Origin of the sequence: Halomonas halophila, from assembly GCF_030406665.1 — a bacterium.
Classification (GTDB): domain Bacteria; phylum Pseudomonadota; class Gammaproteobacteria; order Pseudomonadales; family Halomonadaceae; genus Halomonas; species Halomonas halophila.
Genome location: NZ_CP129121.1, coordinates 2,852,305 through 2,909,111 on the forward strand (window position 1 = coordinate 2,852,305; position 56,807 = coordinate 2,909,111).

The window sequence follows — 56,807 nt, forward strand, 5'->3', positions numbered from 1 at the left end:
CCGCCCGGAAGCCCTGACGCGGCTGCAGTCACGCATCGAGCCGCTGCTCGACGAGAGCGTCCGCATGGGCTGGCACTCGCTGAACCTGGTGCTGATCGTGCCGCCGGCGACGCCCGAGCAGGAGGCCGCCGCGGCGCTCGCCACGCTGATGGCCATGACGCCGCCACGCCTCTCGCTGCGCCCGGACCCCGCCTGGCAGGAAGGCGAGTCGACGCTGCCGGCGACACTGCTGGCTCGGATCGAGGACCGCCTGGCCGGAAACGGCTATCGGTCGCTGGGAGGCGGGTTCTACGCCCGCCACGGCGCCGCGCTGGAGGACGCCCGGGCGCAGACGCGACGCGAGCAGGCCCGCGACCGGCTGGGGCTTGGCCCCGGTGCCATCTCGCGGCTGCCCGACGCCGTGGCCTGCAACGCCGGCTCGGCCGAGGACTATGCCGCGGCGCTGGATGAGGGGCGACTGGCCACCGCATCGGGGCACTGGTCGCGCTGCCGCCGTTCGGGCGCGGGACACGGCTAAGGGATGCTATGCCCGGGCGGGTGCTATCCGCCATAATGGGGAAGGCAAGCCCCGATCAAGGAGGACAGCATGCCCGATATCGCAGCCGGCAGGCGCCGCTCACTGCTGCACGAGACCCGCTGCCGGACCTGCAGCCTGAGTTCCCTGTGCCTGCCCCTGGCCCTCGAACTCGAGGACATCGATCAGTTCGATGCCATCATCCGCCGCCGTCCGCCGCTCAAGAAGGGCGAGTCGCTTTTCCGTCAGGGCAGCCCCTTCACCAGCGTCTATGCGGTTCGCTCCGGCAGCCTCAAGCAGATCACCAGCGAAGGCGGCGGCATGGATCAGCTGACCAACTTCTATCTGCCCAGCGAACTGGTGGGGCTGGACGGCATCGACGAGTCGACCTATCCCGGCTCGGTCATCGCGCTCGAGACCACCACCGTGTGCGAGATCCCCTTCGATCGCCTGGATGCCCTGTCGGAAAGCCTGCCGGAGCTGCGCGCCCAGCTCTACCGCAGCATGAGCAAGGAAATGCGCGACGACCGCCGCATGATGCGCCTGCTGTCGCGCAAGACCGCCGACCAGCGGCTGGCCACCTTCTTCGCCAGCCTCTCCGACCGCTTCCGGCGCCGCGGCTACTCCGCCTACAGCTTCCGGCTCTCCATGTCCCGGGCCGACATCGGCAACTACCTGGGGCTGGCCGTGGAAACCGTCAGCCGCATCCTGGGCCGCTTCCAGCAGCAGGGCCTGGTGGCCGTCTCCGGCCGCGAGGTGAACATCCTCGACCTGGACGCCCTGGCCGAGCTGGCCGAGGAAGAGGGCTGCCGCTGACAGCGCCAAGCGCCAAGCGCCAAGCGCCAAGCGCCAAGCGCCAAGCGCCAAGCGCCAAGCGCCAAGCGCCAAGCGCCAAGCGCCAAGCGCCAAGCGCCAAGCGCCAAGCGCCAAGCGCCAAGCGCCAAGCGCCAAGCGCCAAGCGCCAAGCGCCAAGCGCCAAGCGCGGCAGGATGATGTCATGGCCATTCCTGACGTCAACGAAGAAACCCACAGGACTCGACGTCCCGTGGGTTTCTCATTGGCTTCCTCGACATCTGCCGCCCGTTACTGAGCAGCCGGGCGCTTGCCGCTAGGCGCTACTCACTCGTTATGCAGATCGATGCGGTCGGCCTGCATCTTCGCCTGCTTGTCCTCCAGCCCGGCGAAGTCGAACAGCTCGCGGTCGGCCAGCTGCGAGGGGGCGACGTTGGTGACCGCCTTGAACATGCTTTCCAGACGGCCGGGATGCTTGGCCTCCCACTCGGCGAGCATCTCCTTGACCACCTGACGCTGCAGGTTCGGCTGCGAGCCGCACAGGTTGCAGGGGATGATCGGGAAGGCCATGCGCTCCGAGAACTCGGCAATGTCGGCCTCGCGGCAGTAGGCCAGCGGGCGGATGACGATGTTCTTGCCGTCGTCGGAGAGCAGCTTGGGCGGCATCGACTTGAGGCTGCCGCCGAAGAACATGTTGAGGAACAGCGTCTCGAGGATGTCCTCGCGATGATGACCGAGCGCGATCTTGGTGGCACCGATCTCCTCGGCATAGCCATAGAGGGAGCCGCGGCGCAGCCGCGAGCACAGCGCGCAGGTGGTCTTGCCTTCCGGGGTCTTCTCCTTGACCACCGAGTAGGTGTCGCGCTCGAGGATATGGTAATCGACGCCGAGCCCGTCCAGGTACTCGGGCAGCACATGCTCGGGGAAGCCGGGCTGCTTCTGGTCGAGGTTCACCACCACCAGCGAGAAGTTCACCGGCGCGTTGCGCTGCAGATTCCGCAGGATCTCCAGCATGGTGTAGCTGTCCTTGCCGCCGGACAGGCACACCATCACCTTGTCGCCCTCGCGGATCATGTCGAAGTCGATGATGGCGTTGCCGACCTGGCGCCGCAGACGCTTCTGCAGCTTGTTGAACTCGCGCTTGGCCTTGGCGTCGGGCGCCTCGGCGGACAGGGTCGACGGCTCGGCCGAAGCGGCCTCATCGGCGGGACGGGGATCGAAGGTCACGGCATCTTGCATGGTCGGGGCGCTGCCAGGGCAATCGGGGAAAGGGAAAGGGCGCCTATCCTACCACCCTGCCGCCAGGCTGGCGACGTGGCGCGCGTTCAGCCGCTGCGGCGCTCGAGCAGCGCGTCGCGGTCCAGCCGCAGGTGCATCAGGGCCGTGGTCACGGCGGTGCCCAGCACGCTGTGGCGCCCCATCAGCGGCACCTCGAGCTGCGCGGCGACCCGCTCGAAGGCCGGTGCCACCTCGAGCCGCGAATGATGATGGTAACGCTGGTAACGCTGGACCAGGTCGATGCCGGCATTGGGCAGGTCGAAGCCGAATCGGGCGCGCAGCGGGCGGTTCAGCAACGCCAGGTCGCGATCCAGCCGCCAGCCGACCAGCGGGCGATTGCCGACGAAGTCGAGCAGCCGCGCCAGGGCCTGGTCGAGCGTCACGCCGTCGTCGAGATCGATGCCGCGCAGGCCGTGACGCCGCAGCACCTCGGCGTCCACGCCTTCCGGGCGCGTCAGCCGCAGCTCCAGCGACTCGCTGGTCAGCACCCGATCGCCGCGCAGGCGCACCGCGGCGATCGCCAGCGGCTCGGCGCTGCGCACGTCGCCGCCGGTCGACTGCACGGCCAGCGCCACCAGCTCCTCCCCCGTATAGGGGCGGAACAGCCAGCCATACTGGCCATGGGCGTGGCGGTGGCGGTCGACCAGGCGGCGCAGGGTCTTGAGCATGTCGATGTCCTTGTCGTGTCGAGAGGCGGCGGCCGGCCACCTCAGGTGTATTCGAGGTGATAACGATGGGAAATCCGCTGCTTGAAGTCCTTGACGATGTGCAGCGCCTCGCGCAGCAGGTCACGCTCCAGCGACGACAGCGACTGGACCACGACCCGGTCTGGCTCGCCGCTCTCGTCGCCGCCGTCGCCCTCCAGCCGCGCCAGCTGCTGCTCGAGGCGCAGCTGGGTGAACAGCGACAGCGCCTCCCCCAGGTCTTCGGCGAAGCGCTCCTCGAGCCGCCCGTCGGCGGCCAGGGCATCGAGGCGATCCAGGGTGCCGGTGGCGAGGATGCCGCGCTCCAGCGCCATGACCCGCACGCCATGCACGATGGGAAAGATGCCGCCCTTCTTGATGTCGATGCCGTGCTGGGGCTTCTTCAGCGAGCCGAACAGGGTCAGCGGCGTGGAGAAGCGCATCACCGGCCGGGCGAAGTAGGAGAGCAGCAGCTCGTCACGGGAGGCCGCCTCGAACAGCGTCTCCCTCACCCGCTCGAGCAGTGCCGGATTGCCGGCCACCGCATGAGCGTCGAGCATGATCGCCAGCTTCATCAGGCTGTCGCCGTCGCGGGCCTCGACCCAGCGCGCGATGCGCGCCTTCCACTGGCGCTCGGTGCCCACCCAGTCCGGGTTGGAGACCATGATGTTGCCGGGGCAGCGCGGGTAGCCGAGCGAGACCAGGGTCTCGGTGAACTCGGCCATGCGCTCCATGCAGTCCGGCCACGCCAGGTCGTCGTCGAGGATCAGGCCGTTGTCCTGGTCGGTCTTGAGCATCTGCTCGCCGCGCCCCTCGCTGCCCATCACCATCAGGCAGCTGTCGCGCCTCAGGGACTCGGGCATCGAGAAGTCCCAGGCCTTGTGGATGATGCGACCGTTGAGCGCGGCCAGCAGCCCCATGGCGAAGCGCAGCTTCACGCCCTGGGCCATCAGCGCACCGGCGAGCTCGGCGGTACGGCGGCTGGCGGAGGCCAACTGCTTCAGGTCGCCGGCCTGCTCGACCTGCAGGCTGACCACGTGGCTGCGGCTGGAGAAGTAGCTGAGCACGTCGGTCAGCTCCACCACGCCCACCGGCGCCTCGTCCTCGACGATCACCACCCGCTCGATGCGCCGGCGGGTCATCAGCACCAGCACCTCGAACAGGTACTGATCGGGCCGGGCGGTGATCAGCTCCTCCCCGGCCAGCGACGACAGCGGTGTCTCCTGGCCGAGCCCCTCGAGCACCAGGGCGTCGAGCAGGTCGGTCTTGGTGACCATGCCCGGCCCGGCCTCGCCCTGCACCAGCAGGCTGTCGACCGCCTCGTCATGCAGCAGACGCACCGCCTCGGCGATGGTGGTCTCGCCGCCCAGGCAGCGCGGCGGGCGCATGCAGTCCTGGGCCCGCGCCAGCATGAAGCCGGCCATGGTCACCCCGCCGGCCGCGCGCTGCTCGGTCAGCAGCCGCGCCTTGTCGGCGAGACGCTGGCGGAAGAAGGCATCGAAGGCCGGATAGGCGTCGCACAGCTCGAGAAACAGCGCCCGGGGCAGCAGGTAGCACAGCGATTCCTGCTCGGCACGGAAGCGATAGCGACTCTGGCCATTGAGAATGCTGATGGCACCGAACAGATCGCCGCCGGTGTAGTGGCCGATGCGCTGGCGCTCGCCGGGCTGGGTGGTGTCCAGCTCGGCGACCTCGCCCTTGTGGATGAGGAAGACGTTCTCGCCGGGCTGCCCCGCCTCGAGGATGATCTCGTCGCAATCGAAGTAGGCCAGGTCGAGACCGCCGCGCACGCGCTCCCGCCCGGCCTCGTCGAGCAGGCTGAAGGGGGCGTGGGAGAGATCGACATCGACCATGGAAGCGGGTCCTCGTGCCGGGAATCGCCGCCCCGGATCGCGCACCGAACGGGGCATGGGCCACGCGCGAGACGAAGAACCGGGGACAGCAGGGCTCGGGTCCAGAGTAGCAACCCCCTCTCGCGACCAGAATCTAGACCATGGTGTTAGGTATTCCGCCGCAGGCCGACCCGACGAATCTCGGCTTTATACCAAAGTCATAGCCCACGACCGTGACCTCATGCGTCATGACGTTATGCCGAGATCGGATGCCGAGTCATCATTCGGACACGGGGATAGACGATCGTCCAACCTTTGCCGCCTCCTCTCGAGTCAAATCCTTCCAGAAGGTTCGTAATATATTGATTTACAACAAACTTACGATCACTAATTGAATCGTTTTACGCTCATGATACGAAAGTCTGCGATGTTTTTTCCGGCGTTGTTGACCAGCATTGACGATGATCATCGGGTGATGCCATCCCGCCGAGATGCGACCCCTCTTCGACGGTCACTTCATCATCCGGCACGCCGCCGCGGTCCGCTCGCCGGACACCGGGAAGGCCACGCGGCGACCCATGAATGCTGTGAGCAACTTCCCGACCCCAACAACAAGTGGAGAGCAATATCATGGCTGAAGAGACCCCCAATGCCGAGGCCTACTGGAAGGCCAACCTTAGATTGATTACCGGCTGTCTGGTCGTCTGGGCAGCCGTCTCCTATGGCGCGGCCATCCTGCTTCGACCGCTGCTGGCGGGCATTGCCGTGGGCGGCACCGACCTGGGCTTCTGGTTCGCCCAGCAGGGTTCCATCCTGACCTTCATCGGCCTGATCTTCTTCTATGCCTGGAAGATGAACCGGCTGGACAAGCAATTCGGGCTCGGGGAGTAACTCAGCATGAGTCAATTTGCCATCAACGTCCTGTTCGTCGGCGCCTCCTTCGCCCTCTACATCGGCATCGCCATCTGGGCCAAGGCCGGGTCGACCAAGGACTTCTACGTTGCCGGCGGCGGGGTGCATCCGATCACCAACGGCATGGCCATCGGCGCCGACTGGATGTCCGCAGCCTCCTTCATCTCCATGGCCGGCCTGATCGCCGCCGGCGGTTACGCCAACTCCACCTTCCTGATGGGCTGGACCGGCGGCTACGTGCTGCTGGCCATGCTGCTGGCCCCCTACCTGCGCAAGTTCGGCAAGTTCACGGTGCCGGAATTCATCGGTGATCGCTTCTACAGCAAGCAGGCGCGCATGGTCGCGGTGGTCTGCCTGATCGTGGCCTCGGTGACCTACGTCATCGGCCAGATGGCCGGCGCCGGCGTGGCCTTCTCGCGCTTCCTGGAAGTCGACGCCACCACCGGCCTGATCATCGCCGCCGTGGTGATCTTCTTCTACTCGGTGCTGGGCGGCATGAAGGGCATCACCTACACCCAGGTGGCCCAGTACATCGTGCTGATCATCGCCTACACCATCCCGGCGGTGTTCATCTCGCTGGAGCTGACCGGCAACCCGATCCCGGCGCTGGGCCTGTTCTCCGAACACAGCGAATCCGGCATGCCGCTGCTGGCCAAGCTCAACGAGGTGATCACCGAACTCGGCTTCAACGAGTACACCGCGGACGTGGACAACAAGCTGAACATGGTGCTGTTCACCCTGTCGCTGATGATCGGTACCGCCGGCCTGCCCCACGTCATCATCCGTTTCTTCACCGTGCCCAAGGTGGCCGACGCACGCTGGTCCGCCGGCTGGGCCCTGGTGTTCATCGGCCTGCTGTACCTGACCGCCCCGGCCGTGGCCTCCATGGCACGCCTCAACATCGCGACCACCGTCTATCCCGACATGGCCGGCCAGGTCGAGAACGTCGAGGATGCCACCGCCAACCCGATCCTCTACGAGGAGCGCCCGGGATGGATCCGCACCTGGGAAGAGACCGGCCTGATCCAGTATGAGGACAAGAACGACGACGGCCGCATCCAGCTCTACAACGACACCGAGGCCTTCGCGCCGACCGCCGAACAGCGCGGCTGGGAAGGCAACGAGCTGTCGGTCAACAACGACATCCTGGTGCTGGCCAACCCCGAGATCGCCAATCTGCCGGGCTGGGTCATCGGCCTGATCGCCGCCGGCGGTCTCGCGGCCGCACTGTCGACCGCCGCCGGCCTGCTGCTGGCCATCTCCTCGGCGATCAGCCACGACCTGATCAAGGGGGCCATCAATCCGCGCATCACCGAGAAGGGCGAGCTGATGGCAGCCAGGATCTCGATGTCGGTGGCGATCGTGGTGGCGACCTACCTGGGCGCCAACCCCCCGGGCTTCGCCGCCCAGGTGGTGGCCCTGGCCTTCGGTATCGCCGCGGCCTCGCTGTTCCCGGCGCTGATGATGGGGATCTTCTCCAAGCGGGTGAACAATCACGGCGCCATCGCCGGCATGGTCACCGGTCTGGTCTTCACCCTAGTCTACATCTTCGTCTACAAGGGCTGGTTCTTCATTCCGGGCACCAACAACCTGGCGGACACCCCGGAGAACTGGGTGATGGGCATCTCGCCGCTGTCCATCGGCGCGGTCGGTGCGATCATCAACTTCGCCGTGGCCTTCACCGTCTCCAAGGCGACCGCCGAGCCGCCCCAGGAGATCCAGGACCTGGTCGAGAGCGTGCGCTATCCCAAGGGTGCTGGCACCGCCGTCGACCACTGAGTCATAATCCTTCCGGCGCCCACGGGGCGCCGGCCCACTCTTCCATGTCGGGCTTCCTTCGGGAAGCCCGACGCGTATCAGGACGACCTCGATGATTTGGCACTTGATCGCGGCGGTCTTCGCCGGACTCGGCGCAGCGGGCATCGCCCTGCTGCTGCGCACCCTGACCGCCAAGCGGCTGCCTCGCTGGATCGTGCCGGCCTTCGCCGGCCTGGGCATGATCGCCTACCAGATCCACCACGAATACACCTGGTTCGACCACAAGCGCGCTCAGCTGCCCGACTCCACCAGGGTGGTGGCCAGCGAGCAGCGGCCCGCCTTCTGGCGCCCCTGGACCTACGTGGTGCCGCTGACCACGGCCTTCACGGTGATCGACGAGGACGGGCTGTCGCGCTCGCGGGCCGACGACGAGCCGCTGGTGGAGTTCATCCTCTACCGCTTCGAGATGGGCGCCGCCGACCGGCTGATGCATCGGCCGCACCTGCTGAACTGCGCCTCCGGCGAGCTGGTGCCGCTCGACGACGAAAGCGGCCGTGCGCAGACCGAGGCCATGCGCCGGCTCGACGACGGCGACCCGCTGCGCCGGGCGGTCTGCACCGCCGCCTGAAAGCCTGATGCTCGGGCATCAATGAAGGGCACCTCCGCCAGGGTCGAACCGGCCGTCAGCAAGCCTCCGCGGAGACGCATGAATACATCCCTGTAGCTCCCGGCGCCATCCATGGCGCAGGAGCTCCGCTTCGGCTTGCCCACGGCGCCACTTGACGAGTCGTCTCGTCCCGATGCTGATGCACCCTCGAACATGGACAGCATTCCACCGGGCCTTAGAATGGTCGGGAACCCGAGGGAGATGACCATGTTCGCTGGCTGGCTGCTGATCGCCGTTTCACTGCTCTATATCGCCGTGCTGTTCGCCATCGCCTGGCGCGGCGACCGCATGGCCCGCCGCCACGGCGCCAGCCGTCGTCGACCAGTGATCTACAGCCTGGCGCTGGCGATCTACTGCACCTCCTGGACCTTCCATGGCGCCGTCGGCCAGGCGGCCACCTCGGGCTGGTCGTTCGCCAGCATCTTCGTCGGGCCGATCCTCACGCTGCTGCTGTTCTGGCCGGTGCTGGCCAAGATGATCCGCGTCGCCAAGCACCAGAACGTCACCTCCATCGCCGACTTCATCGCCTCGCGCTACGGCAAGACGCAGTCGCTGGCGGCCTTCGCCAGCCTGGTGGCGCTGATCGGCACCCTGCCCTACATCGTGCTGCAGCTGAAGGCCGTCTCGACGTCGTTCAGCGTGCTGACCGAGGCCTCGGACATCACCCGGGCGCCGCTGTTCGGCGACACCGCCTTCTACGTCGCCGCGGTGATGGCCCTGTTCGCCATCCTCTTCGGCACCCGCCACACCGACGCCACCGAGCACCACGAGGGACTGATCCACGCCGTGGCCTTCGAGTCGCTGGTCAAGCTGGTGGCCTTCCTGGTGCTCGGCGCCTACGTCACCTGGGGCATGTTCGACGGCCTCGGCGACCTGCTGGCCTTCGCCGACATCCAGCTGCAGCTGCAGCGCCAGCTGGCCCAGCAGGACTTCGGCCAGAGCTTCTGGGCCCAGACCCTGCTGGCGATGCTGGCGATCCTGTGCCTGCCGCGCCAGTTCCACGTCGCGGTGGTCGAGAACACCCATCGCGACGACGCCGCCAAGGCCCGCTGGCTGTTCCCGCTCTACCTGGCGGCCTTCGCCTTCTTCGTGCTGCCGCTGGCCGCGGCCGGCCTGACCCTGTTCCCCGACGGCAGCGTCGACCCCGACAGCTACGTGCTGGCCCTGCCCATGGCCGCGGGCAGCGAATGGCTGGCGCTTTTGACCTTCATCGGCGGCTTCTCGGCGGCCACCGGCATGGTGATCGTGGCCGCGGTGGCGGTCTCGATCATGATCTCCAACGAGATCGTCATCCCGGCACTGTTCCGGCTGCGCTGGTTCGACACCAAGGCCCGGGACTACGGCCGGCTGGTGCTGCGCGCGCGGCGCATCACCATCGCCGCGATCCTGGCGCTGGCCTACGGGGCCTATCAACTGATCGGCGACTTCAGCTCGCTGGCCGCCATCGGCATGCTGTCGTTCGCCGCCGCCGCCCAGTTCGCCCCGGCGCTGATCGGCGGGCTCTACTGGAAACGCGGCAACCGCCTGGGCGTGATCGTCGGCATGAACGCCGGCTTCGCCATCTGGGCCTACAGCCTGCTGTTGCCGGCGATGATCGGCGCCGGCGTGCTGCCCCAGGCCTGGCTCGACGGCGGCCCGATGGGCATCGGCTGGCTGTCGCCCACCTCGCTGTTCGGTCTCAACGTCGGCGACGGCTTCACCCACGGGGTGATGCTGTCGCTGGGCGTCAACCTGGTGGCCTACATCTTCGTCTCCCAGATGACGCCACAGCGGGTGGTGGAACGCATCCAGGCCTCGCTGTTCGTCGACAGCGTCGAGACCCGCCAGACCTCGGTGAACCGCCCCTGGACCGGCGCCACCACGGTCGGCGACCTCAAGGTGCTGTGCCAGCGCTTCCTGAGCGCCGACCAGGTGGGCCGGGCCTTCGACGACTACGCGCGGCGCACCGGCACCCCGCTGGACGACAACGCGAGGGCCTCGATCGACGTCATCCAGTTCACCGAGCGTTTCCTGGCCTCGGTGCTCGGCGCGTCCTCGGCACGCATCGTGGTCAATTCCGCCCTGCAGGGCCGCGGCATCGGCATCTCCGACGTGATCTCCATCGTCGACGAGGCCTCCCAGGTGCTGGAATTCAACCGCGCCCTGCTGCAGGCCACCATCGAGAACATCAACCAGGGCATCAGCGTGGTCGACCAGAACCTGCGCCTGGTGGTGTGGAACCAGCGCTACCTGGAGCTGTTCCGCTTCCCCGACCACCTGATCCGGGTCGGCGCGCCGATCGATCGCATCTTCCGCTACAACGCCCACAACGGCGAGTACGGCCCCGGCGACCCCGAGGAACACGTGCAGCTGCTGCTCGACAACATCCGCGAAGGCCAGCCGCACCGTTACGTGCGCTACCGCCAGGACGGCAGCGTGCTCGAGGTCCAGGGCAACCCCATGCCCGGCGGCGGCTTCGTCTACACCTACCAGGACATCACCCAGCAGAAGCGCACCGAGGAGGCGCTGATCCGCTCGGAGAACAACATCCGCATCTACACGGACAACGTGCCGGCGCTGATCGCCTACTTCGACAAGGACTGCCGCTACCTCTTCACCAACCGCGCCTACGAGCAGGCCTTTTCCATCGACCGCAACGCGGTGATCGGCCGCCCGCTGCACGAGGTGCTGCCGTCGGACATGCACCGCGAGCGCGCGCCCTGGATCGAGCGCGCCCTGGACGGCGAGCGGGTCAGCTTCGAGGTCTCGCTGACCCTGGCCGAAGGCATCCGCTACATGCTGGTGACCTACACGCCGCACTTCGGCGACAGCGGGGCGATCCTGGGTTTCTTCGCCCTCTACCAGGACATCACCGAGCGCCGCCGCGCCGAGATCGCCCTGCAGGAGACCAACGAGACCCTGGAGGAGCGCGTGCGCGAGCGCACCCAGGCGCTGTCCGAGGCCAACGCCGCGCTGCGCCAGGAGAACCGGGTACGCGCCGAGGCCGAGCAGGCATTGCGCCAGGCCAAGCAGGTCGCCGAAGACGCCAACGCCTCCAAGACCCGCTTCCTGGCCGCCGCCAGCCACGACCTGCTGCAACCGCTCAACGCCGCGCGGCTGTTCACCTCGGCGCTGTCCCAGGACATGCAGGCCGACGAGATGCGCCGCACCATCGGCCATATCGACAACTCGCTGCAGGCCGCCGAGGAGCTGCTCGGCACTCTGCTCGACATCTCCAAGCTCGACGCCGGGGCGCTGACTCCGCGGCGCAGCCACTTCGCCCTGGCCGACGTCTTCCGTCCGCTGCGCGCCGAGTTCGAGGTGATGGCCGAGGACCGCGGCCTCGACCTGGTGGTGGTCCCCACCCGCCAGTGGGTCGACAGCGACGCCCAGATGCTCCGGCGCATCGTGCAGAACTTCCTGTCGAATGCCATCCGCTACACCCAGGAGGGGCGGGTGATGCTGGGCTGCCGGCGCCAGGGCGAGCGGCTGTCGATCGAGGTCTGGGACTCCGGCCCCGGAATCCCCGAGGCCAAGCAGGCCGAGATCTTCCAGGAGTTCCGCCGCCTCGACCAGACCTCACGTCACAAGGAGAGCGAGAAGGGCCTGGGGCTGGGGCTGTCGATCGCCGATCGCATGGCCCGGGTGCTCGATCACCCGATCCGGGTGCGTTCCTGGGAGGGCGTGGGCACCGTGTTCTCGGTCAGCGTGCCGACGGTGGCCGCCCGCGAGGAGGAACGCCGCGAGGAAGCCAGGCCCAAGCGCGCCGGCAACAAGCTGGCCGGCAAGCGCATCCTGTGCATCGACAACGAGTCGCTGATTCTCGAAGGCATGAAGGCGATGCTCTCCGGCTGGGGCTGTGAGGTCTTCACCGCCACCTCGATCGGCGGCGCCAAGTCGGTGCTGCGCCACCTGGACGCCGACCCCGACGCGATCCTGGCCGACTATCACCTCGACAACGAGGTCACCGGCCTGATGGCCATGGAGGCGCTCGGCGAGCGACTCGAGGGCGCGGTGCCGGGCATCGTGATTACCGCCGACCGCACCGAGGAGGTCGCCGAGGAGATCAAGCGCGCCGGCTACCAGCTGCTGCTCAAGCCGGTGCGCCCCGCCGCCCTGCGCGCGCTCTTGACCCGCACCCTGCAGGCCAGCCGCGCGCCTAGCGCCTAGCTGGAAGCTGGAAAGCTGGAAAGCTGGAAAGCTGCGTAAATGAAACTGCCCCCACGGCAAGGCCATGGGGGCGACTTTTCTTCCAGCCTCAAGCTGGTGGACGCGAGGCGCCGTTCTTCCGGCGTCTCGATCCCGGCTCAGGACTGCTCCACCTTGGGCGGCTCGACCTCGAGCTTCTGGGCGGCGATCACCGCCTGGGTGCGGGAGTGCACGCCGAGCTTGCGCAGGATGGCGGTGACGTGGGCCTTGATGGTGGCCTCGGAGACGTTCAGCTCATAGGCGATCTGCTTGTTGAGCAGGCCCTCGGTGAGCATGTTGAGCACCCGGAACTGCTGCGGCGTCAGCGAGGCGATGGCCTCGGCGAAGCGCGCCTCCTCCTCGTCGGCCTCGCCCAGCGCATCGGCCATCTCCTCGGGCAGCCATACCTCGCCGTCGAGGATCTCGCCCACCGCTTCCGCGATCAGCGACAGTGACGACGACTTGGGGATGAAGCCCGAGGCGCCATAGTCGATGGCGCGGCGTACCACGTGCAGCTCGTCACTGCCGGAGACCACCGCCACCGGGATGTCGGGCGTCTGGCCGCGCAGCTGGATCAGCCCGGAAAAGCCGTGGGCGCCGGGCATGTGCAGGTCGAGCAGGATCAGATCGGCGTCCGGATGCCGGGTGACGACCTCGGTGGTGGCCTCCATGGTATCGGACTCGACGATTTCCGCCTGGGGGGCGACCTGGCGCAGCGCCTGGGTCAGGGCCGCGCGGAACAGCGGATGATCGTCGGCGACGATGAACTTCTGGGCAAAGGCCATGGATTCTCCTCCGGATCCGGGAGCAGCGGGGGCCGTCCGCCGCCTTCGGGACGCAGTGTTTGTTATCGGCATGTTACCCCATGGCCGAGGAGATGCCCAAGCGATCGTCGCCAGCTTGTCGACAATCTTGCCTCGTGCCATGAAGAAGCCGGCCCGCAGGCCGGCTTTCAGGATTGTAAGACTCCCCGGGGGGAGCCGTCATCAACGGTTGGCGCGATGCTCGATCAGGTCGTCGACCACCGACGGATCGGCCAGGGTGCTGGTATCGCCCAGGCCATCGCACTCGTTGGCGGCAATCTTGCGCAGGATGCGGCGCATGATCTTGCCCGAGCGGGTCTTGGGCAGCCCCGGCGCCCACTGGATGACGTCCGGCGAGGCGATCGGCCCGATGTCCTTGCGTACCCACTTGGTGAGCTCCTTCTTGAGCTCGTCGCTGGGCTCCACGTCGTCGGCCAGGGTCACGTAGATGTAGATGCCCTGCCCCTTGATGTCGTGGGGGAAGCCGACCACGGCGGCCTCGGCCACCGACTCGTGGGCCACCAGCGAGGACTCGATCTCCGCGGTGCCCATGCGGTGACCGGAGACGTTGAGCACGTCGTCGACGCGGCCGGTGATCCAGTAGTAGCCGTCCTCGTCGCGGCGGCAGCCGTCGCCAGTGAAGTACATGCCCTTGTAGGTGCTGAAGTAGGTCTGCAGGAAGCGCTCGTGGTTGTTCCAGATCGAGCGTGCCTGGCCCGGCCAGGCGTCGAGCATCACCAGGTTGCCCTCGGTGGCGCCCTCGAGGATGTTGCCCTCGTTGTCCACCAGCGCCGGCTGCACGCCGAAGAACGGCAGGGTCGCGGAACCGGGCTTGAGGTCGGTGGCGCCGGGCAGCGGCGCGATCATGATGCCGCCGGTCTCGGTCTGCCACCAGGTATCGACGATCGGGCAGCGCTGCTTGCCGATCACCCGATGGAACCACTCCCAGGCCTCGGGGTTGATCGGCTCGCCGACCGAGCCCAGCAGGCGCAGGCTGTCGCGGGAGCTGGAATCCATGACGTCGTCGCCGTGGGCCATCAGCGCGCGCACCGCGGTGGGGGCGGTGTAGAGGATGTTGACCTGGTGCTTGTCGACGATCTCGCCCATGCGGCCGTTGGTCGGGTAGCTGGGCACGCCCTCGAACATCAGGGTGGTGGCGCCGTTGGCCAGCGGGCCGTAGACGATATAGCTGTGGCCGGTCACCCAGCCCACGTCGGCGGTGCACCAGTAGATATCGCCGTCGTGATAGTCGAACACGTAGCGATGGGTCAGGGCCGCGTGCAGCAGATAGCCGCCGGTGGTGTGCTTGAGGCCCTTGGGCGCGCCGGTGGAGCCGGAGGTATAGAGGATGAACAGCGGGTCCTCGGCCCCCATCTCCTCGGCCGGGCAGTCGGTGGACTGCGGGTCGACCTGCTCGTGGAACCACAGGTCGCGGCCCTCGTGCCAGTCGATCTCGCCGCCGGTGCGCTGGACCACCAGCACCTTCTCGCAGACGTCGCTGCCCTCGCGGGTCAGGGCGGCGTCGACGTTGTCCTTGAGCGGCACCTGCTTGCCACCGCGCACGGATTCGTCGGCGGTGATCACCACCCTGGAGCCGGCATCCTTCACGCGCTGGGCCAGGGCGTCCGGGGAGAAGCCGCCGAACACCACCGAGTGCACCGCGCCTATGCGGGCGCAGGCCAGCATGGCCATGGCGGCCTCGGGAATCATCGGCATGTAGAGGGTGACGGTATCGCCGCGCTTCACGCCCATGTCCTTGAGGGCGTTGGCCAGCTGGCAGGTACGCTCGTGCAGCTGACGATAGGTCAGGGTCTTGGAGTCCTTGGGATCGTCGCCTTCCCAGATGATCGCGGTCTGATCGCCGCGGGTCTCGAGGTGGCGATCCAGGCAGTTGCTGCTGACGTTGAGGCAACCGTCCTCGAACCAGCGGATGTCGACGTCATGGGTGTCGAAGACGGTGTGCTTGATCTTGCTCGGCGCCTTGAACCAGTCGAGGCATTCGGCCTGTTCGGCCCAGAAGCCCTCCGGATCGTCCAGCGAGCGCTGGTACATGGCCTGGTAGGTCGCCTTGTCGGCCCAGGCCTTGCTGGCGAAGTCATCGGGTACCGGATAGACGTGCGGTTGATCACTCATGGAGTTGCCTCTGTCCTTGGGGTGGTCCCTTCAGGTTGACGATGCCGATCGCGGCGACCGGCGCCATAAGATGATTTCAGCATACTCCTCCGTTGACGCGCCTTCCCCTTAGACATTGGTATGAACGTTTTTCTTTTCTATAACAATACCTTAAGAGGGTTCATCAAGATCCCTTAGGCCCATATAGACCAAGGTCTCGGCACAATGTCGACAACGGTAGGCGCGCCCGGAGCGGGCCAGGTCATGGCGCCGCGCGGTGAAGGCGTGCTCGCGACAGCCGCAGCGGTAGCGATGCGGCGCGGGGCTCGCGCGGCCGGTGTCGAAGCGATGGGTGGTGCGGGGCGCGAGCCCGAACAGCCGGCGCATCACGGTGCGCCATTCATGGCCGTGAGGCTTGGCCTGGGGGCCGCCCTCGAGGTGATGCACCAGCCAGTGGGCCATCTCGTGGGGCACCACCTCGACCAGAAAAGCGTGGCGATTCTCGTCGAACAGCACCGGATTGAAGCGCAGTCCGCCGCGGCCGAAATGTGCCTGCCCCGCCGAGCGGCCGCGCAGGTCCAGCCACACGCCGGGCCGCGGCAGGGCCGGATGCACCTCGCGGCACAGCGCATAGGCGGCCTCGACCCGCTCGCGCAGTGCCGCCCGCCCGGCCTCGGCATCGAGGCCGGCCAGCCAGTGCGGGTCGGGGTCGGGCAGCGCGGGAGCGGTCATGGGATGCTAGAATGGCGCTCCGTTTAGATGGCGTAAAGCCCCGCCGACACCAGCGAGTGAGAGACATGTCAGACGACAAGCCACAGCCCCTGCCGCTCCTCGACGACGAGGCCCTGGACCGCCTGGACGACTTTCTCGAGTCGGACGGCGTCGACGCCGACGCCCTGGACCTGATCGGCGCCCACGGTTTCCTGGTCGCCCTCGCCGTCTCGCCCAGCGACGTGCCCCCGGCCACCTGGGTGGCGGAGCTCTTCCACGGCGAGCCGACCTTCGCCGACGACGCCGAACGCGAGGAGGTGCTGGGGCTGCTGGAGCAGCTGCGTGCCACCGCCATCGAGGTCCTGGAGGGCGGCGGCCTGCCCGAGCTGCCGTTCGATCTCGAGCTTGGCGGCGTGCCGCCCGAGGAGACGCCGATCGGCGACTGGTGCGCCGGCTTCATGGAAGGCGTGTTCCTCGACGAGCCGGCCTGGTTCGCCGAGGACGAGGAGACCGCCGCCACCCTGCTGCTGCCCTTCATGCTGCTCTCCGGGCTGTTCGGCGACGAGCCGGACATGGCCGAGCTGGCCAAGGACGGCGACCGCCTCGAGAGCCTGACCGCCCAGCTGCCCGAGCTGGTGCTGGATCTCTATCTCCACTTCCGAGTGCCGCCGGAAACGCCCAAGCCCAAGCCGCGCCGCAAGCAGCCCGCCGGCCAGAGCAAGGGCAAGGGCAAGGGAAAACCGAAGCGCAAGAAGTAAGCTGGAAGACCGCATGAGCCCGACGACCTCGGGGTCACGGGTTTTCTTCAAGCTTCCAGCTTCTGCCCGCGAAGCGGGCGTTCTTCCAGCTCCGGGCGACGCCTGGCTAGCGCAGCCGCGTCAGCCATCCATCCAGGGTGCCGTACAGCCACTCCTTGAGGCGCTGCAGCCGCGGCCGGCGCGCCCAGGCCTCGACGTGAATCTCGCGGCTGGCAGCGAAGTTGCGCTGGAACAGCTCGGCCACCTCACCGGCCAGCCGTGCGTCATCCACCTCCTGATTGGCCTCCAGGTTCCACTGCAGGCTCCAGTGATCGAAGTTGCACGACCCCAGGCTGACCCAGTCGTCGGCCAGGGTGAACTTGGCGTGGATGAACGACGGCTGGAACTCGAAGATACGCACCCCGGCGCGCAGCATCCGCCCGTAGAAGCGCTGGCCGGCGTAACGCACCCCGGGGTGGTCGTGGCTGGCCCCGGGCAGCAGCAGGCAGACCTCCACACCGCGGCGGGCGGCGCGCACCAGACGACGCCGCAGGCTCAGGGTCGGCACGAAATAGGGCGTGCAGATCCAGATGCGCCGCTGCGCCCCGCTCACCCGCCGCTGCAGCGAGTGGCGGATCGCCTGGTAGCGATAGCCCTGGCCCCAGACCACGCGTCCACGCATGCCGTGATAGCCCTCGCGAACGGGGCTGTCGCCGCCCAGGCCGTGTACCAGCGCCGGCGCGCCCGCGCCGCGGCTCAGCGGCGAGTCCCACAGGCTCGAGAACAGCCGCACCCAGTCCGCCACCACCGGCCCCCGGATGCGCAGGGCCACCTCGTACCAGGCCTCGAGAAACTCGTCGACCAGGCCGAAGCCGCCGGTGAAGGCCACCTCGCCGTCCACCACCACCAGCTTGCGATGGTCGCGGGTCAGGTTGCGGGCCAGCGAATGCCAGCCCAGGGGATTGAACCAGCGCAGCGCCACGCCGGCCGACTCGAGCCGCCGGCGATCCTCGGTGGCGAGCCCCATGGCGCCATAGCCGTCGAGCAGTAGCAGCACCGTCACGCCGCGCGCCGCGGCGCGGCTCAGCGACTCGATCACCGCACTGGCCAGGCGCCCGGACTCCATCAGGTAGAGCTCGACCAGCACCGAGTGGCGGGCGCCATCAACGGCCTCGAACATGGCCGGCAGGAAGCGCGACGCCTCGGGCAGCAACTCGAACCGATTCCCCTCTCGCCACATGCCGTGCATGACGCCTCCCTGGCCATGATGACAGGCGGCCATTGACGCACGTTTGCCGAGGCGGGAAAAGCCGGACCGCCAACGCCTGACCCGGTGCGGCCGGCATGCGTATACTGGCCGCACATGCGACCACACAGGCAATCGGATGGCCGACTCCCGCTGGCGCCCGCTGCGCCGACTGCTCCATGCCTGGGTGCGGGTGCGCCACCGCGAACCCGCCCCCGAGGCGCTGGGCCTCGATCCCGAGCTGCCGACCGTCTACGTGCTGCCCCGCCCGGCGCTCTCCGACCGCCTGCTGCTCGAATGCCTGACCGAGCGCGACGGCCTGCCGTCCGCGGCGGTGCGTCGGTCCAAGGGCGATGAGGCACCGCCTCCCCTGCTGGCCCTGCCCGACCCGCGCCGGCGGCAGCGAAAACCGACCCTCCTGCGGCACCTGATCGAGCGCGGCGAGGACGTGCAGCTGGTGCCGGTGAGCGTGTTCTGGGGTCGCGCCCCGGGCAAGCGCTTCGGCCTCTGGCCGCTGCTGGCCGCCGACGACTGGCGGCTCACCGGGCGGCTTCGGCGCCTGCTGGCGGTGCTGGTCAACGGCCGCGACCTGGAGGTGCACCTGGGCGCACCGCTGCGCCTCTCGGAGCTGGCTGACGGACGCGATCCGGCCCTCCTCGAGCGCAAGGCCGCCCGCCTGCTGCGCGTCCACTTCCGGCGCGTGCGCGAGCGGGTGCTCGGGCCGGACCTGTCCCACCGCCGCACCCTGATCGCCGGCGTGGTGGCGAGCCCCGAGGTCCAGGCCACCATCGACAAGCAGGCCGGCGGCGACGAGGCCCGTCGGGAGCGGCTGCGCCGCCGTGCGGGGCGCTACGGCCGCGAGATCGCCGCCAGCATGAGCTACCCGGCGCTGCGTTTCCTCGACGGCCTGCTCGGCCGGCTGTGGCACCGCCTCTACGACGGCATCGACCTGCGCGGCATCGAGCGCGTCAAGGCGCTGGCCGGGCACCACACCCTGGTCTACGTGCCCTGCCACCGCAGCCATATCGACTACCTGCTGCTGTCCTACGTGCTCTACGAACAGGGGCTGATGCCGCCGCACATCGCCGCCGGCCGCAACCTGGACATGCCCGTGATCGGCCCCCTGCTGCGCCGTGGCGGCGCCTTCTTCCTGCGCCGCAGCTTCCGCGGTCAGCCGCTCTACGCGCGGGTCTTCGACGAGTACCTGCACCGCCTGCTGTCCCGCGGCCACAGCCTCGAGTACTTCATCGAGGGCGGGCGCTCGCGCAGCGGCCGGCTGCTGGCGCCACGCCCGGGCATGCTGGCCATGACCCTGGGTTCCTTCCTGCGTCGCCCCGCCGCCGGCCGGCCGCTGTCGTTCGTGCCGGTCTACATCGGCTACGAGCGCATCCTCGAGGAGGCCAGCTACCGGCGCGAGCTGGCCGGCGGCGCCAAGCGCAAGGAGAGTCCGCTGGCGCTGCTCGGCGTGCTGGGCAGGCTGCGCGAGCCCTACGGCCGGGTCACGGTGAACGTCGGCGAGCCGCTGGACCTGGCGACCTTCCTGGACACCCATCAACCGGACTGGCGCGCGGCCATCGGCGAGCCCCGTCCGACCTGGCGCGCCTCGGCGGTGTCCCGGCTGGGCGAGACCCTGGCCCGGCGCATCAACGCCGCCGCCACCCTCAATCCGGTGAACCTGGTCGCCCTGGGGCTGCTGGCCACGCCGCACCGGGCCATCGAGGCCGAGCTGCTCGAACGCCAGCTCGCGCTGCTGGCCGAGCTCAAGCGCCCGCGCCCCGGCGACGAGGGCCACCCCCTGCCCCCCGGCAGCCCACGGGACTGGATCGATCACGCCCGCGCCCTGGGACTGCTCGACTATCGACCGCACCCGCTGGGCGACCTGGTGGCCGCCGACGACCACCAGGCGGGCCGCCTGGCCTGGTATCGCAACAACGTGCTGCACCTCTACGCACTGGCCGGCCTCGTCGCCTTCGCCTTTCGTCATCAGGCCCGCCATGGCCGCGACGCTCTGGCGGCGCTGCTGGCACCGGGCTGGCCGGTGCTGGAGCACGAGCTGTCGATCGAGGCGCCGGCCGACTTCGAGGCGGCGCTGGACGCCACCCTCGCCCAGCTCGCCGAGGCCGGGCTGCTGATCGAGGAAGGACAGGGATGGCGACGCGCCGAGGGGCTGGCCGAGGCCGAACAGCTGCGCATGCTGGGACGGCTGATCCGTCCGACGCTGGAGCGCGGCTACCTGCTGGTCGCTGCCCTGCTCGGCGAGGCGCCGGGCCACTTCGACCACGACGGCCTGGCGAGTCACGCCCGCCAGCTCGCCGAGCGCCTGGCACGGCTCACCGGGCGCGACGCCCCGGAATTCTTCGACGCAAGGCTGTTCGACGGCCTGCTGGAAAGCCTGGAACGCGAGGGCTGGCTGACGGTCCGCGACGACCGCCTGCACTATGAAGAGACTCTGCGCGAGGCCGCGCGGCGCAGCCGGACGCTGTTCGACCCGGCGCTGCGCCATCGGCTGGAGCGGATCGCCGCCCGGCGGATCGCCGCGCGAGGAGCCTCCGGAGAGCATGCGGCGACGCCGGGCGACTAGCGGGGACTAGTCGCTCAGGGCACGATGGACATAGAGGTCGTAACGGCTGGTCTTGCCCTCCAGCACGTGGCGCGGCGCAGGCCCCTCGATGGGCGGCGCCTTGCGTGGCCGCTTGACCACCACCCGATGGGTCGCCACGTCCAGCGCCGCTTCCAGCAGCCTGGGCGCGTCGGCGTCGTCTCCGGCCAGCTCGCGGAACAGCCGCATCTCCTTCTTCACCAGCGCCGACTTCTCGCGATGGGGAAACATCGGGTCCAGATGGACCACCTGGGGCGCGATGGAAGACTGCGCCACCAGGTCGGCGAGCTCGCGGCTCGCGTCGCCATGGGCCAGGCGCAGCCGGGCGGCGATCTCGGCGGTGTCCGGGTCCGCCATGGCGCGCGCCAGGCCGTCCTCGAGCAGTGCGGCGATGGACGCGACCCGCTCGACCATCAGCACCTCGGCGCCGAGCGTCGCCAGCACGAAGGCATCGCGGCCGAGCCCCGCGGTGGCGTCCACCACCGAGGGCGTGGCGCCCTTGCCGAGCCCGCAGGCCCTGGCGATCAGCTGGCCGCGGCCGCCGCCGAAGCGGCGCCGGTGGGCCGCCTTGCCCTCGACGAAGTCCACCGCCAGCGGCTTGCCGTAACGCTTGGCATCGCCGGCCAGCACCAGCCGGCCGTTCTCGCGGCCGAGCCGCAGCGGCGGCGCCTCGCCCGACGCCAGCGCGTCGGCGTCGGGCAGCCCCCAGCGCGCGGCCAGGGCCGCGTCGTTGGCCGCGACCGCACTCATCGGCTCTTCTGCCAGGCGACCCGGTCGCGCAGGTAGACCGGCAGCACCTCGGCGGCCGGGCGCCCTTCACCGGCCTCGAAGGCATCGGCGGCCAGGCGCACCATGTCCTCGGCGGCGGCCTCCTGCTCGGGCAGGCACAGGCTCATGCCGGCCTGCACGTCGGCCGGCATGGCGTCCCACAGGGTCCAGCCGGAGCCCACGCCGACCCAGTCGTGATCGGCATGGGCCTCGGGCAGGCGCAGCCGTTCGGGCGGCAGCACCGCCTCCTCGGCCAGGCACTCGACGCGGCCGTCGAAGCACTGCCAGGCGGCGGCGTAGATCTCGCCCATGCGCGCGTCCAGCGCGGTGACCAGGTAGCGGTAGCGTTGGCGGAGATGCGCGCCCAGGGCCAGCGCCTGCAGGGTCGAGACCCCGAGCAGCGGGCGGTCGAGGCCGAAGGCCAGGCCCTGGGCGGCGCCGGCGGCGATGCGCAGGCCGGTGAAGGACCCCGGGCCATGGCCATAGGCCACCGCGTCCAGCTCGGCCGGGGCGACGCCGGCCTCGGCCAGCACCTCGTCGACCATCGGCATCAACCGGCGGGTATGGGCTCGGGGAGTGAGTTCGAAGCGGGAGATCACCTCGTCGTCGACGCCCTCGCGACGCCGCAGCAGGGCGGCGGAGCAGGCGCTCGAGGAGGCATCCAGGGCCAGCAGGATCGGCATGGGTCTCTAACGGTGCGGGAAGTGTCGGGGCATTATACGACAACGGCCCGCGCGATGCGGGCCGTGGCCGGAATGAAGAAAAGTGCGGGATTCCGTCGCGAGCGAAGACAGGTGGGGGCGCCTAGCCTGGCCGCCGCCGGAGCGCAGAAACCGGACAGCCTTTTCTCAGCTCTCGAGGGCGGCGATCACCTGCCCGGTGATGTCGTCGACGCTGCCCACGCCTTCCACCTTGTGGTAGGCCGGCGCGGCATCGGGTTCCTGCTGCGCCCACTGCTGGTAGTAGTCGACCAGCGGTGCGGTCTGCTCGTGATAGACGGACAGGCGATTGCGCACGGTGGCTTCGCTGTCGTCGTCGCGCTGGATCAGCGCCTCGCCGGTGACGTCGTCCTTGCCCTCTTCCTTCGGCGGATTGTGGTCGACGTGGTAGACGCGGCCGGAGGCCGGGTGCACGCGACGGCCGGCCAGGCGGTTGACGATTTCCTCGTCGGGCACGGCGATCTCGAGCACGTGATCGAGCTTCACGCCCGCTTCCTTCATGGCGTCGGCCTGGGGAATGGTGCGCGGGAAGCCGTCGAACAGGAAGCCGTTGGCGCAGTCCGGCTGGGCGATGCGCTCCTTGACCAGGGCGATGATGATGTCATCGGATACCAGGCCGCCGGTGGTCATGATCTCCTGGACCTTGAGGCCCAGCTCGCTGCCTTCCTTGACGGCGGCACGCAGCATGTCACCGGTGGAAATCTGCGGAATGCCGTAGCGCTCGCAGATGAACTGGGCCTGGGTTCCCTTGCCGGCGCCCGGCGCGCCCAACAGGATCACTCGCATCGAACTGCTCCTTGGAAGTGGTGGTGGATTCGAAAAAGAGGAGAAATGGAGAATAGCGAACCATACCGGGGCGACCGTCGTCACACAAGCGACACACGGGCCACAAGGCCCTGAGTGCGCGAGAAAATCCCGTGCGATCAAGGAGCTGGCGGTTCTAGCACTTTGGTATTCCCCGGCCCGGAAACGCCGACGGCGCCTTGCGGCGCCGTCGGTCGTGGCTCACTCGTTCTCGATCAGAGCAGCAGGCGACGGATGTCCGTCAGCATCTGGCCGAGGAAGGCGGTGAAGCGCGCCCCGTCGGCGCCGTTGACCGCCCGGTGGTCGAAGGAGAGCGACAGCGGCATGATCAGCCGCGGCTGGAAGGCCGCGCCGTCCCACACCGGCTTCATCGACGCCTTGGAGACGCCGAGGATGGCGACTTCCGGCGGGTTGACGATCGGCGTGAAGGCGGTGCCGCCGATCGAGCCCAGGCTGGAGATGGTGAAGCAGCCACCGGTCATCTCCTCGCGCTTGAGCTTCTTCGACTGCGCCTTCTTGGCCAGCTCCACGGACTCCTTGGCCAGATCGATCAGCGACTTCTGGTCGGCGTCGCGAATCACCGGAACCATCAGGCCGTCCGGCGTATCCACGGCGATGCCGATGTGCACGTACTTCTTCTGCACCACGGTCTCGCCGTCGCTCTTCAGGCTGACGTTGAACTGCGGGAACTTCTGCAGCGCCACGGCGCAGGCCTTGATCAGGAACGGCAGCGGCGTGAGCTTGGCACCCTGCGCCTCGGCCTCGGCCTTCATCGACTTGCGGAAGGCCTCGAGCTCGGTGATGTCGGCCTCGTCGAACTGGGTGACATGCGGAATGTTGACCCAGCTGCGATGAAGATTGGTGGCGCCCATCTTCATCAGGCGACCCATCTTCTTCTCTTCCACCTCGCCGAACTGGCTGAAGTCCTGGTCCGGGATCGGCGGAATGCCGGAACCGCCCTCGGCCGCGGCCGGCGCCGCAGCCGGTGCCTTGGCCTGACCCGACATCACCTGCTTGACGTAGGCCTGGACGTCTTCCTTGAGCACCCGCTCCTTGGGACCGCTGGGCTTGACCAGGGCGAGATCGACGCCGAACTCGCGGGCCAGCATGCGCACCGCCGGACCGGCGTGCACGCGCTTGCCGTCACGCGGCTTCTCGGCGCTGGCCGGGGCACTCGCGGGCGCGGCGGCCTTGGCCGGCTGTTCCGACTTGGCCGGGGCCTCGGCCTTGGGCGCACTCTGCTGCTGAGGAGCGGCCTTCGGCGCGGCGCCGGCGGTCTCGATGTAGCCGATCAGGTCACCTTCGGAGACGGTGTCGCCTTCCTTGACGGTCAGCTCGACCAGCTTGCCCGCGAACGGGCTCGGCACGTCCATGGTGGCCTTGTCGGACTCCAGGGTGATCAGCGGGTCTTCCTCGGCCACCTCGTCGCCGACGCTGGCGGCGATCTCGATCACCGGCACGTCGCTGGAACCGGACAGGTCCGGCACGCGAACCTCGCGACGCTCGGGCTCGCCGCTGGCTTCCTCGGCCGGGGCGGCCTCGGCGGCCGGAGCCTGCTCGGCGGGTGCGGACTCGGCTTCCTCGGCCGGCGCCTCGTCGGCGCCACCGGCGATCTGGATGGTGCCGATCACGTCGCCTTCGGAGACGGTATCGCCTTCCTTGACGGTGAAGCTGGCGATCTTGCCGGCGTGCGGGCTCGGCACGTCCATGGAGGCCTTGTCGGACTCCAGGGTGATCAGGGTGTCCTCGGCGGCCACCTCGTCGCCCTCGGACACCGCGACTTCGATGATCTCGACGTCGCTGGCGCCGCCCAGGTCGGGCACGGTGATGTCCACGGTCTGGCTGCCGCCGGACGCGGGCTTGGCGGCCGGCGCCGGCCGGGACTCCGCGGCCGGCTCGGCCGGCGCTTTCGAGGCGGGCTCGGCGGCTTCGGCGGGCTGCTCGGGCTCGGCGTCGCCGCCGCCCTCGACCTCCAGCTCGACGATGTCGTCACCCTCGGAGACGGTGTCGCCTTCCTTGACCAGCACCTTGACGACCTTGCCGCCCTTGGGCGACGGCACGTCCATGGAAGCCTTGTCGGATTCCAGGGTGATCAGGGAGTCCTCGGCGGCGATGACGTCGCCGACCGCCACCGCGATCTCGATGATTTCCACATCGGTGTCGCCACCGATGTCGGGCACTTTGATGATTTCGCTACTCAAGGTCGCGCTCCTTCAAACTCTTCACGGGGCGGGCCTTTCGACAGGCCCGCCATGCCACCGGTCGGTCGACGCCTCAGACAGAGAGCGGGCTCGGCTTGCTGGGGTCGATACCGTACTTCTCGATGGCCTCGCCGACGACCTTGCGATCGATCTCGCCGCGGTCGGCCAGCGCCTTGAGCGCGGCCACGGTGACGAAGTAGCGGTTGACCTCGAAGAAGTGACGCAGCTTCTCGCGGGTATCGGAGCGGCCGAAACCGTCGGTTCCGAGCACATGATAGTCGGTCGGCACCCAGGCGCGGACCTGGTCGGCGTACAGCTTCATGTAGTCGGTGGAGACGATGGCCGGACCCTCACGGCCTTCCAGGCAGCGCGTGACGTGCGGCTTGCCCGGCTCGTCGGCCGGATGCAGGAACGCCTGACGGTCGACTTCCAGGGCCTCGCGACGCAGCTCGTTGAAGCTGGTGACGCTCCAGATGTCGGCGCCCACGCCCCACTCCTCGGCGAGCATCTCGGCGGCGGCCTCGACCTCGCGCAGGATGGTGCCGGAGCCCATCAGCTGGACCCGCTTGTCGCCCTGGGTCTCGCGCAGCAGGTACATGCCCTTGATGATGTCGTCGGCAGGGACCTCCTCGAGGGCCGGCTGCTCGTAGTTCTCGTTCATCACCGTCAGGTAGTAGAAGCAGTTCTCCTTGTCGGCGAACATGCGCTTCAGACCGTCCTGCACGATGACCGCGACCTCGTGGGCGTAGGTCGGGTCGTAGCTGCGGCAGTTGGGGATGGTCGAGGCCTGGATCAGGCTGTGACCGTCCTGGTGCTGCAGGCCCTCGCCATTGAGGGTGGTACGACCGGCGGTGCCGCCGACCAGGAAGCCGCGCGCCTGCATGTCGCCGGCGGCCCAGGCCAGGTCACCGATGCGCTGGAAGCCGAACATCGAGTAGTAGATGTAGAACGGCAGCAGCGGCAGCCCGTGGTTGCTGTAGGAGGTCGCGGCGGCGATCCAGGAGGACATGGCGCCGGCCTCGGTGATGCCCTCTTCGAGCACCTGGCCGGCCTTGTCCTCGCGGTAGAACATCAGCTGGCCCTTGTCCATGGGCTCGTACTTCTGGCCCTCGGAGGTGTAGATGCCGAGCTGACGGAACATGCCTTCCATGCCGAAGGTCCGCGCCTCGTCGGGCACGATCGGCACGACCTGCTTGCCGAAGCCCTTGTGCTTGACCAGACCGTTCAGGATCCGCACGAAGGCCATGGTGGTGGAGACCTCACGGCCCTTGGAGCCGGCGGTCTGGGAGGCGAAGATCTTGTCGTCGAGACCCGGGATGTCGAGCGCCTCGAAATCCGGGTTGCGCGCCGGCAGGTAGCCGCCCAGGCGCTCGCGCTGGAGATGCATGTACTTCATCTCCGGGCTGTCGTCGCCCGGCTTGTAGTACGGCATCTCGTTCTCGATGGCCTCGTCGGACACCGGGATGCCGAAGCGGTCGCGGAAGCTCTTGAGCACGTCCTGATCGTCGATGGACTTGATCTGGTGCGCTTCCATGTCGGCTTCGCCGCCAGCGGCCCCCAGGCCGTAGCCCTTGACGGTGTGCGCCAGGATCACGGTGGGACGGCCGCTGTCGTTGTGGAAGGCCTCGTGGTAGGCCGCATAGACCTTGAACGGGTCGTGGCCGCCGCGGTTGAGCTTCCAGATGTCCTCGTCGGACATGTCCTTGACCATCTCGGCGGTTTCCGGGTACTTGCCGAAGAAGTGCTCCCGGGTATAGGCGCCACCGTTGGCCTTGCAGTTCTGGTATTCGCCGTCGACGGTCTCGTCCATCAGCTTCTGCAGGACGCCCTTCTTGTCCTTCTCGAACAGGGTATCCCAGTGGCGACCCCAGACGACCTTGATGACGTTCCAGCCGGCACCGCGGAACACGCCCTCGAGCTCGTCCATGATGCGGGAGTTGCCACGCACCGGGCCATCGAGACGCTGCAGGTTGCAGTTGATGACGAAGTTGAGGTTGTCGAGCTTCTCGCGGCTGGCCAGGTGGATCGCCCCCAGGGTCTCCGGCTCGTCGCACTCACCGTCGCCCAGGAAGGCCCAGACCTTGCGGTCCTGCATCGGCTGCAGGCCACGCTGGTCCAGGTACTTCATGACGTGGGCCTGGTAGATGGCCATGATCGGGCCGAGGCCCATGGACACGGTGGGCAGCTGCCAGTAGTCCGGCATCAGCCAGGGGTGCGGATAGGAGGACAGGCCGTCGCCGTCGACTTCCTGGCGGAACTTGTCCATCTGCGCCTCGGTGAGGCGCCCTTCCAGGAAGGAGCGCGCATAGATGCCCGGCGCACTGTGGCCCTGGATGAACACCAGGTCGCCCTTGAAGTCGCCGTTGGCCGCGCGGAAGAAGTGGTTGAAGCCCACGTCATAGAGGGTCGCCGAGGACATGAAGCTGGCCAGGTGGCCGCCGATGCCCTTGTTGGCCTTGTTGGCCCGGGTCACCATCGCAGCCATGTTCCAGCGGATCAGCGAGCGGATACGACGTTCCATGAAGAGATCGCCGGGCATCGGCGCCTCGCGGTGCACCGGAATGGTGTTGCGGTGCGGCGTCGTGACCGAGAAAGGCACCTGCATGCCGTCATGGCGATAGCGATCCGCCAGGCGGGTCATCAGATACCGGGCACGTTCCTCGCCCTCGCGATCCAGTACCGATTCCAGGGAATCCAACCATTCCGCGGTTTCGACCGGATCGAGATCTTCTCTTGTCTCAAGACTCATAGACGTCTCTCCGAATGACGTTGGGGGCAACAGCCCCCAGCAAGGGGGTGTGGCGCATGATGACGGTCATGGAAGGATCACCTCCATGCCGGAATATTTCTGTTGTAGTCGTTTTACAAGTCAGCACGACTAAAGTCGGCGGGTGCGCCGACGATACCGCAAACGCTGCCGACTGCCAATTGAAGCAGACATGGAAAGCCTTTTCAAAACTTTGAAATCGGATGCCAGTTCCCGTTTCCTGCTGAATCGAGCCAGATCGACGGCGTTATCCGATTTCATCGCCGCTTCGCCGACACGTTTCCTCGACACGCCATGGGCTTTTATAAAACAGTTTTATTACGAAAGAATGGCCGTGGCGGCCAGGCGCTGGCGAAAATAGGCCCAGTCGAAGGCCGGCCCGGGGTCGGTCTTGCGTAGTGGCGCGACATGGGCATGGCTGGTGATGCGCGCCTCGCTCATCGCCGGATAGCCCGCCAGCAGCGCTCGGGTCGCCCGGGCCAGGGCCTCGTACTGGGCCGCGGTATAGGGCGAAACCTCGTCGCCCTCGAGCTCGATACCCACCGAGAAGTCGTTCAGCCCCTCGCGCTCGACCCCGCCGTCCCGCCAGCGCGAGCGGCCGGCGTGCCAGGCCCGATCGTGGAAGGGCACGAACTGCACGCATTCGCCGTCGCGACGAATCAGCAGGTGCGCGGAGACCCGAAGCCCGGCGATCTCGGCGAAGAACGGGTGGGCGTCTGGCTCCAGGCGATTGGTGAACAGCCGCTCGATGGCATCGCCGGCGAACTCGCCCGGCGGCAGGCTGATGGAATGCAGCACCAGCAGCGAAACCTCGCCGGCCGGACGTGCGTTGTGGTTGGGCGACGGCACCCGCCGGGCATCCGCCAGCCAGCCTTCGTGAATCGGCATCTTTCCCCCTGACGTCGGTCCTGACCTTTCCCCTATAATGAACGCCCCTAGCTTCCCCGCACAGAGGCCACGCCACCATGCATTATCAGGACGCCCTCGCCGAAGAGATCCGCAACAGCGCCGCCCGGCTGCTGGCCGAGGACGTCGGCCCCGGTGACATCACCGCCGAGCTGATCCCCGAGAAGGAGTGGGCCCGGGCCCGGGTGATCACCCGCGAGCCGACGGTGCTGTGCGGCGTGGCCTGGGTCGACGAGCTGTTCCGCCGCCTCGACGCCCGGGTGGCACTGCGCTGGCAGGCCGCCGACGGCGACCGCCTCGAGGCCGGGGCGCCGCTGCTCGAGCTGGAGGGACCGGCACGCAGCCTGCTCACCGGCGAGCGCGCGGCGCTGAACCTGCTGCAGACGCTGTCCGCCACCGCCACTCGCACCCGGCACTACGTGGACCTGCTGGACGGCACCGGCGTGGGCATCCTCGACACCCGCAAGACCCTGCCCGGCATGCGCCTGGCGCAGAAATACGCCGTGACCTGCGGTGGCGGCCTCAACCACCGCATCGGCCTCTATGACGCCTTCCTGATCAAGGAGAACCACATCGCGGCCTGCGGCGGCATCGCCGCGGCGGTCGAGGAAGCCCGACGCATCGCCCGCGACCTGCCGGTGGAAGTGGAGGTGGAGACCTTCGAGGAGCTCGACCAGGCACTGGCCGCCGGCGCCGACATCATCATGCTCGACAACTTCTCGCTCGACGACATGCGCGAGGCGGTGCGCCGCAACGAGGGGCGCGCCATCCTCGAGGCTTCGGGCAACGTCGACGAGACGACCCTCCAGGCCATCGCCGAGACCGGCGTCGACCGCATCTCCAGCGGCGCCCTGACCAAGGACGTCAAGGCGATCGACCTGTCGATGCGCTTCCTGGAACAAGGCGCCTAGGCGGCGCCCGACTCAGGCCGGCTGCGGCGCCAGCGGCTTCTCCAGGCGCCGGCGCGGCAGCCGTTCGCCGCCACGCTCGACCCATTCCTCGCGCACCCGGGACCAGCCGCGGCGCTCCAGGCCATCGGCCATCACCAGGCTGGCGTCGATGCTCAATCGCTCGCCACCGCGCTCGCGCACCAGGCGCTCGGCGTGCCCCAGCAGGGCACCGCCGATGCCGCGCCGGGCCAGCGACGGCCAGACGTAGAGCGACTCCACATGGCCGCGGGGCAGGTCCAGCTCCAGGAAGGCCACGCAGCGACCGTCACAGGTCGCCACCAGGGTGGTGTAAAGCGCATGCCGCGCCACCCAGGCACTGCCCTCGCGGGGCAGCACCGCCGCCCAGGCCTGCCGGGCGGCCAGCGTGTAGTGGCTCATGGCGCCCTGCATGACGGCATGATGGAAGACCTCGGCCTGATCGCCGCCGTCCTGGGCGCGAGCCTCGCGGTAGAGAATGCGCGGCGCCGCGTCGTGCGGAGATTCGAACTGACCCATGAGGGACACCCTGCGAAGATGAAGACGCCCAGAGACTACCGAAGCGATGCCGCCGCGCCAATGCCCATGGCAAGGGCGGCGCATCATCGCCCCGGCGACCCGCGGACGCGCGCATGAACGAGACGCCCCGAACCTTCGACCTGACGCCCATCGGACGCATCGAGAGCGACTACCCCGACAAGTTCGGCATTCCCCGCCAGCCGGGGCTGGCCGACGCCGCCCGGGCCAGCCTGGTGCTGACGCCCCCCCACGACGATCCGCTGGCGGTGCGCGGCCTGGAGGCCTTCAGCCACCTGTGGGTGACCTTCGTCTTCCACCTGAGCCCCGAACGCTGGACGCCGCTGGTGCGGCCGCCGCGCCTGGGTGGCAACGCGAAAGTGGGCGTGTTCGCCAGCCGCAGCACCCACCGCCCCAACCGCCTGGGGCTGTCGCTGGTCGAGCTCGAGGGCATCGACGTCGAGAATGGCGTGCGCCTGCGGCTGCGCGGCGCCGACCTGGTCGACGGCACCCCGGTGCTCGACATCAAGCCCTACCTGCCCTGGGCGGAATCGCGCCCCGAGGCCCGGGCCGGCTTCGCCCCCGAGGCGCCGAGCGCCCTGCCCGTGCGCCTGACGCCGATGGCCGAGGCGGCGCTGGCCGCCCGCCCCGACGGCGCCTCGCTGCGCGCACTGATCCAGCAGGTGCTGGCCCAGGACCCACGCCCCGCCTATCGCCGCGGCGCCGAGGAACGCATCTACGGCGTGCGGCTGCGCGACGTCGACGTGCGCTTCCAAGCCCTCGCCAGTGAGACCGGCGAGACAGCACTGGAGGTCGTCGAGATCGTGGCGGCGTAGAGGCAGAGAGCAGGAACACAGGCTTTCATGGGGTCAGACCCCGGCCAGGCCATCCTGCCTGTGGTCGCGCACCTCGCCTGCCGCGGCGAGACCGCCGGGGTCTGACCCCATGACGGCACCACTCCGGCGCGCATCTCGCCTATGCCGAGTGCCGGATGTCAGAAACGACGAAGGGCCCCGCAGGGCCCTTCGTTCGGCATGGCAGACGTCTTCAAGAGAAGTCGACGCCGATCCGCTTGCCCACCTCTTCGTAGGCCTCGATCACGCCGCCCAGCCCCTGGCGGAAGCGGTCCTTGTCCAGCTTCTCGCGGGTCTCGGCGTCCCACAGGCGGCAGCCGTCCGGGGAGAACTCGTCGCCCAGCACGATCCGGCCCTGGAACACGCCGAACTCGAGCTTGTAGTCCACCAGCAGCAGGTCGCCGGCGGCGAACAGCGCCTTGAGCACCTCGTTGACGCGGAAGGTCAGCGCCTTCATCTCGGCCAGCTGCTCCGGGGTCGCCCAGCCGAAGGTCTCGGCCAGCGACTCGTTGATCATCGGGTCATGCAGGGCGTCGTTCTTGAGGAACAGCTCGAAGGTCGGCGGATTCAGCTCGCTGCCCTCTTCCACGCCGAGGCGCTTGACCAGGCCCCCGGCGGCGATGTTGCGCACCACGCACTCGACCGGAAGCATGTCCATGTTCTTGACCACGCACTCGTTGTCGCCGAGCAGGCCCTCGAAGTGGGTCGGGATGCCGGCTTCCTCGAGCTTGCCCATGATGAAGGCATTGAAGCGGTTGTTGACCTTGCCCTTGCGCTCCAGCGACTCCATGCGCTCGCCGTCGAAGGCGCTGGTGTCGTCGCGGAAGTGCAGGATCAGGCGATCCGGGTCATCGGTGGCGAAGACGGACTTGGCCTTGCCGGCATAGAGTTCTTGGCGCTTTTCCATGGGAGCCTCCACAGGCAACAGTCAGATGGAATTCTGGAATCTCAGGTGATCGCCTGCCAGTCCAGCCCCTGATCCTGGGCCGCCACCGTCAGGCGCGAATCGTCGCCGTCGAGCAGTGGCACCAGGGCCTCCAGGGCCAGCTCGGGGCGATTGTTGTGTTCGGAAAGGTGCGAGCAGACGATGCGCTGCAGGCCGTCCAGCCCCAGCCGCCGCAGCAGCCAGGCGGACTGGGCGTTGGCCAGGTGTCCCCACTGGCCGCCGACCCGGCGCTTGAGACTCGGCGGGTAGGGGCCGGTCTCCAGCAGATGGACGTCGTGGTTGCACTCCAGCACCAGGGCGTCGCAGCCGCGGAAGGCCTCGACCACGTGCTCGCTGGGATGGCCCAGATCGGTGAGCAGGCCCAGGCGGCGACCGGCGGCGGCCAGCCGGAACTGCACCGGCTCCCGGGCGTCGTGGGGCACCGTGACCGGGTCGATCTCGATGCCCTTCACGGCGAAGCGCGCCTGGGGGGTGATCCAGTGCCGGTGCGGCACCTCGCCGAGCTTGCCCGACAGCCAGGTGCCGGGCGTGAGATAGACCGGCACCTTGTGACGCCGCGCCAGCGGACCGACCCCGCGGATGTGATCGCCGTGCTCGTGGGTGACGAGCACGGCATCGAGCTGGCGAGGATGGAGGTCGAAGCGCGCCAGGCGACGCTCGGTCTCCCTGAGACCGAAGCCGCAGTCGATCAGCAGGCGCGTCTCGCCATCGCTGACCAGGGTGGCATTGCCCTTGCTGCCGCTGCCGAGCGAGGCGAACTGCAGCCGCCGCGTCGCGACCTCCGTCATCAGCCCAGCAGGCCCGCCACCCGCTCGAGCAGCTCGCGACGATCCTCGTCGGACAGCTCGCGGTCGTCGGCGGAATCGGCCTTCAGCACGGCACTCTGCGGCCCCGAGGCCTCGAGCGACAGGCGAATGCGCTGGGGGTCCGCCCCGCCGAAGCTGGTCAGGGTGTCCCAGATTCCCTCGCTGCGAGCGCTGAGCGTCAGGTAGTCGACCAGGAAGGTGCGGGCCTCGGCATCCTGCTCCAGCAGCTCGCGACGCTCTTGCACCGCGAAGTCCGCCTCGAGCTGGTAGCTCAGCTCGGCCCAGGTGCGATCCACGCCATAGGGCAGCTCCAGGCGCCATTCACCGCCGGACCGGGTGAGCAGCGGATTGGCCTGTTCACCGGGGCGCTGGACCGCCAGCGAGGAGGCGCTGGCGGTGGCACCACGGGCCTCGAAGCGACGCTGCAGGGCGCGCAGGCAGCGCTGCTGGGGCGAACCGCCCTGCTCGCAGCGCAGCTCGCTGGCCCCCTGCTGCAGGCCGGGCCGGACGCTGAGCCGCGCCTGATCGGTGACCAGCAGGCCGCGGTTGGCGTCGCGCTGGACGACCGTGAGGCCACGCTCGGCCACGAAGTCCTCGAGCTCGGACCAGACGACGCTGGGTGCGGCGCCGATCACCAGCCAGCGCTGGCCGGCCGCCTCGCGCAGCGCCACGCCGCCGGCCTGCACGCCGCTCCCGGCGCCCAGGGCGCGAGGCGGCGGCACGCGAAAGTCCTCACCCTGTGAGACGAAGCTGCCCTGCGCTTCGGGAACCGGCATGGCATTGCCGAAGCGGCGGTCGTCGCGGGCATCGGGCAGCACCAGGGGGGCGCTCGACTCGGCGTCGACGTAGTCGGTGCCACGGTCGTCGTAGTAGCCGTCGCGGGCACAGCCGGCCAGGGCCAGCGCCGCCACCAGCGGCATCCATTTCAGCGCAGAGCTCATGCGTCCACCTTGCTCAAGTTGTCCAGGTCGCGGCGTCTCGCGCCGCGTCAGTCGTCACTCTCGATTCGTCGACCTCAGTCGTCGATCACGCCGGCCAGCTGCAGGGCCTCGCTGACGGTGGAGTGGTACTTCTCGGAGAGCCAGGTCAGCGGCAGACGGATGCCCGCCTCGGCCAGCCCCATGCGATTCAGCGCCCACTTGACGGGAATCGGGTTGGCCTCGATGCCGAGATTGGTGTGCAGCGGCATCAGACGGGTGTTGATCTGGTGCGCCTTCTCCGAGTCGCCGGCCACCGCCGCGGCGCACAGCTCGTGCATGGCGCGGGGGGCCACGTTGGCGGTCACCGAGATGTCGCCGTGGCCGCCCATCAGCATGAAGTCGCAGGCGGTACCGTCATCGCCGGAGTAGAGCATGAAGCCGCTGCCCTTGAGGCGAGCGATCAGGTCCTCGGCGCGCTCCAGGTTGCCGGTGGCATCCTTGAGGCCGACGATGTTGTCCACCTCGGCCAGGCGCAGCACGGTCTCGTTGTAGAGATCGGAGCAGGTGCGGCCGGGCACGTTGTAGAGGATCACCGGCAGGTTGCTGCCCTCGGCGACGGCCTTGAAGTGCTGGTAGAGGCCTTCCTGGGTCGGCTTGTTGTAGTAGGGGCACACGGACAGGCAGTAGTCCGCCCCCACTTCGCTGGCATAGCGCGCCAGCTCGACCGCCTCGGAGGTGGCGTTGGCGCCGGTACCGGCGATGACCGGCACCCGGCCACCGACCTCTTCCACCACCGCGCGGATGACGTCGAAGTGCTCGGCGAACGACATGGTGGTCGGCTCGCCGGTGGTGCCCGCCGCGACGATGGCGTCGGTGCCATTGTCCAGATGGAAATGGACCAGGGCCCGCAGGGCTTCCCAGTCGATATCGCCGTTGACCTTCATCGGTGTCGCCAGCGCGACGATACTACCCGTGATCATCCTCGTCTTGTCCTCTCGCTGCCTGCCGGCGACCGCAGGGCTCGGCCGCCAAGAAAAACCCGCCCTCGCCCGTGGGCGCGATGCCAGGGGCCAAATGGTACTCAGGGCTCGAGAGCCTGTACAGCGGCGACTTTACAGTCGCCGGCGGGTTGCGTGTAATCATGACGTTCATTCCCCGATTGGAGCCCCATCATGAGCGTCAGCCTCGGTCAGCCGGTGCCCGACTTCACCGCCACCGCCACCGGCGATACCACCCTCAGCCTCTCGGAACTGCGCGGCCGCCAGGTGGTGATCTACTTCTACCCCAAGGCCAGCACTCCGGGCTGCACCACCGAGGGCGGCGACTTCCGCGACCGCAAGGACGCCTTCGACGCCGCCAACACCGTGATCGTCGGCGTTTCCCGGGACGGCATCCGCGCCCAGGAGAACTTCAAGGCCAAGCAGGACTTCAACTTCACGCTGCTGTCCGACAAGGACGAGGCGGTGTGCCAGCTGTTCGACGTGATCAAGCTCAAGAAGCTCTACGGCAAGGAACACCTGGGGATCGAGCGCAGCACCTTCCTGATCGACGCCGAGGGCAGGCTAGCCCGGGAGTGGCGCAAGGTGAAGGTCAAGGGCCACGTGGACGAGGTCCTCGAGGCCGCCCAGGCCCTTCACGCCGGCGAACCGGCAGCGAGCGAGTAAGCCAGGCGAACGCGCCGTCCCGGCCGGGACGGCGCAGCGCTGTCAGGCCTCGTCGGCGCCGTTCGGGGCGTGGTGGGCGGCCTCTTCCTGACGATGCTGCTGAATGCCCCGCGGCCAGGCATACACCAGCGCCTTGAGCAGGGTCGCCAGCGGGATGGCGAAGAAGATGCCCCAGAAGCCCCACACGCCGCCGAAGAACAGCACCGCCAGGATGATCGACACCGGATGCAGGTTGACCGCCTCGGAGAACAGCACCGGCACCAGCACGTTGCCGTCCAGCGCCTGGATCACCCCGTAGGCGATCAGCACGTAGAGGAACTGGTCGCCGACGCCGAAGTGGAAGCCGGCCACCGCCGCCACCGGCACCGTCGCCACCGCGGCGCCGATGTAGGGCACCAGCACCGACAGCCCCACCAGCACGCCGAGCAGTGCCGAATAGGGCAGCCCGAAGAAGGCAAAGGTGAAGAAGGCCACGCCGCCGACGATCACGATCTCGGTGACCTTGCCGCGCACGTAGTTGGCGATCTGGGCATCCATTTCCTGCCATACCCGGGTCATCAGCCCCCGCCGGCGCGGCAGCAATGACACCGCGAAACCCACCAGCCGGTCGCGGTCCTTGAGCATGAAGAACACCAGGATCGGCACCAGCACCAGGTACACGATCAGCCCCACGATGTTGCCCAGCGAGGCCAGCGACAGCGTCAGCGCCCGCTGGCCGAGCTGGGTCACCTCGCGGCCCGCCATCCCCACCCAGTCCTGGATCTGGGCCGGCGTCACCAGGTCGGGATAGCGGGTCTGGAGATCGGCGAGCAGCTGCTGGCCGCTGGCGAACATGCGTGGCGTCTCCTGAAGCAGGTTGACCAGCTGTGTCCAGATCAGCGGCAGCAGCACCAGCGCCATGGCCAGCACCACGCCGACGAAGCCCAGATAGACCAGCATCACCGCCAGGAAGTGCGGTACCCGTCGCCGGGTCAGGGCATTCACCCCGCCCTGCAGCAGGAAGGCGATGACCAGCGCGGTAAGGAAGGGCGCCAGCATCTGGCCCAGCCAGATCACCACCGCGAAGCCCAGCACCAGGACCACCAGCAGGATCACCGCCTCTTCGTCGGAGAGATAGTGATCGACCCAGCCGCGCAGCAGCGAACGCAGCGTCATGAGGAGGCCTCCCCGCCCTTGCGGATCCAGTAGTGATAGACCTCGCCCCGCTCCTCACGGGCCGGCATCTCATGGGCGCTCTGGGCGATGAAGGTCTCGAAGTCGCGCCAGGAACCGGCATCGGTGGCCATCACTTCCAGCACCTGGTCGGGCGCCAGGCGCGACAGCGCCTGCTTGGCCTTGAGCAGAGGCAACGGACAGGAAAGCCCTCTGGCATCGAGGACGTCGTCGGGTTGCACAGCCATATCGTCTCCCGCGAGAATGCCTGAAGCCGTCGCGCTCATCGTCGCGAACGGCATGAATGCCTGCGATTTAAAGGCACTTTCCCCGCTGAATCAATGTCGGAGGGAACACCCCCAAGCGCCCGACGACCGAGGATGGCCATGCTGCGTCGCCCCCTGCCCTGCCTGACCGCCATCACCCTGAGCCTGGCACTGAGCGCCCCGGCCGCCGGCCAGGCGCTGTCGCTCGAGCTGCCGGATCAGGCCGCGTCACCCTCGACCTTCGACGACTCGCCGACCTTCGAGCTGCCGAGCCTGACCCAACGTGACACCCAGGCGGTCAGCGGCGAGGAAACACGGCTCGGCCGCGCCTGGCTGCGCCAGTTCCGCGCCCACGCCCCGCTGTGGCAGGACCCGCTCGCCGAGCACTACCTCTCCTCGCTGGTGGCCAGGCTGTTGCCCTACAGCCAGGTCGGCGGCATCGACCCGGTCATCACCCTGGTCGCCAGCGAGCGGCTCAACGCCTTCGCCGTGCCCGGCGGGGTGATCGGCGTTAATGCCGGGCTGTTCGCCTTCGCCCAGGGCGAGGGGCCGCTGGCCTCGGTGCTGGCCCACGAGCTCGGCCATCTCTCGCAGAACCACTACGCCCGCGGCCAGCGGCGCGCCGAACAGACACGCCTCCCGGCCATGGCCGCCATGCTCGCAGGCATGCTGCTCGCCGCCGGCGGCGGCGGTGACGCCGGCATCGCCGCCGCCATGGGCTCCCAGGCCGCCCTGTTCCAGGACCAGCTGGCCTACTCGCGACGCTTCGAACGCGAGGCCGACCGCCTGGGGCTGCAGACGCTGGCCAACGCGGGCTACGATCCGCAGGCCATGGTCGAGATGTTCCGCGCCATGCAGCAGATGGCGGCCCTGCAGGGCGGGCAACCGCCGGAATTCCTGCTGACCCACCCGGTCTCCGAATCACGCATCAGCGACGCCCAGGCGCGGGTCGCCCAGCTGCCGGCCGGCGACAACCGCCGCGATGACACCGAATACCAGATGGTCCGCGCCCGGGCCCTGCTCGCCATCCACGACCAGGAACCGCGACAGGCGCTGACGCGGCTGCAGCGCGACGACGCCCCACCCGCGGCCCGCCGCTACGTCACGGCGCTGATCGACGCCCAGGAAGGCAGGACCGACGCGGCGCTCTCCACCCTCGAAGCCCTGGCAGCACAGTGGCCGGACCTGGCCCTGCTCCCGGCCACCGCCGCCGAGGTCGCCCTCGACGCCGGCCGGGTGGACGACGCCATCCGCCGCAGCCGCCACCAGCTGCGACTGATGCCCGGCTACGCGCCGGCGGGCCTGCTGCTGGGCGAGGCCCTGCTGCAGCGCGATCCCGGCGAGGCCTACCGCGTGCTGCGCGAACTGGCCGCCCGCCAGCCGGAGAACCCCCAGGTCTTCACCCTGCTGGCCGAGGCCGCCGGACGCAGCGGCCACCGCGCCTGGGGGCATCTCGCCCGAGCCGAGCAGCTGCAGCTGACCGGCCGCATCGACCGCGGCATCGAACAGCTGGAGGTCGCCAGGGACATCGCCAAGAACGAGGGCGACCCCAATACCCTGGCCCGCGTCGAGCAGCGCCGCGAGGCCTTCGTCGGCTACCGGGAGACGATGGAAGAGTTTCGGTAGAAACTGCAAGCTGCAAGCTGCAAGCTGCAAGCTGCAAGCTGCAAGCTGCAAGCTGCAAGCTGCAAGTCGGCAGAGTGAATCTCGCCCGGGAAAAGAAAACCCGAAGGCCTCGGCCTTCGGGTTTTCTTGTAGCTCGGCGCTTGTAGCTCGCCCCTCAGGCGTTGAACTCGAGCATCCGCGTGAGCGGCTTGAGCGCGGCCCGGCGCAGCTCGTCGCCGACCTGGATCTCGCCCGTGCCCTCGCGCAGCGCGCCGGCCAGGTTGTCCAGGGCGTTCATCGCCATCCACGGGCAATGGGCGCAGCTGCGGCAGGTGGCGCCGTTGCCGGCGGTGGGCGCCTCGAACAGGGTCTTCTCGGGCACCGCCTGCTGCATCTTGAAGAAGATGCCGCGGTCGGTGGCCACTATCAGCTCCTCGTTGGGCAGCTCCTTGGCGGCCTTGATCAGCTGGGAGGTGGAGCCCGCCACGTCGGCCAGCTCAACCACCGAGGACGGCGACTCGGGGTGCACCAGCACCGCGGCGTCCGGGTACAGGCCCTTGAGGTCCTCGACGCCCTTGGCCTTGAACTCCTCGTGGACGATGCAGGCACCGTCCCACAGCAGCATGTCGGCGCCGGTCTGCTTCTGGATGTAGCCGCCGAGGTGCTTGTCCGGCGCCCACAGGATCTTCTCGCCGCGGGCCTGGAGGTGTTCGATCACCTCCACCGCGATCGACGAGGTCACGACCCAGTCGGCGCGCGCCTTCACCGCCGCCGAGGTGTTGGCGTAGACCACCACGGTGCGATCGGGATGCTGGTCGCAGAAGGCACTGAACTCGTCGGCCGGGCAGCCCACGTCCAGCGAGCAGGTCGCCTCGAGCGTCGGCATCAGCACGCGCTTCTCCGGCGACAGGATCTTGGCCGTCTCGCCCATGAAGCGCACGCCGGCCACCACCAGGGTGTCGGCCGGATGACGGGCGCCGAAGCGAGCCATCTCGAGGGAATCCGCCACGCAGCCGCCGGTTTCCTCGGCCAGCTGCTGAATGGCGTCATCGGTGTAGTAGTGAGCCACCAGGACGGCGTTGTTGGCCTCGAGCAGACGCTTGATCTCCTCGATGCGGGCTTCGTCCTCGGCGGGAATGCGCGTGGGGCAATAGGAACGCGCCAGCTGCTCTCGCAGCTCGGCACGGGAAGTCATGATCGTCATCGTGTCTACCACTGTGACCGGCAGGGGCTCCCCCTGCATTGCACCAGGTGCCGACACGCGTGCGCTCCGCACGCCGCGACACACCGTGGGTCAACCGCGGCGTCTTCCGCCCTGGCCAACCCGCTTTCATTCTAGCCGGAATACGCGCCGAACGCGTCCTGCAAGACGAAAGGACAGTCGTCGAGCATGACGCCGTCCCGCCGCCCTTGCAAGGCGCGCCACCGACCGGGCGCGAACGAAAAACGCCCCTGCCTCATGGAGGCAGGGGCGTCGAATCTGGTGGGTCGTGTAGGATTCGAACCTACGACCAATTGGTTAAAAGCCAACTGCTCTACCAACTGAGCTAACGACCCATGATGCATGGCGGCTCAGTCGCCATGAATCCAGGTTCGGTTGGTGGGTCGTGTAGGATTCGAACCTACGACCAATTGGTTAAAAGCCAACTGCTCTACCAACTGAGCTAACGACCCTTCCGAACGGGTGCAGATAATACGGATATGCCCCCGGCATGGCAAGCGCTTTTTCACCTTTAGGCGAATTTTCTCGCCTGCCGGGGCGGGCAGGCCCGCGGCGCCGTTCGCCGGCGGGCCTGCCCCGGTACGCGCGCCTTGCTAACGACGCGACTTGGGCTTGCGCATCGCCTGCACCGGACGACGCTTGTTCTTGTCGCGGCTCCAGCGGTTCTTCTCGTCCGGGGTCAGCTCAGGCACCTTGCGCGCCGGCAGCCCGGCCATGCCGGCGAGGTCGTCGATCTCCTCCTGGGAGAGCTCGACCCATTCGCTGGCCTTGGCCCGCTTGTCGAGGAAGATGTTGCCGTAGCGCACCCGCTTGAGGCGGCTGACGGTCAGCCCCTGGGATTCCCACAGGCGGCGCACCTCGCGGTTGCGGCCTTCCATGATCACCACGTGGAACCAGGTGTTGATGCCCTCGCCACCGAACTCCTGCACGTCGGTGAAACGCGCCGGACCGTCGTCGAGCATCACGCCCTCGACCATCGCCGTGACGTGGGACTGCTGGACGTCGCCCATCACCCGCACGGCGTACTCACGCTCGATCTGGGTCGAGGGGTGCATCAGCCGGTTGGCCAGCTCGCCGTCGGTGGTGAACAGCAGCAGGCCGCTGGTGTTGATGTCGAGGCGGCCGATGGCGATCCAGCGCTCGCCCTTGAGGCGCGGCAGGCGATCGAACACGGTGCGCCGCCCTTCCGGATCCTTGCGGGTGCACAGCTCGCCTTCCGGCTTGTTGTACATGATCACGCGCCGCGGCACCTCCTCGGCGGCGCGCAGCGTCACCGGGCGGTCGTCGAGGGCGACCTTGTCGCGGGGCTCGATGCGGTCGCCCAGGGTCGCCACCTGGCCGTTGACCTTGACCCGGCCGTCGGCGATGGCCGCTTCCATCTCGCGGCGCGAGCCCATGCCGGCCCGGGCCAGGACCTTCTGCAGTTTCTCGGTGGTGGTGCTCATCAGTCGTCAGTCTCGCTGGTAGTGGATTCCGCCCCCGGGGCAGCGTCATCGTCGACGCGGCCCCGGGCACGTTCGGACAGGCGGGCTTCGAGATCGGCGAAGCTCAGGCCTGTCCGCTCGGACGCCGTCCCGGCGTGGTCATCGTCGGCCGTCCCGGCCGTCGTCTTGCCGGCCGCAGGCGCGGAAGCCTCGGCGGCGGTCGTCTCTTCAAAGGTGTCATCGCGGGTGGCAGTGTCGGCACGATCGTCCGTTTCCGCCACTTCCTCGTGCGTTTTTTCCCGTTCGTCGCCCTCGTCGACGGGCTCGTCCGCCTGGGCCAGCAGGTCGTGCTGGGGCGGCGGCGGCGTGTCCTCGAGGGTCTGCTCCGCCTCCTCGAAGCCCTTGAGCTCGTGCATCGGCGGCAGCTCGTCGAGGGTCTTGAGGCCGAAGTCGTCGAGGAAGCTGCGGGTGGTGGCGTAGACCGCCGGGCGACCCGGCACGTCGCGATGCCCCACCACCCGCACCCAGCCGCGCTCGACCAGGGTGCGCATGATCTGGCCGCTGACGGTGACGCCGCGCACCTCCTCGATGTCGCCGCGGGTCACCGGCTGGCGATAGGCGATCAGCGCCAGGGTCTCGAGCAGCGCCCGGGAGTAGCGCTGCGGGCGCTCGTCCCACAGCCGCGAGACCCAGCTCGAGAGCCGCGGCCGGATGCGCAGCTGGTAGCCCGAGGCCGTTTCCAGCAGCTCCATGGCGCCGCGCTGGTGGCGCGTCTCGAGGCGCCCCAGGGCCTCGCGCAGGGCGCGCCGGGGCGGCAGCTCATGGTCGTCGAACAGGTTCTCCAGCCGCTCCAGCGACAGCGGCTCGCCGGCGGCGAGCAGCGCGGCCTCGAGGATCTCGTCCAGGGCATCGGGGATTTCCATGGCGGTCATGGCGACTCGCTCCCTTGGTCGTCGTCATCCGCGAAGGGGCTCTCCCCTTCTGGCTCGTCGTCAGCGTAGGCGTCTTCTTCTGCCTCGTCGTCCTGCGGACCGCCCCGGGCACGCACGTGTATCGGCGACAGCGGTGCGTTCTGCACGATCTCGATCATCGACTCCTTGGCCAGCTCGAGGATCGCCATGAAGGTCACCACCACCCCGGCGCGACCCTCCTCGAGGGTGAACAGCGCCTCGAAGGCGGTGTAGCGCTCGAAGTCGAGCCGCTCCATGATCGCCAGCATGCGCTCCCGGGTGGAGAGCGTCTCGCGGCTGACCTGGTGCGCCTGGTTGAGCTCGGCGCGACGCAGGATGCCGGCCAAGGCGCCGAGCAGCTCGTCGAGCTCGACGTCGGGATGCACCACCCGGCTCTCCAGCGGCGGCAGCGCCGCCCGGGCCGGGAACCAGTCGCGCCCCAGCCGCGGCAGCTCGGCCAGCGCCTCGGCGGCGTTCTTGAGCCGCTCGTACTCCTGCAGGCGGCGGATCAGCTCGGCGCGCGGGTCTTCCTCGTCCTCGTCGCCGCCTTCCTTCGGCGGCTTGGGCAGCAGGGTGCGCGACTTGATCTCGGCCAGCATCGCCGCCATCAGCAGGTACTCGCCAGCCAGCTCGATCTCCATGGCCTTCATCAGCTCCACGTACTCGATGTACTGGTGGGTGATGGCGGCCACGTCGATGGCCAGGATGTCCAGGTTCTGGCGCCGGATCAGGTACAGCAGCAGGTCGAGCGGCCCCTCGAAGGCCTCGAGGAAGACCTTGAGCGCCTCCGGCGGGATGTAGAGATCCTCCGGCAGCTCGGTGATCGGCTCGTCGAACAGCCGGCCCAGCACCGCGGCGCTCTGGCTGAGCGCCTGCGCCTCGGCGTCGCTCGCCCCGGCCCCCTCGGCGACGGTCGGGTCGGCGGGGGACCCCGGGGCGTCGTCGGGTGTCTCGGTGGACGGGGGCGTCTCGCTCACGCGGGGCAGGCCTCCGGTAGCTGGTGGGGCGGCGAATGATCGACCGCACAGTCTACCAAGCGGCGAGGATCAGGGTAAGCCGTGACTCATCCCGCCTCGGCGGCGAGGCGATAGCGGCCGGTGTAGTCGAACAGCTTGCGCCGCACCTGCCAGTGGCGGCCGGCCTTGCGGCCGATCACGAAGTCCGGGGCGCGCAGGCGGTGCTGTTCGGCGACCACCTCCTCCGGCGTGGTCGGCGACCAGCGCGTGCCGGGGGCACGCAGGTGCTCGCGCAGGAAGACCGCGGCGAAGGCGCCGCGCTGGGCCCGCGTCTCCAGGGCGAACCATTCGGCCAGGGTGGCGCCGTCCTCGTCGTGGTAGACGACCTTGAGCCGCGGCAAGCCGCGGCCGTTGACGGTGGCCTCGAGCTGCATGCCCGAGACACGCAGCACCCGGGCGTCGCGAAGCTTGAGCGCCTCGCGCAGCTTGTCGTCGGCGTCCACCAGCAGCGACTCGCAGCCGTGGCAGCGCCGCGCCGCGGTGTCGTTCTCGGCGCCGCACTGATCGCAGACCTTGAAGCGGAAGCGGAAGCTGCACTGCTGCCTCTTGCCGGCGCCCGGTGCCATGCCATCCCCGCCCTCTTCCTCCACCAGCCCCTGACAGCGGCGACCGAAGTGCTCGATGACGATCTCGCCGTCGCGCCGGCCCCAGAACAGGTTGGCGTGGCCGCACTGCGGGCACTCGACCTGCACCGGTTCGGTGTCGCTGGCGGGCCTGGGGCTGCCCACCTCGGGGGCGTAGAGATCCCAGGGATTGCCGGCGTAGTCGAGGATCAGGCAGTCGCGCTTGCCCGGCGCCAGGCGCAGGCCGCGGCCGACGATCTGCTGGTAGAGGCCCACCGATTCGGTGGGCCGCAGGATGGCGATCAGGTCCACGTGGGGCGCGTCGAAGCCGGTGGTCAGCACCGCCACGTTGACCAGGTACTTGAGCTCGCGAGCCTTGAAGGCCTGGATGATTGCCTCGCGCTCGGCGGCGGGGGTGGCGCCGGTGATCAGTGCCGCCTCGTCGGCGGGCAGGTAACCCATGATCTCCTCGGCGTGGGCCACGGTGGCGGCGAACAGCATCACCCCGGCGCGCTCGGCGGCGTGGGCGATCACCTCCTCGAGGATCGCCGGCGTCGCCCGGTTGCCGGCCGCCACCCGGTTCAGCTCCGCCTCCTGGAACAGGCCGCCGCTGCCGGGCGCGAGGGCCGAGAAGTCGTAGCGCTCCACGGCGGCATCGACCAGCCGCGGCTCGGCCAGATAGCCCTGCTTGACCATCAGCCGCAGCGGCTGCTCGAACACGCAGTCGCGGAAGAAGCAGTCGTCGTCGCCGCGCACCATGCCGTGATAGTGACGGTGATAGAGGAAGCCCTGGCCCAGCCGGTACGGCGTGGCGGTCAGGCCCAGCACCTTGAGCCGCGGATTGCGCTCGCGCAGATGGGCGATGACCCGCCGATAGCTGGAATCCTCGTCCAGCGACACCCGATGACACTCGTCGATGACCAGCAGCGTGAAGGCACCCTGCCCTTCGCAAGGCGAGCCGAAGCCGTCGAGGTTCCTCACCACCGACTGCACCGAGCCGAACACCACCTGGCGGCCGCTTTCCTTGCGGCCCAGGCCGGCGCTGAAGATATCGGCCTCGAGGCCGTAGGCCTGGTACTTGGCGTGGTTCTGCTCGACCAGCTCGCGCACGTGGGCGAGTACCAGCACCCGGCCGCGGGCCAGGCGCGCCAGCTCGGCGATCACCAGCGATTTGCCGCTGCCGGTGGGCAGCACCACCACGGCGGGGTCGTCGCCGGCGCGGAAGTGCTCGACCACGCGGGTCACCGCCTGCTGCTGGTAGGGGCGCAGGCTGGGCGGAGCGGTTTCGGTCATGACGGGCCTCTCGACGATGCAGGCGCCATCTTAACGAGCGCGCGGGTCCGCGTCAGCGCGAAGCGTCGTTCCAGCGTGAGACTTGACCCGGACAGGCTCTGCCATGCTATCTAGGAGACATGTCACCTTACTCGTCGACACAGGAGAGTCGCCCATGAAAGTGAAGACCAGCCCCGAGTGCCCGAAGTGCGGCAGCCGCATGAAACGACTGCCTCCGGGGCGTCAGGACCAGTACCACGTCTACTGCGATGACTGCGGCCACGACTTCGGCCGCTACGACTACCTGCAGGCCCAGTTCAAGCACCTGCTCGACGACGTGGAAGCCCATCTCAAGGAGCAGGAGCGCTCCGGCGACGACGCTTCCTGACCTGATCCGCCACTGACGGCGACCCCGCCAACGACGACGCCCGGGCCAGTGGCCCGGGCGTCTCGCGTCGGTCAGCGGGACCGATCAGCCCAGCCAGCGACGAGCATTACGGAACAGACGCATCCAGGCGCCGTCCTGAGTCCACTCGGCCGGACGCCAGGAATTGGTCACCGCACGCACCACGCGCTCGGGGTGCGGCATCATGGCGGTGACGCGGCCGTCCGGCGTGGTCAGGCCGGTGATGCCGGAAGGCGAGCCGTTGGGGTTGGCCGGATAGCGGGTGGACACCTGGCCATAGTTGTCCACGTAGCGCAGCGCCACCTGGGGGGAGCCCTGCATGCTGCGCAGGTGTGCGCTGTCGCGGAACTCGGCGCGGCCCTCGCCGTGGGCCACGGCGATCGGCAGCAGCGAGCCTTCCATGCCGGAGAGCAGGATCGACGGGCTCTCCTCCACGCGCACCATGGCCACGCGGGCCTCGAACTGCTCGGACTCGTTACGCACGAAGCGCGGCCAGGCCTCGGCGCCGGGGATCAGCTCCTTGAGCTGGGAGAGCATCTGGCAGCCATTGCACACGCCCAGGGCGAAGCTGTCGTCGCGGCCGAAGAAGCCGGCGAACTGCTCCCGGGCCCGGTCGTTGAACAGCACCGACTTGGCCCAGCCGCCGCCGGCGCCCAGCACGTCGCCGTAGGAGAAGCCGCCGCAGGCCACCAGGCCCTTGAAGTCCTCCAGGCCGACGCGCCCCTCGAGGATGTCGCTCATGTGCACGTCGACGGCCTCGAAGCCGGCGTTGTCGAACGACCAGGCCATCTCCAGATGACCGTTGACGCCCTGCTCGCGCAGCACCGCCACCGCCGGCCTGGCGGTATTGACGAACGGCGCGGCGATGTCCTCGTTCACGTCGAAGCTCGGCTGGGCGGAGAGGCCCGGGTCGCGGCCGTCGAGCAGGCCGTCGAACTCGCTCTTGGCGCACTCGGCGTTGTCGCGCAGCGCCTGCATGCGATAGCTGGTCTCGCTCCAGGTGCGCTGGGCCAGCAGCCGGGTGGTCTCGAGCAGCGGCTCCTCGAACAGGGTCACGCGGACCTGGTCGTCGTAGCGCGGACGGGCGATCACGCCGCAGCTCTCGAGGCCGGCGCCGGCGAACTGCGCCAGCACGTCCTCGGTGTGCGCCCGCGGCACCTGGATCACCGCCCCGAGCTCCTCGGCGAACAGCGCGTTGAAGGCATCGGCGGGCTCGTCGATCAGCCAGTCGAGCTTGATCTCGAGGCCGGCGTGAGCGGCGAAGGCCATCTCCAGCAGGGTCACCAGCAGGCCGCCGTCGCTGCGGTCGTGGTAGGCCAGCAGCTTGCCGTCGGCGTTGAGGCCCTGGATCACGGTGAAGAACGCCTTGAGGTCCTCCGGATCGTCCAGGTCCGGGCACTCGTCGCCCACCTGGCCGTAGACCTGGGCCAGCGCCGAGCCGCCGAGGCGGTTCTTGCCGCCGCCGAGATCGATCAGGATCAGGTCGGACTCGTCCTGGGTCAGGTCGATCTGCGGGGTCAGCGTTTTCATGGCGTCGGTGACCGGGGCGAAGCCGGTGGTCACCAGGGTCAGCGGCGAGGTGATGCTCTTGTCCTCGACCTCGCCCTTGTCGTTCTCGGCCTGCCAGGCGGTGCGCATGGACATGGAGTCCTTGCCCACCGGCACGGCGATGCCGAGCGCCGGGCACAGCTCCATGCCCACGGCATGCACGGCGTCATACAGCGCCTGGTTCTCGCCCGGATGGCTGGCCGCGCTCATCCAGTTGGCGGAGAGCTTGACGTCGCCGAGCTTGGCGATCGGCGCCGCGGCCAGGTTGGTGATGGTCTCGGCCACCGCCAGGCGGGCGCTGGCGGCCGGATCGATCAGCGCCACCGGCGGGCGCTCGCCCATGGCCATGGCCTCGCCGGCATGGGTGTCGAAGGTCGCGGTGGTCACCGCCACGTCGGCCACCGGCACCTGCCACGGGCCGATCATCTGGTCACGGGCCACTTGGCCGGTGATCGAGCGGTCACCGATGGTGATCAGGAAGTTCTTGGACGCCACGGTGGGCAGGCGCAGCACGCGGTCCATGGCCTCGCGCAGGTCGAGGTTGTCGAGCATGATGCCCGGCATCTCGCGGCTCTCGCGGCTGAACTCGCGGGTCATCTTGGGCGGCTTGCCGAACAGCACGCTCATCGGCAGATCGACCGGCCTGGTGTCGAAGTGGCCGTCGCGGACCTCCAGGTGATGCGCCTCGGTGGCCTCGCCGACCACGGCGTAGGGGCAGCGCTCGCGCTGGCACAGGGCATCGAAGGCCGCGAGGTTCTCCGGGGCCACGGCGAGCACGTAGCGCTCCTGGGCCTCGTTGCACCAGATCTCCAGCGGGCTCATGCCCGGCTCGGCGTTGGGCACCTCGCGCAGCTCGAAGCGGCCGCCGCGGTCGCCGTCCTTGACCAGCTCCGGCAGGGCGTTGGACAGGCCGCCGGCACCCACGTCGTGGATGAAGCAGATCGGGTTGTCGTCGCCCAGCGCCCAGCAGCGGTCGATCACTTCCTGCACGCGACGCTCGATCTCGGGGTTGTCGCGCTGCACGGAGGCGAAGTCCAGGTCGGCGCTGGAGGCGCCGGAGGCCATGGAGGAAGCCGCGCCGCCGCCCAGGCCGATCAGCATCGACGGCCCGCCCATCACGATCAGCTTGCCGCCGACCGGGATCTCGCCCTTCTGGACGTGGTCCTCGCGGATGTTGCCGTAGCCGCCGGCGATCATGATCGGCTTGTGGAAGCCGCGACGCTCGACGCCGTTGGCGCCCAGGGCGTCCTGCTCGTAGCTGCGGAAGTAGCCGGTCAGGTTGGGGCGACCGAACTCGTTGTTGAAGGCGGCGCCGCCGATCGGCCCCTCGAGCATGATCTCGAGGGCGTCGACGATGCGCTCGGGCTTGCCGTAGTCGAAGGCTTCCCAGGGCTGCACGAACTCGGGGATGCGCAGGTTGGAGACGGTGAAGCCGGTCAGGCCCGCCTTGGGCTTGCCGCCGATGCCGGTGGCGCCCTCGTCGCGGATCTCGCCGCCAGCGCCGGTGGCCGCGCCCGGATGCGGAGCGATGGCCGTCGGGTGGTTGTGGGTCTCCACCTTCATCAGGATGTTGACCGGCTCCTGGTGGGCGGCGTAGACGGCGCGCTCGGCGGCGTCGCCGGTCAGCGGCGCGGCGAAGAAGCGGCCGGCCCGGCTTCCGCGGATCACCGCGGCGTTGTCGCTGTAGGCCGAGAGGATGTCGTCCGGCGAGGCCTCATAGGTGTTCTTGATCATCTTGAACAGCGAGCGCGGCTGGGCCTCGCCGTCCACCACCCAGTCGGCGTTGAAGATCTTGTGCCGGCAGTGCTCGGAGTTCGCCTGGGCGAACATCATCAGCTCGACGTCGGCCGGGTTGCGGCCCAGGCCCTGGAAGGCCTCGCACAGGTAGTCGATCTCGTCCTCGGCCAGCGCCAGGCCCAGCGCGACGTTGGCCTCCTCCAGCGCCGGGCGACCGCCGCCGAGGATGTCCACCTGGCCGAGCGGCGCCGGCTCGTGGTGGGCGAACAGCTTGGCGGCATCGGAGGCGTCGAACAGCACCGTCTCGGTCATGCGGTCGTGGAGCGCCGCGAGGACGGCCTCGTAGGCCTCCTCGGAGAGCTCGCCGGCGAAGCGCACCCGGTAGGCGATGCCGCGCTCGAGGCGACGGATCTGGCTCAGGCCGCAGTTGCGGGCGATGTCGGTGGCCTTCGAGGACCAGGGCGACTGGGTGCCGATGCGGGGTACCACCAGGAACAGGCGACCGTCGCCCCGGGCACCGGTATCGTGGGCCGGGCCGTAGTCCAGCAGGCGCTCGAGCAGGCGGCGATCCTCGCCCTCCAGCTCGCCGTCGTGGTCGACGAAGTGCACGTAGTCGGCGCCGAGCGCCTCGACCTGTGGAGCCACGGCGTGCAACGCTTCGAGCAGCTTGGCATGACGGAAGGCGGAGAGGGCGGGCGCGCCACGCAGTTCGAGCATATCCTGGGGCCTCTGAAACAAGCAGAATGCGGTAAAGACGGGGGCCGCGGCCGGCGGCAATGAGCGCACATGATACTGGAAAGCGCGGGCGGCGAGAAATCGGCGTGGATGACAGCCTGCGAGGCGCTGGGTAAGGTGGCGGTACTCATCGCATCCCGACATCACTATGCTGGCATCCCTGCTCGACCACCTGCGCCGCCGCCGGCGCAACTACGCGACCCTGTGCGCGTTACTGGGGCTGGGCCTGATCACCGATCGCCCCCACCGCGCCCCCGGACCTCTGCTCGAGGAGGTACGGACGCGGGACTTCCTCAACGTCCAGACCCGCAACACCCCCACGACCTACTACGAGGGCCGCCAGGGGCCGACCGGCTTCGAATACGAGCTGATGCGGCGCTTCGCCGATTTCCTGGGCGTCAGCCTCAACCTGGACGCCGACCACGACATCGCAGGCGTCCTCGAGGCGGTCCGCCACGAGGGCGATCTCGGCGCCGCGGCCCTGCCGCTGGACCCCACCCTGGACGGCCTGATGTTCAGCCGCCCCATCCTGCCGCTGCAACCGGTGCTGGTGTATCGCCGCGGGCTGCCGCCCCCCGGCGAGATTGCCGACCTCGAGGGTCTCGCGATCGGCACCCTGAGCAATACCGGCACCGATCGGGTGATGCACGAACTGAAGGCCGAGCACCCCTGGCTGAGCTGGCAGGAGGCCGATGACATCGAGGTCTCGGCACTGCTCGGCCGGGTTGCCGATGGCACCCTGGACGCCGCCGTGGTCTTCGAGCGCCAGTTCCGCCTCAACCGGCTGTTCTTCCCCGAGGTGGAGGACGGTTTCCGGCTGGGGCGCCCGCTGTCGCTGGCCTGGGCCTTCCCCAGCGAGCGCGGGCTCGGCCTGCTGCGCGAGGCCAATCGCTTCCTCGAGACGCTGCAGGACAGCGGCCTGCTGGCCCGCCTCGAGACCCGCTATCTGGGTCGCGACAACTATCTGGAATACGTCGGCGCGCGCACTTTCATCGGTCACGTCCACGAACGGCTGCCCACCTACGACGCCCTGTTCCGCGAGGCCGCTCGCGACAGCGGATTCGACTGGAAGCTGCTGGCCGCGGTGGGCTATCAGGAATCCCACTGGCAGCCCGACGCCACCTCGCCTACCGGGGTGCGCGGGCTGATGATGCTGACCAATGCCACCGCCGGGGAGCTCGGCGTCGACAACCGCCTCGACCCGGCCCAGAGCATCCATGGCGGCGCGCGTTACCTGCGCTCGCTAAAGGATCGTCTGCCGGAGTCGATAACCGGGGACGACCGCTTGTTCATGGCCCTGGCCGCCTACAACGTGGGCCTCGGCCATCTCTACGATGCCCGTCGCCTCGCGGAGATGCGCGGCGGCGACCCCGACACCTGGGAAGACGTGCGCGACGCCCTGCCCCTGCTGCAGGAGCGCGAATGGTACAGCAAGACCCGCTACGGCTATGCCAGGGGCGGCGAGCCGGTCATCTACGTTCGCAACATTCGTCGCTACCACGAGATCCTCGCCTATGTGGACCGCAGCCGTCAGCAGTTCCATCGCCTCAGCGCCCGTCAGCCCTCTGGCGCGGACGACGCTGGCGCCCCGCCAAGCGGCTGAGATCCGCTCATGAAATACCGGCTTGGCGCCCTGCCGCTGTCGGCCGCCGCCCCGCTGGTGGCGCTGCTCGGCCTGCTGATGGCGTCCCTGCCCCTGGCGGGAGCCGGCACGGAACTGATCCTCATCGGCCTGACCGCCGCCGGCCAGCTGGCCTGGCACCTGCGGCACCTGATGCTGTCGCGGCTGGTGACATGGCCGACGCTGGCCTGGCTGGCCATCGCCCTGCTCAGCTATCAGCTGCCGGAAGCCTGGGTGTCCCAGGCCGACTGGAACCGCTGGGAGGGGCGCCTGATGGCGGGGAGCCACATCGACGACTGGCGCCCTCCGCTGCTGATGCTGCTGTGCCTGGGCCTACTGAACCTCAGCCTGCTGACCCGCACCCGAGCCAACCTCGGCGCCCCGCTGCTGATGGGCACCGCCGGCCTGGCGCTGCTCGCTCAACTGCTGGCCCCTCACCCCACGGACGGGCCGCTGGCGCTGAGCCCCGACGGCCCACTGCTCGCCGCCCAGGCCTGCCTGCTGCTCGCCCAGCTGGTCGACATCCTCGGTGGCTGGCGGACCTCGCGAAACAGCATCCTGCGCGCCCTGTGGCCTTCGCTGCTGCTGGCCACGCTGACGATGGGGCTGTGGTATCACCAGCATCGGGACGCCGACCGCCAGCAGCAGCAGGCGATCGCCGAGCTCGGGCAACGGCTGGGCCAGCGGCTCTCGGACGAGATCGACGACCACCTGGCCGCCATGCGTCGCTTCGCCGCGTCATGGCGCTGGCAGGACGCACCGCCCTCCGCCGACCAGTGGGCCTATCAGGCCGAGCTGTACCACCAGGACTTCCCGTACCTGCTCAACATCGCTTTCATCGACCCGCGAAGCCGTATCCTCCACGTACATCCGGCCAATGCGTACAACACGCCGTTGCTCGGCACCCGGCTGTTCGAGGCTCAGCCGGACGGACGCGAGGCGCTGGGCAAGGCCCTGCACGATGGCACCATCGGCCAGACCCGGGTCATCGCGCTGCTCCAGGGCCAGCCCGGCATGGTCCATTACCTGCCGGTCATCCAGGCCCGGGACGCCCGCATCCTCGGCGCCGTGGGCGTGGTGGTCGGCCTGCGCTCGATGGCGGACACGCTGTTCCGTCAGGTCGCCCCCGACACCGCCGCCCTGACGCTGCTGGACGGCGAACGGCTGCTCGCCCACCAGGGCACCGCCCGGCGCCCCGGCCCCTGGCGCCATGCCTCGCCGCTGACGCTGGACGACCTGTCGCTGACCCTGATCACCCGCCCCGGCCACGATGCACTGCTGGCCCGGCGCCCACGACTGCCGGTGGTCACCCTGGCGGCGGGGCTGACGCTGGCTTACCTGCTCTACCTGGCCCTGTTCGCCCGCCGCTACATGCAACTGCAGCACCGTCAGGCACGGCGCTCCAACCGCGAGCTGCGCCGCGAGGTGCGCAACCGCACCCGGCTGCAGCAGGAAGTCGAGTGGCTCGCCACCCACGACGAACTCACCCGGCTGCCCAACCGACGCCGCTTCCTCCAGGTGCTGGCGGAACACGACCGGGTGCGACCGCTGAGCGTGCTGCTGTGCGATATCGACCACTTCAAGCTGGTCAACGACCGGCTCGGTCACCTGGTCGGCGACCGCTATCTCGCCGAGCTGGGCCGACTCGGCCACGCGGTGCTCGATGCCGCCGGCGGCGTCTTCGCCCGGCTCGGCGGCGAGGAGTTCGTCGCCTGCCTGCCCGGGTCGAGCGCGGAAGACGCGGAAGCGGTGGCGAGGCGCCTGCAGGCGGCCCTCGCCGAGAGTCGGCTGACGCATCAGGACGGCGCACCGGTGACCCTCAGCGTCGGCGTGGCGACCCTCGACGAGGGGCCGCTGGTGGCCGATGAGCTGCTCCAGGCCGCCGACGACGCCCTCTACCGTGCCAAGTCACTGGGGCGCGACCGCATCGAGCGGGCCACCTCGCCGGCCGACCTACCCGTCGGTGGCCCCTGAACGGCGTTCGGCGAAGAAGGCCTTGAGCAGCTTCGAGACCCGGGCGGCCAGCACCCCGCCCTCCACCGTCACTCGATGGTTGTACCAGGGCTGGGCGAACAGGTTGGCCTTCGACTCGACCATGCCGGTGCGTGGCTCGGCGGCACCGTAGACCACCCGCGCCAGCCGCGCGTGGATGATCGCCCCGGTGCACATCAGGCAGGGCTCCAGGGTCACGAACAGGGTGCAGCCATCGAGGCGGTAGTTGCCGAGGCGCGTGCCGGCATCGCGCAGGGCGCGGATCTCGGCGTGGGCGCTGGGGTCATGGCCCGCCACCGGCGCGTTGTAGCCCTCGCCGACGATCTCGCCGGCGGCGTCCACCACCACCGCGCCGACCGGCACCTCCCCGGCCTCCCCGGCCAGCCGTGCCTGCTCGAGGGCACGATGCATGTAGAACTCGTCGCTGCGCATGACCGCCGACTCCCGTAGACTACTCAGAATGAAACATTCGTATGAACGCCCGCCACGCGCGGATGCCGTGGCCCATGGAGGATACCCGGAATGAGCGACGCCCTGAACGACCTGGCCGACCTGCTGCGCCTCGAGCCCCTGGAGGAGAACCTGTTCCGCGGCCGTAGCCAGGATCTGGGCCTGCCCCAACTGTTCGGCGGCCAGGTGCTCGGCCAGGCGCTCTCCGCGGCCACTCATACCGTGGACGCCAGCCGGCGCGTGCACTCGCTGCACGGCTATTTCCTGCGCCCCGGCGACGCCAGCCGCCCGGTGATCTACCAGGTCGACGCGGTGCGCGACGGCCGCAGTTTCACCACCCGCCGCATCACCGCCATCCAGAAGGGCCGGCCGATCTTCTTCTGCAGCGCCTCCTTCCACGGCCAGGAGAGCGGCCTCGACCACCAGCCGACGATGCCCGAGGTGCCCGCCCCGGAGGCCCTCGACCGGGCCAACCTGCACCAGCGCTTCCCTGGCCACCCGATCGAGTTCTGCCACATCGAGGACGACGCCGAGCCGGGGCGCCCGGCCCGCAAGCGGCTGTGGTTCCGCCTCGCAGGCGAGCTGCCGGACGACCCGGCCCTGCATCGCTACCTGCTCGCCTACAGCTCCGACTTCCACCTGCTGACCACCGCACTGGTGCCCCACGGCAAGCGCTTCGGCGATCCCGACCTGCGCATCGCCAGCCTCGATCACTCGCTGTGGTTCCACCACGACGTCAGGGTCAACGACTGGCTGCTCTACGACATGGACAGCCCCTGGGCCGGCGGCGCCCGCGCCTTCACTCGCGGCAGCATCTACGACCGCCAGGGCCGCCTGGTCGCCTCCAGCGCCCAGGAGGGCCTGACCCGGCTGGACGACTGAGGCCTGCGGCACAAACGACGACGCCGCCCCTGATATCAGGGGCGGCGTCGCGAGAAGTGGTGCCGGCGAGTGGACTCGAACCACCGACCTACGCATTACGAGTGCGTTGCTCTACCAGCTGAGCTACACCGGCTTTGCGCCGCATCATACGGCCCGACACGCCGCGCTGCCAAGAGGCCTCAGCGCCCGCTGCTGGCCGCCAGCAGGGTGCCCTCCGGCGGCTCGGCCTGGAAGTGCGCCCGGAGCCCTTCGACGATGGATGTCACCAGCGCCCGCTGATGGGCGCCGCTCTGCAGGCGACGTTCCTCGTTCGGATTGGAGATGAACCCGGTCTCGACCAGCAGCGAGGGAATGTCGGGCGACTTCAGCACCACGAAGGCGGCCTGCTCGACCCGCGGCTTATGCAGGTCGTTGATGCGCCCCAACCGCTCGAGGATGCGCCCGCCGGCGGCCAGCGACTGGTTGAGGGTGGCGTTCATGGAGAGGTCGAGCAACGCGCTGCGGGTGGCCATGTCCTGCTCGGCCAGGGCGATGAAGGCCTCGTCGTCGGCGATCACCGCGCGGTTCTCGCTGTTGGCCAGCCAGCGGGCGGACTCCGAGCTGGCACCGCTCGTCGACAGCGCATAGACCGAGCTGCCGTGGGGCCCCGGCCGGTCCACGGCATCGGCGTGGATCGAGACGAAGAAATCGACGCGATGCTCGCGGGCGATGGTCGTCCGTCGACGCAGCCCCACGTAGACGTCGCGATCCCGGGTCAGCACCGCGCGAAAGCCCGGCGCCTCGTTGAGGCGGCGCGCCAGTCGCCGGGCAAGCTCCAGCACCACGTCCTTCTCGTAGGTGCCACTCGGACCCACGGCGCCCGGGTCCTTGCCGCCATGACCGGCATCCACGGCGATCACGATATCGCGGCCACCACCGGTCGGCAGTGAAGGCGCAGGATCGACCGGCGCCGGCGGCGCAGACGCGGGGCCGGACGCGGCGAGGTCCAGTACCAGCCGATGCCCCTGAAGGCCCGCGGGCGGCAGATCATGGCTCTCGACCTCGACGGGGCCGCTCAGGTCGAGCACCACCCGGGTGCCGTCGCCGCGGGCCCCGGTGCGAATGCCGGTGATCGGGCTGCCGGCCAGCGGCACATCCCCCAGCTCGCCGGCCAGACGACCCTCGGCCAGGTCGATGACCAACCGGTCCGGCCCGCGCAGCGTGAAGACATCGCTCGGCATCGCCGTGGAAAGGTCCAGCACCACCCGGGTATGCGCCGCCTCGCTGCGCAGTCGCAGATCCTGCACCTCGCCGCCGAGCGCCATCAGGCTCCAGAACAGCAGCGCGCCCGACAGGCAGGCCAGCAGGCGTGCGCCGCATCGGCGTCCACTCCGGGTTTCACGATCGATCATCTGACTGGCATCCCCTCACGGCACGAGTCGCCCTTCCCTAATGCGTCGGAAGAGTATCGGCCAGGATGGGAGAGGCTTGAGCGGGCACCGCGTCCGCTGAGACTCCCCGTTGCAGGGATGGACGTTCGGTGAAATACGGCAGAGGAAACACAGGAAAGGAAGAGGTGGCCGGCACCCGGCGTCCGCGAGCTCGCGGACCGCCAGGATCAGGTGCCGGTCGAGCCCTGCGCCTTAGATGTAGGCGTAGGCCATGCGGCTCTGGAAGTTGCGATAGGCGTTCTCGGTCATCACTTCCAGCACGCGGTAGGCACGCTTGCCGAAACGCTTGGCCAGGGAAGGACGGGCGGTGACGGTAGCAGTCGTCATGGTAGATGATCCTTGCGTCGGTGGATGTCGAAGGCATTATACCTTTGTCTATATACTTTAGTCTAATCGTGACGCAGTGCAACATTCCACGTCCCACCGATCTCTCGCGTCACCGCACCTTGACCCTCATCAGCTCGTTCCAGCGGGTGGTGTAGCGCGCGGTACGATGCTCGCAGCGCAGCGGCCAGGCGGCGTGCTCGCCGGGCACACCGAAGCGAACGGTATCGCGGCCCATGCGGGCGTTGAGGCGATCGAGGGTGGCCATCAGCGCCTCGCCGCGCCGCCGCTCGGGGCCGTGGCCGGCCTGCAGCAGCGAGAGCTGATGACGCTCGGCGTCGACCAGGTCGAGCAGCATCACCCCGCACTTCTGATAGCGCACGCCGTCGAGGAAGATCGCCGCCAGGCCGCGCTGGGCGGCGGCGATCAGCTCCCGGGTGTCGTCGCTGGGGCCGGGCAGTGCCACCACCTGGCTGTTGCGGTACTGACGCTCGCCGAGCCGGTGCGGGTCGCTGCGCACGAACACCAGCACCGCGCAGGCGCGGCTGCCCTGGCGGCGCAGCTTCTCGGCGGCCCGGGCGCCGTACTGGCGAATCGCCGCCTG

Annotated in this window: 46 protein-coding genes and 3 tRNA genes (2 of these 49 only partly in view); 16 read left to right on the forward strand and 33 right to left on the reverse strand. The window is 69.0% G+C overall.

All coding sequences use genetic code 11. The annotated features are described in order from the left end of the window. Both QWG60_RS13450 and fnr read left to right on the forward strand, forming a co-directional pair. Positions 1-517: the 3' portion of an oxygen-independent coproporphyrinogen III oxidase gene (locus tag QWG60_RS13450; protein ID WP_146910287.1), read on the forward strand. 452 nt of this gene lie to the left of the window's left edge; the window shows 517 of its 969 coding nt (coding positions 453-969); its start codon lies off the left edge, out of view; its stop codon occupies positions 515-517. Between the two features lie 69 nt (positions 518-586). After that, entirely contained in the window at positions 587-1,330 is a 744-nt protein-coding gene (gene fnr / locus QWG60_RS13455; protein WP_052052526.1) for a fumarate/nitrate reduction transcriptional regulator Fnr, read from the forward strand. A 303-nt stretch (positions 1,331-1,633) separates the two neighbouring features. Here fnr and ttcA read toward each other — a convergent pair whose 3' ends face one another. The 3 genes from ttcA to QWG60_RS13470 all read right to left on the reverse strand — a co-directional run bounded on the left by ttcA (position 1,634) and on the right by QWG60_RS13470 (position 5,120). Beyond that, a complete protein-coding gene (ttcA, locus tag QWG60_RS13460; protein WP_146909945.1) occupies positions 1,634-2,545 on the reverse strand; it encodes a tRNA 2-thiocytidine(32) synthetase TtcA in 912 nt (303 codons plus the stop codon). A gap of 86 nt (positions 2,546-2,631) precedes the next feature. Next, positions 2,632-3,252 carry a 3'-5' exonuclease family protein gene (locus QWG60_RS13465; RefSeq protein ID WP_046078234.1) on the reverse strand — a complete coding sequence of 207 codons (621 nt, stop codon included), beginning with the start codon at positions 3,250-3,252 and terminating at the stop codon, positions 2,632-2,634. A 41-nt stretch (positions 3,253-3,293) separates the two neighbouring features. Next, positions 3,294-5,120 carry a putative nucleotidyltransferase substrate binding domain-containing protein gene (locus tag QWG60_RS13470; RefSeq protein WP_046078235.1) on the reverse strand — a complete coding sequence of 609 codons (1,827 nt, stop codon included), beginning with the start codon at positions 5,118-5,120 and terminating at the stop codon, positions 3,294-3,296. A gap of 609 nt (positions 5,121-5,729) precedes the next feature. Here QWG60_RS13470 and QWG60_RS13475 point away from each other — a divergent pair. The 4 genes from QWG60_RS13475 (at position 5,730) to QWG60_RS13490 (ending at position 12,585) form a co-directional block, all read left to right on the forward strand. Continuing rightward, positions 5,730-5,990 carry a DUF4212 domain-containing protein gene (locus tag QWG60_RS13475; RefSeq protein ID WP_046078236.1) on the forward strand — a complete coding sequence of 87 codons (261 nt, stop codon included), beginning with the start codon at positions 5,730-5,732 and terminating at the stop codon, positions 5,988-5,990. Between the two features lie 6 nt (positions 5,991-5,996). Then, complete coding sequence (locus QWG60_RS13480; RefSeq protein WP_035597485.1) at positions 5,997-7,790, forward strand: sodium:solute symporter family protein; 1,794 nt, start codon at positions 5,997-5,999, stop codon at positions 7,788-7,790. A 91-nt stretch (positions 7,791-7,881) separates the two neighbouring features. Further along, complete coding sequence (locus tag QWG60_RS13485) at positions 7,882-8,397, forward strand: hypothetical protein (protein WP_146909947.1); 516 nt, start codon at positions 7,882-7,884, stop codon at positions 8,395-8,397. A gap of 246 nt (positions 8,398-8,643) precedes the next feature. Continuing rightward, positions 8,644-12,585, forward strand: a complete 3,942-nt coding sequence (locus QWG60_RS13490) for a hybrid sensor histidine kinase/response regulator (protein ID WP_146909966.1) — start codon at positions 8,644-8,646, stop codon at positions 12,583-12,585. A 137-nt stretch (positions 12,586-12,722) separates the two neighbouring features. Here the strand turns inward: QWG60_RS13490 and QWG60_RS13495 are convergent, their stop codons facing one another. The 3 genes from QWG60_RS13495 to QWG60_RS13505 all read right to left on the reverse strand — a co-directional run bounded on the left by QWG60_RS13495 (position 12,723) and on the right by QWG60_RS13505 (position 16,250). Beyond that, positions 12,723-13,388: a LuxR C-terminal-related transcriptional regulator gene (locus tag QWG60_RS13495; RefSeq protein ID WP_035597503.1), complete on the reverse strand. Its 666-nt coding sequence runs from the start codon at positions 13,386-13,388 to the stop codon at positions 12,723-12,725. A 201-nt stretch (positions 13,389-13,589) separates the two neighbouring features. Then, positions 13,590-15,539 carry an acetate--CoA ligase gene (gene acs, locus QWG60_RS13500; protein ID WP_046078238.1) on the reverse strand — a complete coding sequence of 650 codons (1,950 nt, stop codon included), beginning with the start codon at positions 15,537-15,539 and terminating at the stop codon, positions 13,590-13,592. Positions 15,540-15,689: 150 nt separating this feature from the next. Then, on the reverse strand, positions 15,690-16,250 hold the full coding sequence (locus QWG60_RS13505; RefSeq protein ID WP_146909950.1) for a SprT family zinc-dependent metalloprotease: 561 nt from the start codon (positions 16,248-16,250) through the stop codon (positions 15,690-15,692). A 65-nt stretch (positions 16,251-16,315) separates the two neighbouring features. Between QWG60_RS13505 and QWG60_RS13510 the strand changes: the two genes are divergently transcribed. Beyond that, complete coding sequence (locus tag QWG60_RS13510) at positions 16,316-16,987, forward strand: YecA/YgfB family protein (RefSeq protein WP_146909952.1); 672 nt, start codon at positions 16,316-16,318, stop codon at positions 16,985-16,987. A 106-nt stretch (positions 16,988-17,093) separates the two neighbouring features. On the opposite strand, the gene QWG60_RS13515 is transcribed toward QWG60_RS13510, so the two are convergent. Further along, positions 17,094-18,215, reverse strand: a complete 1,122-nt coding sequence (locus QWG60_RS13515) for a phospholipase D-like domain-containing protein (RefSeq protein ID WP_107181532.1) — start codon at positions 18,213-18,215, stop codon at positions 17,094-17,096. A gap of 136 nt (positions 18,216-18,351) precedes the next feature. Here QWG60_RS13515 and plsB point away from each other — a divergent pair, with 136 nt between their 5' ends. Further along, complete coding sequence (gene plsB, locus QWG60_RS13520) at positions 18,352-20,793, forward strand: glycerol-3-phosphate 1-O-acyltransferase PlsB (RefSeq protein ID WP_107181533.1); 2,442 nt, start codon at positions 18,352-18,354, stop codon at positions 20,791-20,793. A 6-nt stretch (positions 20,794-20,799) separates the two neighbouring features. Here the strand turns inward: plsB and QWG60_RS13525 are convergent, their stop codons facing one another. The 6 genes from QWG60_RS13525 to ampD form a co-directional block, all read right to left on the reverse strand. Further along, positions 20,800-21,561 carry a class I SAM-dependent methyltransferase gene (locus QWG60_RS13525; RefSeq protein ID WP_107181534.1) on the reverse strand — a complete coding sequence of 254 codons (762 nt, stop codon included), beginning with the start codon at positions 21,559-21,561 and terminating at the stop codon, positions 20,800-20,802. Further along, positions 21,558-22,262 (reverse strand): tRNA (adenosine(37)-N6)-threonylcarbamoyltransferase complex dimerization subunit type 1 TsaB, encoded by a 705-nt coding sequence (tsaB, locus tag QWG60_RS13530; RefSeq protein ID WP_146909954.1) that lies wholly within the window; start codon positions 22,260-22,262, stop codon positions 21,558-21,560. Before tsaB ends, QWG60_RS13525 begins: the two co-directional genes overlap by 4 nt. A gap of 165 nt (positions 22,263-22,427) precedes the next feature. Then, positions 22,428-23,084: an adenylate kinase gene (gene adk / locus QWG60_RS13535; protein WP_046078245.1), complete on the reverse strand. Its 657-nt coding sequence runs from the start codon at positions 23,082-23,084 to the stop codon at positions 22,428-22,430. 233 nt (positions 23,085-23,317) lie between these two features. After that, positions 23,318-25,303 (reverse strand): pyruvate dehydrogenase complex dihydrolipoyllysine-residue acetyltransferase, encoded by a 1,986-nt coding sequence (aceF, locus tag QWG60_RS13540; protein WP_146909957.1) that lies wholly within the window; start codon positions 25,301-25,303, stop codon positions 23,318-23,320. 73 nt (positions 25,304-25,376) lie between these two features. After that, a complete protein-coding gene (gene aceE, locus QWG60_RS13545; RefSeq protein ID WP_035597529.1) occupies positions 25,377-28,052 on the reverse strand; it encodes a pyruvate dehydrogenase (acetyl-transferring), homodimeric type in 2,676 nt (891 codons plus the stop codon). A 336-nt stretch (positions 28,053-28,388) separates the two neighbouring features. Beyond that, entirely contained in the window at positions 28,389-28,958 is a 570-nt protein-coding gene (gene ampD, locus QWG60_RS13550; RefSeq protein ID WP_106487915.1) for a 1,6-anhydro-N-acetylmuramyl-L-alanine amidase AmpD, read from the reverse strand. 77 nt (positions 28,959-29,035) lie between these two features. Between ampD and nadC the strand changes: the two genes are divergently transcribed. Beyond that, positions 29,036-29,887, forward strand: a complete 852-nt coding sequence (gene nadC / locus QWG60_RS13555; protein ID WP_146909959.1) for a carboxylating nicotinate-nucleotide diphosphorylase — start codon at positions 29,036-29,038, stop codon at positions 29,885-29,887. 12 nt (positions 29,888-29,899) lie between these two features. Here the strand turns inward: nadC and QWG60_RS13560 are convergent, their stop codons facing one another. Then, positions 29,900-30,421 carry a GNAT family N-acetyltransferase gene (locus QWG60_RS13560; RefSeq protein WP_046078249.1) on the reverse strand — a complete coding sequence of 174 codons (522 nt, stop codon included), beginning with the start codon at positions 30,419-30,421 and terminating at the stop codon, positions 29,900-29,902. Positions 30,422-30,534: 113 nt separating this feature from the next. On the opposite strand from QWG60_RS13560, the gene tsaA reads away from it, so the two are divergent. Continuing rightward, positions 30,535-31,254, forward strand: coding sequence for a tRNA (N6-threonylcarbamoyladenosine(37)-N6)-methyltransferase TrmO (tsaA, locus tag QWG60_RS13565; RefSeq protein ID WP_146909961.1), 720 nt, complete (start codon positions 30,535-30,537; stop codon positions 31,252-31,254). A 211-nt stretch (positions 31,255-31,465) separates the two neighbouring features. On the opposite strand, the gene purC is transcribed toward tsaA, so the two are convergent. The 4 genes from purC to dapA all read right to left on the reverse strand — a co-directional run bounded on the left by purC (position 31,466) and on the right by dapA (position 34,924). Beyond that, on the reverse strand, positions 31,466-32,179 hold the full coding sequence (gene purC / locus QWG60_RS13570; protein ID WP_035597543.1) for a phosphoribosylaminoimidazolesuccinocarboxamide synthase: 714 nt from the start codon (positions 32,177-32,179) through the stop codon (positions 31,466-31,468). 41 nt (positions 32,180-32,220) lie between these two features. Next, positions 32,221-33,006: an MBL fold metallo-hydrolase gene (locus QWG60_RS13575; RefSeq protein WP_035597545.1), complete on the reverse strand. Its 786-nt coding sequence runs from the start codon at positions 33,004-33,006 to the stop codon at positions 32,221-32,223. Further along, the gene (locus tag QWG60_RS13580) at positions 33,006-33,965 is read right to left on the reverse strand and encodes an outer membrane protein assembly factor BamC (RefSeq protein WP_246124742.1); all 960 of its coding nucleotides are present in this window, start codon (positions 33,963-33,965) and stop codon (positions 33,006-33,008) included. The genes QWG60_RS13575 and QWG60_RS13580 overlap by 1 nt, the downstream gene beginning before the upstream one ends. Before the next feature lie 74 nt (positions 33,966-34,039). Then, positions 34,040-34,924 carry a 4-hydroxy-tetrahydrodipicolinate synthase gene (gene dapA, locus QWG60_RS13585; protein WP_035597551.1) on the reverse strand — a complete coding sequence of 295 codons (885 nt, stop codon included), beginning with the start codon at positions 34,922-34,924 and terminating at the stop codon, positions 34,040-34,042. A gap of 192 nt (positions 34,925-35,116) precedes the next feature. Here dapA and QWG60_RS13590 point away from each other — a divergent pair, with 192 nt between their 5' ends. Next, the gene (locus QWG60_RS13590) at positions 35,117-35,608 is read left to right on the forward strand and encodes a peroxiredoxin (RefSeq protein ID WP_046078252.1); all 492 of its coding nucleotides are present in this window, start codon (positions 35,117-35,119) and stop codon (positions 35,606-35,608) included. A 42-nt stretch (positions 35,609-35,650) separates the two neighbouring features. Here the strand turns inward: QWG60_RS13590 and QWG60_RS13595 are convergent, their stop codons facing one another. After that, positions 35,651-36,763, reverse strand: coding sequence for an AI-2E family transporter (locus tag QWG60_RS13595; protein WP_035597556.1), 1,113 nt, complete (start codon positions 36,761-36,763; stop codon positions 35,651-35,653). Next, positions 36,760-37,008: a sulfurtransferase TusA family protein gene (locus QWG60_RS13600; RefSeq protein WP_035597558.1), complete on the reverse strand. Its 249-nt coding sequence runs from the start codon at positions 37,006-37,008 to the stop codon at positions 36,760-36,762. Before QWG60_RS13600 ends, QWG60_RS13595 begins: the two co-directional genes overlap by 4 nt. A gap of 132 nt (positions 37,009-37,140) precedes the next feature. Between QWG60_RS13600 and QWG60_RS13605 the strand changes: the two genes are divergently transcribed. Then, entirely contained in the window at positions 37,141-38,652 is a 1,512-nt protein-coding gene (locus QWG60_RS13605; protein WP_146909963.1) for a M48 family metalloprotease, read from the forward strand. A gap of 154 nt (positions 38,653-38,806) precedes the next feature. Here the strand turns inward: QWG60_RS13605 and nadA are convergent, their stop codons facing one another. From nadA to QWG60_RS13640, 7 genes are all read right to left on the reverse strand, one after another. Continuing rightward, positions 38,807-39,835, reverse strand: a complete 1,029-nt coding sequence (gene nadA, locus QWG60_RS13610; protein ID WP_146910397.1) for a quinolinate synthase NadA — start codon at positions 39,833-39,835, stop codon at positions 38,807-38,809. A gap of 277 nt (positions 39,836-40,112) precedes the next feature. Continuing rightward, a tRNA-Lys gene (locus QWG60_RS13615) sits at positions 40,113-40,188 on the reverse strand. A 41-nt stretch (positions 40,189-40,229) separates the two neighbouring features. Then, positions 40,230-40,305, reverse strand: a tRNA-Lys gene (locus QWG60_RS13620). Positions 40,306-40,446: 141 nt separating this feature from the next. Then, the gene (gene rluB / locus QWG60_RS13625) at positions 40,447-41,298 is read right to left on the reverse strand and encodes a 23S rRNA pseudouridine(2605) synthase RluB (protein ID WP_035597563.1); all 852 of its coding nucleotides are present in this window, start codon (positions 41,296-41,298) and stop codon (positions 40,447-40,449) included. Next, positions 41,298-42,209 carry an SMC-Scp complex subunit ScpB gene (gene scpB, locus QWG60_RS13630; RefSeq protein ID WP_146908486.1) on the reverse strand — a complete coding sequence of 304 codons (912 nt, stop codon included), beginning with the start codon at positions 42,207-42,209 and terminating at the stop codon, positions 41,298-41,300. The genes rluB and scpB overlap by 1 nt, the downstream gene beginning before the upstream one ends. After that, the gene (locus QWG60_RS13635; protein WP_035597568.1) at positions 42,206-43,204 is read right to left on the reverse strand and encodes a segregation and condensation protein A; all 999 of its coding nucleotides are present in this window, start codon (positions 43,202-43,204) and stop codon (positions 42,206-42,208) included. Before QWG60_RS13635 ends, scpB begins: the two co-directional genes overlap by 4 nt. An 86-nt stretch (positions 43,205-43,290) precedes the next feature. Beyond that, positions 43,291-45,099 carry a DEAD/DEAH box helicase gene (locus QWG60_RS13640; RefSeq protein ID WP_146908488.1) on the reverse strand — a complete coding sequence of 603 codons (1,809 nt, stop codon included), beginning with the start codon at positions 45,097-45,099 and terminating at the stop codon, positions 43,291-43,293. A 154-nt stretch (positions 45,100-45,253) separates the two neighbouring features. Between QWG60_RS13640 and QWG60_RS13645 the strand changes: the two genes are divergently transcribed. After that, positions 45,254-45,466 (forward strand): zinc ribbon domain-containing protein, encoded by a 213-nt coding sequence (locus QWG60_RS13645; RefSeq protein WP_035597573.1) that lies wholly within the window; start codon positions 45,254-45,256, stop codon positions 45,464-45,466. A gap of 84 nt (positions 45,467-45,550) precedes the next feature. Here the strand turns inward: QWG60_RS13645 and purL are convergent, their stop codons facing one another. Further along, a complete protein-coding gene (gene purL, locus QWG60_RS13650) occupies positions 45,551-49,486 on the reverse strand; it encodes a phosphoribosylformylglycinamidine synthase (protein ID WP_146908490.1) in 3,936 nt (1,311 codons plus the stop codon). A gap of 166 nt (positions 49,487-49,652) precedes the next feature. Here purL and mltF point away from each other — a divergent pair, with 166 nt between their 5' ends. Next, positions 49,653-51,107 carry a membrane-bound lytic murein transglycosylase MltF gene (mltF, locus tag QWG60_RS13655; RefSeq protein ID WP_146908492.1) on the forward strand — a complete coding sequence of 485 codons (1,455 nt, stop codon included), beginning with the start codon at positions 49,653-49,655 and terminating at the stop codon, positions 51,105-51,107. Positions 51,108-51,116: 9 nt separating this feature from the next. Beyond that, positions 51,117-53,099, forward strand: coding sequence for a GGDEF domain-containing protein (locus QWG60_RS13660; protein WP_146908495.1), 1,983 nt, complete (start codon positions 51,117-51,119; stop codon positions 53,097-53,099). Here the strand turns inward: QWG60_RS13660 and tadA are convergent. Further along, positions 53,079-53,549, reverse strand: coding sequence for a tRNA adenosine(34) deaminase TadA (tadA, locus tag QWG60_RS13665; RefSeq protein ID WP_035597582.1), 471 nt, complete (start codon positions 53,547-53,549; stop codon positions 53,079-53,081). The two genes, QWG60_RS13660 and tadA, sit on opposite strands and share 21 nt — an antisense overlap. A 90-nt stretch (positions 53,550-53,639) precedes the next feature. Here tadA and QWG60_RS13670 point away from each other — a divergent pair, with 90 nt between their 5' ends. After that, positions 53,640-54,449 (forward strand): acyl-CoA thioesterase, encoded by an 810-nt coding sequence (locus tag QWG60_RS13670; protein ID WP_146908497.1) that lies wholly within the window; start codon positions 53,640-53,642, stop codon positions 54,447-54,449. A gap of 57 nt (positions 54,450-54,506) precedes the next feature. On the opposite strand, the gene QWG60_RS13675 is transcribed toward QWG60_RS13670, so the two are convergent. The 4 genes from QWG60_RS13675 to QWG60_RS13690 form a co-directional block, all read right to left on the reverse strand. Continuing rightward, positions 54,507-54,582 (reverse strand) — tRNA-Thr (locus QWG60_RS13675). Between the two features lie 46 nt (positions 54,583-54,628). Then, a complete protein-coding gene (locus QWG60_RS13680; RefSeq protein ID WP_246124661.1) occupies positions 54,629-55,840 on the reverse strand; it encodes an N-acetylmuramoyl-L-alanine amidase in 1,212 nt (403 codons plus the stop codon). Between the two features lie 231 nt (positions 55,841-56,071). After that, complete coding sequence (locus QWG60_RS13685) at positions 56,072-56,206, reverse strand: hypothetical protein (RefSeq protein WP_281288373.1); 135 nt, start codon at positions 56,204-56,206, stop codon at positions 56,072-56,074. 109 nt (positions 56,207-56,315) lie between these two features. After that, positions 56,316-56,807 carry the 3' end of a Y-family DNA polymerase gene (locus QWG60_RS13690; RefSeq protein WP_146908499.1) on the reverse strand. The gene runs 783 nt beyond the window's last position, so only the last 492 of its 1,275 coding nucleotides appear in the window; its start codon lies off the right edge, out of view — the gene reads right to left on this strand; its stop codon occupies positions 56,316-56,318.

Bases quoted from the DNA above. Each gene is read 5' to 3' on its own strand.
- fnr (WP_052052526.1), top strand. From the start codon at position 587: ATGCCCGATATCGCAGCCGGCAGGCGCCGCTCACTGCTGCACGAGACC.
- ttcA (WP_146909945.1), bottom strand. From the start codon at position 2,545: ATGCAAGATGCCGTGACCTTCGATCCCCGTCCCGCCGATGAGGCCGCT.
- QWG60_RS13465 (WP_046078234.1), bottom strand. From the start codon at position 3,252: ATGCTCAAGACCCTGCGCCGCCTGGTCGACCGCCACCGCCACGCCCAT.
- QWG60_RS13470 (WP_046078235.1), bottom strand. From the start codon at position 5,120: ATGGTCGATGTCGATCTCTCCCACGCCCCCTTCAGCCTGCTCGACGAG.
- QWG60_RS13475 (WP_046078236.1), top strand. From the start codon at position 5,730: ATGGCTGAAGAGACCCCCAATGCCGAGGCCTACTGGAAGGCCAACCTT.
- QWG60_RS13480 (WP_035597485.1), top strand. From the start codon at position 5,997: ATGAGTCAATTTGCCATCAACGTCCTGTTCGTCGGCGCCTCCTTCGCC.
- QWG60_RS13485 (WP_146909947.1), top strand. From the start codon at position 7,882: ATGATTTGGCACTTGATCGCGGCGGTCTTCGCCGGACTCGGCGCAGCG.
- QWG60_RS13490 (WP_146909966.1), top strand. From the start codon at position 8,644: ATGTTCGCTGGCTGGCTGCTGATCGCCGTTTCACTGCTCTATATCGCC.
- QWG60_RS13495 (WP_035597503.1), bottom strand. From the start codon at position 13,388: ATGGCCTTTGCCCAGAAGTTCATCGTCGCCGACGATCATCCGCTGTTC.
- acs (WP_046078238.1), bottom strand. From the start codon at position 15,539: ATGAGTGATCAACCGCACGTCTATCCGGTACCCGATGACTTCGCCAGC.
- QWG60_RS13505 (WP_146909950.1), bottom strand. From the start codon at position 16,250: ATGACCGCTCCCGCGCTGCCCGACCCCGACCCGCACTGGCTGGCCGGC.
- QWG60_RS13510 (WP_146909952.1), top strand. From the start codon at position 16,316: ATGTCAGACGACAAGCCACAGCCCCTGCCGCTCCTCGACGACGAGGCC.
- QWG60_RS13515 (WP_107181532.1), bottom strand. From the start codon at position 18,215: ATGCACGGCATGTGGCGAGAGGGGAATCGGTTCGAGTTGCTGCCCGAG.
- plsB (WP_107181533.1), top strand. From the start codon at position 18,352: ATGGCCGACTCCCGCTGGCGCCCGCTGCGCCGACTGCTCCATGCCTGG.
- QWG60_RS13525 (WP_107181534.1), bottom strand. From the start codon at position 21,561: ATGAGTGCGGTCGCGGCCAACGACGCGGCCCTGGCCGCGCGCTGGGGG.
- tsaB (WP_146909954.1), bottom strand. From the start codon at position 22,262: ATGCCGATCCTGCTGGCCCTGGATGCCTCCTCGAGCGCCTGCTCCGCC.
- adk (WP_046078245.1), bottom strand. From the start codon at position 23,084: ATGCGAGTGATCCTGTTGGGCGCGCCGGGCGCCGGCAAGGGAACCCAG.
- aceE (WP_035597529.1), bottom strand. From the start codon at position 28,052: ATGAGTCTTGAGACAAGAGAAGATCTCGATCCGGTCGAAACCGCGGAA.
- ampD (WP_106487915.1), bottom strand. From the start codon at position 28,958: ATGCCGATTCACGAAGGCTGGCTGGCGGATGCCCGGCGGGTGCCGTCG.
- nadC (WP_146909959.1), top strand. From the start codon at position 29,036: ATGCATTATCAGGACGCCCTCGCCGAAGAGATCCGCAACAGCGCCGCC.
- QWG60_RS13560 (WP_046078249.1), bottom strand. From the start codon at position 30,421: ATGGGTCAGTTCGAATCTCCGCACGACGCGGCGCCGCGCATTCTCTAC.
- tsaA (WP_146909961.1), top strand. From the start codon at position 30,535: ATGAACGAGACGCCCCGAACCTTCGACCTGACGCCCATCGGACGCATC.
- purC (WP_035597543.1), bottom strand. From the start codon at position 32,179: ATGGAAAAGCGCCAAGAACTCTATGCCGGCAAGGCCAAGTCCGTCTTC.
- QWG60_RS13575 (WP_035597545.1), bottom strand. From the start codon at position 33,006: ATGACGGAGGTCGCGACGCGGCGGCTGCAGTTCGCCTCGCTCGGCAGC.
- QWG60_RS13580 (WP_246124742.1), bottom strand. From the start codon at position 33,965: ATGAGCTCTGCGCTGAAATGGATGCCGCTGGTGGCGGCGCTGGCCCTG.
- dapA (WP_035597551.1), bottom strand. From the start codon at position 34,924: ATGATCACGGGTAGTATCGTCGCGCTGGCGACACCGATGAAGGTCAAC.
- QWG60_RS13590 (WP_046078252.1), top strand. From the start codon at position 35,117: ATGAGCGTCAGCCTCGGTCAGCCGGTGCCCGACTTCACCGCCACCGCC.
- QWG60_RS13595 (WP_035597556.1), bottom strand. From the start codon at position 36,763: ATGACGCTGCGTTCGCTGCTGCGCGGCTGGGTCGATCACTATCTCTCC.
- QWG60_RS13600 (WP_035597558.1), bottom strand. From the start codon at position 37,008: ATGGCTGTGCAACCCGACGACGTCCTCGATGCCAGAGGGCTTTCCTGT.
- QWG60_RS13605 (WP_146909963.1), top strand. From the start codon at position 37,141: ATGGCCATGCTGCGTCGCCCCCTGCCCTGCCTGACCGCCATCACCCTG.
- nadA (WP_146910397.1), bottom strand. From the start codon at position 39,835: ATGACGATCATGACTTCCCGTGCCGAGCTGCGAGAGCAGCTGGCGCGT.
- rluB (WP_035597563.1), bottom strand. From the start codon at position 41,298: ATGAGCACCACCACCGAGAAACTGCAGAAGGTCCTGGCCCGGGCCGGC.
- scpB (WP_146908486.1), bottom strand. From the start codon at position 42,209: ATGACCGCCATGGAAATCCCCGATGCCCTGGACGAGATCCTCGAGGCC.
- QWG60_RS13640 (WP_146908488.1), bottom strand. From the start codon at position 45,099: ATGACCGAAACCGCTCCGCCCAGCCTGCGCCCCTACCAGCAGCAGGCG.
- QWG60_RS13645 (WP_035597573.1), top strand. From the start codon at position 45,254: ATGAAAGTGAAGACCAGCCCCGAGTGCCCGAAGTGCGGCAGCCGCATG.
- purL (WP_146908490.1), bottom strand. From the start codon at position 49,486: ATGCTCGAACTGCGTGGCGCGCCCGCCCTCTCCGCCTTCCGTCATGCC.
- mltF (WP_146908492.1), top strand. From the start codon at position 49,653: ATGCTGGCATCCCTGCTCGACCACCTGCGCCGCCGCCGGCGCAACTAC.
- QWG60_RS13660 (WP_146908495.1), top strand. From the start codon at position 51,117: ATGAAATACCGGCTTGGCGCCCTGCCGCTGTCGGCCGCCGCCCCGCTG.
- tadA (WP_035597582.1), bottom strand. From the start codon at position 53,549: ATGCGCAGCGACGAGTTCTACATGCATCGTGCCCTCGAGCAGGCACGG.
- QWG60_RS13670 (WP_146908497.1), top strand. From the start codon at position 53,640: ATGAGCGACGCCCTGAACGACCTGGCCGACCTGCTGCGCCTCGAGCCC.
- QWG60_RS13680 (WP_246124661.1), bottom strand. From the start codon at position 55,840: ATGATCGATCGTGAAACCCGGAGTGGACGCCGATGCGGCGCACGCCTG.
- QWG60_RS13685 (WP_281288373.1), bottom strand. From the start codon at position 56,206: ATGACGACTGCTACCGTCACCGCCCGTCCTTCCCTGGCCAAGCGTTTC.